Genomic DNA, 52,478 nt, shown 5'->3' on the forward strand with positions numbered 1-52,478 from the left:
ACAACCCCTGATCACCCGCCGCCCCGAAGACCGCGCCGCCACCTTGCTGCTCCAAGCCAGCCACTGGTGGAGCGACCTCAGCGACGCCGATCACACCCTGCTTTGCGAACTGCCCGACTGGCACGGCAAGCTGTTCCGCTGGCTCGACCAATGGCTGATGCACGACGACCCCGCCCCCTGGTCCATCCTGCAAACCCACCTCCAAGACCAACTCTGGGCATCAGCAGCCCTCCCCCTGGTCGAAGCCGCCCTGCGCGACGGCATCCCCCCCATGCAAGAAGACCTCCCGCCCACGCTTCAGCAAATAAGACGCGGGGATTTGTTCAAGTTGCCGGGGCGTGGGTGATGGCAATCACCCGCAGTGGCAAGCCATCGGCAGCCTGCCAGCCTTTGGCTCCCGGCTCCACGCCGGCACCAGTTGGCTAGAGCTAGGCATGGCTCAACAAGTTCCTGTTGGCGTACAACGCGATGTACTGGCCTTCGACTGGTGGGTACAAAACACCGACCGTCTGAAAGGAAACCCCAATTTGTTGTGGGATACGAACAAGGAGTCCTTGGTCGTGATCGACCACAACTTGGCACTTGCCACTGATTTCAGCGCATCGGAATTCTTTGAACATCACGTCTTCTCGTCACAATGGGCAGGCATCACCGACGATCTGATGACTCGTGCCCAATATGGCCGCAAGATGGTTGATGCGCTACCAGCAGCCGCTTTGGCGATTGATCTGGCACCAGAAGAGTGGCTGTGGGAAAATTCCGAGCTGGACCTTCCGACCCGATTCGACCGTGATCGAGCTCTGAAGGTTCTTTCACGATGCGTAACTGACGAACTATGGAGGACGGTATGAAACAAGTCGCGTGCCGCTATGCCATCGTTCAGTTCACGCCGTATACAGAGACCGGCGAGTTCGCCAACGTCGGTGTCGTCCTGATATGTCCGCAGACGGGGTACTTCGACTTCAAGTTGCAGACCCGTAAGTACAAGCGCATTACAGACTTTTTCGCCGAACTGCCTCGCAACGTCTACCTGCGAGCAATGCAAGGTATCGGCAGCGAGCTTAGGCGCATCGCAAAAGTACTGGCGGATAACCACAAAAACGGGTGCCCGGACTTGATGCGTGAAGTCTTTGAAGGGCTAGTACACCCACGTGAGGCCATCGTGCGCTTCAGCAAACCGCGCGTCGTTTTAACGACCAATCCTGCCGAAGAGCTGGTCGCCAAATTCGACCACTACGTCGATCGGTCGTTCGCCACGCCGGAGTACGTTGAAATCGAAATGGAGCGTCGCATCAAAACGCTCTTAAGCACGCTTGAGCTAGTGCAGGCATTCCGAGCTGACCGGGTTGGTGACGATGAGGTGTATGCCAGGTTCCCGCTCGTGCAACGACATGGTGACACCATCACAAAGGTCATCAAGCCGTTCAACCTAGACCAGACTGAACCCATGGGCATTTATGACCATGGTGGCGCGTGGCTGCTGCGAGTACAGCGGCTCCGCAAACGGAACCTGCTGCCGCACAACGTCCTGTTTGCGATTCGTGGGCCAACCCAGTTCGATCCCAAACGCTACGCTGCTTTTGAAGAAATACGCAATGAACTTGGTAGTGAGGGTGTTCTGACGGTCGATGAGGCCGCTCAGGAGCGCATTGCCGAGTTCGCTGCGGGCTGATCACATGACGAAAGCGCAGGCCTGCGCTCTCATCAGGCACGGATTCATCTCCCGTTTAGCTCGGCAAAGTCCAGAAACAGCAGCATGTCGCCCCTTGCTAATCTGTGCCGGTGCAGCTGATTCATTCAAATCCAACCCTTCGACAAAGCTCAGGGCGAACGGGGAAAGACTGACCCGAAGCCAACAGGAAAAGACAGGCTCAGCCCGAACAGATAAAACGGATCAAAGGGCTGGGGGAGTTTTTGGAACACGCCTCGACCGCACCCGCTGGCGTTGCAGGGCAGCTTGGACGTCGCGCTCAAGGGCACCTCGGTCGTGCTCGGGCGCGGCCAAATCGGCCAAGGCATCGGTGCGGCTGATCATCCACAGCGCGGTGGCGACGATACCCACACCGACCCCCGGATCACCTTGTTCCAGCCGGATCAAGGTCGGCACTGACACCCCCAAGCGCTTGGCCCAACTGCGCTGCGACTCGTTGCGCCGCACCCGCGCTAAAGCCAGATCTTCACCCAACTTGCGCAGGGCGTTTTGCGCGATGGCAGGCAACATCGAAAGGGCTTCCGGGGATTTGGGCATGGGTTTAGAAGCACATAGAGTTCATCAAATAAGCTTTGATGTTAATTTCTATGCTACCTCAAAGACATGGTTATCCTCGCCCCATGCTTTTACGAATCATCGCCATCCTTTTTCCGCTGTTTGCCATCACGGCCTTGGGCTTTGGGGTGGGTCGGCGCAGCAAGCCGGATATGTCGGTGGCGGGGCGGTTGAACATGGATGTGTTCACCCCGGCGCTGATCTTTGGGGCCTTGGCGAGCAAGGACTTTCATATCCAGGCCTACGGCCCTTTGCTGCTGGCCTCGTTCGGGCTGATTGTGGGCAGCGGCTTGCTGGCGTGGTGGGTGGCGCGGCTGCTGGGGGTTGAGCCCAAGACGCTGGTGCCGCCGATGATGTTCAACAACTGCGGCAACCTTGGCCTGCCCTTGGCGGTGCTGGCCTTTGGCCCGGCCGCGCTGCCCCCGGCGGTGGTGATGTTCACGGTGTCAAACATCCTGCACTTTTCCTTCGGCGCTTGGCTTTTGGACCACCACACGCGCATCACCACCGTTTGGCGCTCACCCTCGGTGCTGGCGTCATTGGGCGGGCTGGCCGTGGGCGTGTTCAACCTCGAAGTCTGGCCGCCGCTGCTCCAGGCTGTGCGCATGGTGGGCGACATCGCCGTGCCGCTGATGCTGTTCATGCTGGGCGTGCGGCTCGCCACCTCCCGCATCACGGCCTTGGGTTTTGGCCTGATGGGCGCGGTGCTGCGCCCCGTCAGTGGCATGGCCTTGGCGTGGGGGCTGATGCAAGCCATCGACTTGCCCCGCGACCAACAAGCCCTGCTGCTGGTGTTCGGTGCCCTGCCCCCGGCGGTGCTCAACTTCATGTTCGCTGAACGCTACCGCCAAGAACCCGACAAAGTCGCCTCCGTCGTCCTCATCGGCAACCTCGCCGCCGTGGTGTTCATGCCGATCGCGCTGGGGTGGGCGCTGTTCGTGTAGCATCGTGCTGCACACCTGCGATCACCAAATCTCTCAACGCGACCCTCAACGCGCCCACCCCCGGAGACCGTCATGTCCGCTGCCGCCGTTCCCATCCGCCTCGACCATGAGCTTGATGCCTCGGTCGCCAAAGTTCAGGCGGTTTTGGCGGGCCAAAGCAGCTACGACACGCTCGGTGCCACCGAACAAGCCAGCGTGCGCACCGCTTGGGACGAACAGCTCAGTGCGCAACTTGAAACGCTCAATCTGCATACCCTGTTTGTGGCGGAGGGCCACCGTCACGCCGAACTCGACGCCCAAGGCCGCGTGCGCATCTTGCATCCTTGAACCTCCCCTCCCCCCGAACGCTCTGATCCATGCCGGTCCTGCACCTGCTTGTCGGCCCAAACGGTGCCGGCAAGACGACGTTCTTCGAACGCGTTCTCGCGCCCATCACCCGCTTGCCTTTCATCAACGCCGACATCCTGGCGCGCCAGCATTGGCCGGGTGACGAGGAAGCGCACGGCCACGCGGCCTCAGCGCTGGCCCAACAAGCCCGCGACGTGGCCATGGCGCAGCCAGCAAGGCGGCCATTCGGTGCCCGAAGACAAGGTGCGCGAACGCTATCAACGCCTGTGGGGGCTGGTGGCCCAAGCGCTGCGCATGGCCGATACCGCCAGCGTCTACGACAACAGCAACAGCCGCACGCCGTATCGGCGCGTGGCCCGCTTCGAGAAGGGCCGCTTGCTCGGCCCGGCCCATTACCCCGCTTGGTCAGCCCCCCAAGCCGCCCTTTTGGCCCAAGAAAGTTAGCCCGTTGAATATCGAACCTCAAGACGTGCTGGAAACGGCGCAAAAAGCTGCCCAAGCTGCCAAGAACTCGGCCCGCATCAATGCAGCGGTGGCGGTGACCGTGGCGATCCTTGCGACCTTCATGGGGATTTGCAAAGTCAAGGACGACAACATCGTTCAAGCCATGCAGCAGGCCCAAGCCGACAAGCTTGATCACTGGAACTTCTACCAAGCACGCCACATTCGCCAAGACATGGCCGAAGCCACCGTCGTGCAACTGCGATTGACCAGCGCGGATCGGCCCGCCGCCCAAGCGTCGGCCTATGCGCAGGCCATCGAGCACTATGACAACTTGGTGCAGGAACAACGCCAGAAAAAGGATGAGCTCAAAGCCCAAGCCGAGCAGGATCAAAAGAACTACGACGCTTTGAACTTCCGCGACGATCAGTTCGACCTTTCCGACGCCCTGCTGGCCATCGCCATCGCTTTGCTGGCGGTCACGGCCCTGACGCAGTTGTGGTGGCTGTATTTGCTTGCCTTGCTGCCCATCGGCACAGGGGTTCTGATGGGCTTGGCGGGGCTCGGCGGCTGGCACCTGCACCCGGATGGCTTGGTGCGGCTGCTGTCCTAGTACAATCCGCGCTCGACTTTGATACGGCAAGAGTGACAGCAGCATCTGCCGGCCCCGGCCACCCGCGAAACGGGCATAAAACAGGCCAAATCCCCCGCCAGAGCTGCACTATCTTTGTTCACGCCAGCTTGCCTGCCCATCGCGAAAATCACCGGCCCAACATAAATAGGGCGTGCGGTGTTTTTTGCCTTGGGCTTTTGTTGTTCACACTAGGCCCCACGCCTCACCCTTGCCGAGCATCCAGCCGAGGAACCGCATGACTGCCAAGAAAAGCGCCGCAAAGAATTCTGCCCAAGCCACTGCTGACGACAGCGTGAACGCCACCGTGTCCGTCGTACCGGCGACACCGGCTGAAGATCCGCCGAAGAAGGTCAGAAAAGTCAAGGCAGCTGCCGCAGCTCCGGCCGGTGATCCGGCTGCTGAAGACGGTGCCAGCACCCCCGCCACAGGGGCCAAACGCGGTCGCAAGCCCAAGGCCGAAACCGCCGCCGCTAAGCCAGAAAAAGTCGAGAAAGCAGAACGTAAAAAAGGCATCGAAGGCGCGGAAGATTTCTCCGACCTCGAAGCCGACGGCGATCTCGAAGGCGCGGATGCTGAAATTGATGCCGACGTGGAAGTGGTGGCCGAGGTGGAAGCCGAAGTGGAAACCGCTGGCGTTGAGGGCAAGACCAAGGTCAAGCCGCTGCGCATGAAGGTCAGCCGCGCCAAAGAGCGCGCCCTGATGCGCGAATTCGGCCTGGAAGAAACCACCCTCACCGAAGAAGAAGCCGCCAAGCGTCGCCAAGAGCTCAAAACCCTCATCAAGATGGGTAAGACGCGCGGCTACCTGACGCACCAAGAAATCAACGACCACTTGCCCGAAAAGCTGGTTGAGGCCGAAATCTTTGATGCCATCGTCTCGATGCTCAATGACATGGGCATCGCCGTCTACGAGCAAGCCCCGGACGCCGCCACCCTGCTGATCGCCGGGGGCAACACCTCGACCGCCACCGAAGAAGAAGCCGAAGAAGAAGCCGAAGCGGCACTTTCGACGGTGGACAGCGAATTCGGCCGCACCACCGACCCGGTGCGCATGTACATGCGCGAAATGGGCACCGTGGAGCTGCTGACGCGCGAAGGCGAAATCGAAATCGCCAAGCGCATCGAAGGCGGTTTGCAAGCCATGATGATGGCGATCTCGACCTCGCCCGCCACCATCAACGAGATCTTGTCGATTGCCGACCGGATGCGTGCTGGCGAGATGACCATCTCGGAAGCGGTGGATGGCTTTGTCTCTGCCAGTGAAGCCGATGACTACGTGGCCGAAGAAGACTTCGACGAATTCGATGAAGACGACGAAGAAGGCAGCTCCAAGGCGCTGACCAAGAAGCTCGAAGAGCTGAAGAACACGGCGCTGACCAAGTTCGACAACCTGCGCACGCATTACGACAAGATGCGCAAGGCCTACGAAAAAGACGGCTACCGCACGGCGGTCTACAACAAGGCCCAAGAAGCCATCAGCGCCGAGCTGATGACCATTCGCTTCACCGTCAAGACGATTGAGAAGCTGTGCAACTTGCTGCGCTCGCAAGTCGATGATGTGCGCCGCTATGAGCGCGAACTGCGCAAGATCGTGGTGGATCGCTGCGGTATGCCGCAGGAATACTTCATCAAGACCTTCCCCAACAACATGCTCAACCGGGCATGGGCCGAAGTCGAAATCGCTGCGGGCAAGCCCTACAGCGGCGTCTTGAGCCGCAATCTGCCTGCCGTGCAAGAGTTGCAGCAAAAGCTGATTGATCTGCAAACCAAGGCCGTGGTGCCCATTGATGATCTCAAGAAGATCAACAAGCGCATGAACGAGGGCGAGGCCAGCTCGCGCGAAGCCAAGCGCGAAATGATCGAGGCCAACTTGCGCTTGGTGATCTCGATTGCCAAGAAGTACACCAACCGGGGCCTGCAATTCTTGGATCTGATCCAAGAAGGCAACATCGGCCTGATGAAGGCCGTGGACAAGTTCGAATACCGCCGGGGCTACAAGTTCTCGACCTACGCGACTTGGTGGATCCGTCAGGCCATCACCCGCTCGATTGCCGATCAAGCGCGCACGATCCGCATCCCGGTTCACATGATCGAAACGATCAACAAGATGAACCGGCTCTCACGGCAGCATTTGCAGGAGTTCGGCTTTGAGCCGGATGCGCCGACGCTGGCCGAGAAGATGGAGATCCCCGAAGACAAGATCCGCAAGATCATGAAGATCGCCAAAGAGCCGATCTCGATGGAAACGCCGATTGGGGACGACGATGACAGCCACTTGGGTGACTTCATCGAAGACAGCGGCAACACCGCGCCCATCGAAGCGGCCATGCAGTCGGGCCTGCGCGACGTGGTGCGCGACATCCTCGACAGCCTGACCCCGCGCGAAGCCAAGGTGCTGCGCATGCGTTTCGGCATCGAAATGAGCACCGATCACACCCTCGAAGAAGTGGGCAAGCAGTTTGACGTGACCCGCGAGCGTATCCGCCAGATCGAAGCCAAGGCGATCCGCAAGCTGAAACATCCGAGCCGTTCGGACAAACTGCGCACCTACCTCGATAACGTCTAAGCCACATCGGCACTGGATGCTGTTACCCCTGCTGAGTACACTTGAAGGATGAAGCAAACCGTCACGTGTACTGTCTTGTTCGCTGACTTGCGGGGCAGCACCTCGATGTACGAGTCGCTGGGCAATGTCGCTGCGGCAACCATCGTGACGCAAAGCGTGGCGATGATGTCGCGGGTGGTCGAGAAAAACGGGGGGGCGGTCATCAAAACCCTGGGTGATGGCCTGATGGCGGTGTTCATCCACCCCACCCGGGCCATCTTTGCCGCCCAAGAGGTTCAAGAGGAGCTGGAGCGGCTCAAGGCGCGCAATGCGCAGAACAACACCCCCAATCTGCGCATGCAGCAGGCTTTGGCCCATGGCGAAGTGATTCAAGTCGCGGGGGACTGTTTCGGCGATGCCGTCAACGTAGCCGCCCGCTTGCTGGATCACGCCGGCGACAACGAGACCCTGGCCACGGCGCAAACCCTGCGCATGCTGCCCACCGAGCTGGCCTCCCAGTTTCGGCGCTTGGATGTCTTCCATCTGCGGGGCCGACTGGAGCCGGTCGAGGTGTGGCGCTTGGACAATCAAGCCAGCGGCGACAGCGTCATGGCCACCATGTTTGGCGATACCGCCCCGGTCACCCCGGTCCCGGAAGGCCTGCGCTTGTCGGTCGAAGGCATCTCACGCATCCATACCGCACGCAATCTGCCGGTGGTGTTGGGCCGCAGCCACGAAGCGACCTACTGCATCGACGACAGCCGCGTCTCGCGCATCCATGCGCGCATCGAGTGGCACAGCGGCAACTTCCAGCTGACCGATTTCAGCTCGAACGGCACCTTTGTGCGCTTTGGTCGCCAAGCTGAAGTGGTCACCCTGCGGCGCGCCAGTTGCACCTTGCACGGCCGAGGCGTCATCAGCTTGGGGCTCAATACCTCTCAAGCCCAAACCCCCATGGTCAGCTTCGAAGTCTTGCGCTTTGCCGAGACCGATCCACAACCGTTGGACTGAACCGCTGGACCCATCAGCGCTGCCCTGTCTTTTTCTTCTTCGTTTTCCCCCACCATGACTGCACCGACCTCCCCAGCCTTGCCTGTGCCCGCCATCGGCACCCCCCTGACCCCCGCCGCCTTGCGCGTCATGATGCTGGGCAGCGGTGAACTCGGCAAAGAAGTGCTGATCGCCCTGCAACGCTTGGGCATCGAAACCATCGCCGTTGATCGCTACGACAACGCCCCCGGCCAGCAAGTGGCACACCATGCCCGCACCTTGGCCATGAGCGATCCCGTGGCGCTGCGCGCCCTGATCGAAGCTGAAAAGCCCGATCTGGTGGTGCCTGAAATCGAAGCCATCGCCACTGGCGTGCTTGAAGAGATGGAAGCGGCTGGCCAAGTGCGCGTCATCCCAACGGCCCGCGCCGCCCGGCTGACCATGGACCGCGAAGGCATCCGCCGCCTCACCGCTGAAACCCTGGGCCTGCCCACCAGTCCTTACCGCTTTTGCGACTCGCTGGCCGAGCTGCAAGCCGCCATCGACGGCACGGATGCGGCCTCCTCCGGTCACGGTCAATCCGCCATCGGCTACCCGTGCATCGTCAAGCCGGTGATGAGCAGCTCGGGCAAGGGCCAGAGCAAGATCGACACCCCCGCCGATGTCGCCCGGGCTTGGGACTACGCCATGGCCGGTGGTCGTGTCGCCAAAGGCCGGGTGATCGTCGAAGGCTTCATCGACTTCGACTACGAAATCACCTTACTCACCGTGCGTGCCTTGGGCGCGGATGGCCGGACCGAGACCCATTTCTGCGACCCCATCGGTCACATCCAAGTGAGCGGCGACTACGTTGAAAGCTGGCAGCCACACCCGATGTCGGCCAGCGCGCTGGACAAGGCCCGCACCATTGCCAAGACCGTCACCGACAACCTCGGCGGCTTGGGCCTGTTTGGGGTCGAGCTGTTCGTCAAGGGCAACGAGGTCTGGTTCAGTGAAGTCAGCCCGCGCCCGCACGACACCGGCATGGTCACCATGATCACTCAGTGGCAAAGCGAGTTCGAACTGCACGCCCGCGCCATCCTCGGCCTGCCGGTCAACACCCAGCTCAAGAGCCCGGGTGCCAGCGCCGTGATCTACGGCGGCGTGACGGCACACGCGATGGTGTTCGACGGTGTGGCCGATGCGCTGCGCGTGCCCAACACCGATCTGCGCCTCTTTGGCAAGCCGGAAAGCTTCGTCAAGCGCCGCATGGGTGTGGCTTTGGCGTTCGACGCCGAGGTCGAAGTCGCTCGCCAGCGCGCCAAGGAAGCCGCCAGCAAGGTGCGCCCGCGCAAGCTCGACTAAAGCGAAAGATCGCCTCAAGCCCTCCCGTCACGCCCCGAGCAGCTCGGCCAGCGCCAGCAAGTCGTGTACGGTGTGATGGGGCTGTGAAAGCGGCGGTGAAAGCGACAAGTTGAGCGCCCCAGCCGCCAACGCGGCTTGGGCCTTGGCATCTTCGGGCCGCTGCACCCACACCGTGGGCATGCCCGCTGCCTGCGCGCCCAGCACATCCAAGTGCCAGTCGTCCCCCACATGCAGCACGTGGCGCGCAGGCAGACCCAGACGCTGGCAGGCGTGCTCAAAAATCTGCGCCGCCGGTTTGGCCACGCCGCAGTCCTGCGCGTGGACACAGCCGATCAACCAGCGATCCAACCCCGTGGCGCGCAAATCAGCGTTACCGTTGCTCAAACCCAACACCGGCCAGCGGGCAGCAAGCCGGTCCAAGGCGCTGGCCACATCGGCAAAAAAGCGCACCTTTTGGCGCTCGGCGATGAAGATGTCAAAGGCCGCCTCGGCCAAGCCCGGATCCTCGCCCGCCGCGTGCAGCGCTTCTTGCAAGGTGATGCGTCGCAGCGCACCCAAATCGTGCGCCAGCGCCGTCTCACGCTCACCCACTTGGCGGCGCAACTCGCGCATTCGTGGCAGCGGAAACATCGCCGCCGTGGCTGGAGCGTGCTCGGCCAGCCAGTGATTCAGCACCCGCTCGGCCTGATGGATCACCGGCGCAATCGGCCAAAGGGTGTCGTCCAGATCCAAGGTGATCGCCAAGGGTGAGAACGCCATGGGTTCAGGGAGCAACAACAGGGTGGACATGGATGGGCCCGAAGGACAAAGCAGCGCCCGAGCTTACCTACAATGGCCCGCACCCTGACCCGCACCGCCCCTGACCCGGACCGTTCCCATGAAGCCCTTGGCCCGTTTGGCTCTTTTCTCGGCAAGTTCGCTGCTGTCCTTGCTCCTCCTCAGCGGCTGCCCAAACATGGCACCCCTGCCAAGCACACCCAACCCGCCAAGCCCACCGGCCGACACCTCCGCCGCCGCCGCCGATTTCGAAGCCATGCTCGGCACACTTGCGCCGACCGGCGCAGGCAGCGGCTCAGGCATGGGCTATGGATCAAGCTCAGCGTCTGGCGGCGGGCAACGCGCCAAGCCGCAGGTCGAAGTGACCCTGGACATGCCAGCCCCCGCGCCGAAGCCTGAACCACGCCCACCAGCACCGCCGGTGCCACCTGCGGCCGCCCCCAAGGCAACAGCTGCAACCGCAACCGTGCCCCACCAAGAAACCGCACCCACAGCCGCCCCCGCCCCCGCCCCGGCTGAAGATCTCCAGCCGGCCAAGGTCGCTTGGAACACCCCCGGCAGCATGCTGATGGGCGAATCCGCCACCATCACGCTGCGGGTCACGCTCAACCCAGCGCACTTTGACGAGCTGGCAAAACACCTGCCCAGCAGCGGTGCCACCCAAGCCACCACGCTCGACCTCAGCAGCCAGCTCAGCGCTGAGCTCAGCTCAACCGATTTCGACATCACCCCGCCCGGCAAGCAAGCCCAACAAGTGCTCGAAGGCCGCGATGTCGAATGGAAATGGATCATCCAACCCAAGGTCGCGGGCGAGCGCACCTTGCTGCTGACGATCTACTCCGCCCTGAACGGCGGCGCGCAAATCATCCAGTCCCTCGACCGCAAAATCAGCGTCGCCGTCCTCACCCCACCGCCTCCGCCTGAGCCCTCCTTCAGCGCCCAAGTCCTGGGTTTCGCCCTCAAAAACTGGGACAAGCTCCTCACCCTGATCCTGATCCCGCTGGCCGGCTGGGCGTGGAAGCGCTTTGGCAAGAAGAACGAGGCGAGCTGAAGACGCAAAGACGCGCGCACGACCAAACCCTATGCCGATCTGCCCTGGCGAGTCGAACGCCACAAGGTGGTGGTGCAAACACTGGCCCAAGACATGCCGAAGCCCCGTTTGCCCTGAAGTTGACCTAACCTCCACCGGCACGGACAATCCGACCTTTCTTGATGCGCCACACACCCATGACCGTCCTGACCCGCTCTGAGCGCAAACGTCTGTTGCAGGCGGTCGTGTACTTCGCAGCCCATACGCAGCACTGCGGCAAGATCAAGCTGTTCAAGCTGCTCTATCTGTTTGACTTCGAGCACTTTCGCCAGACTGGCAAGAGCGCAACGGGCTTGGACTATCAGGCGTGGAAGTTTGGTCCGGTGCCCATTGAGCTGATGGAAGAGTGGGAGGAGCTGGGGGACGATCTGGCGGGTCTGGTCCGCATCGTCGAGGAGCGTGTGATCGACTTTGATCGCCAGACGGTCAGGCTTCAGGACGGCGTTCGGTTCGATCCTGATGAGTTCACACCTCGGCAATTGCGCATCTTGGACGAGATTGCGCAGCGTTATCGCGAAACCTTCTCTCCGAAGATGATCGATGTGACTCACGAGCAAAACGGGGCCTGGGACAAGGTTTGGCGCGATGGTCAGGGGGCTCATGCACCCATTCCTTATGAGCTGGCTCTCGGCGATACCGAACCCCTGCGGGAGCAGTTGCTGCAAATCGCTCAAGAGCAGGCCATGTATCGCAGCGCCTTGCAATCTGCCCGTTCGGCCGATATCTACTGATCTTGCGGATGGCATCCCCCACGGCTGCACCCGGCCAGATCTGGCAGGACGACTGCTATTACCTCAACCGCCAAACGGGCGGATGCGAGCGCAAATACGTCTTGGTGTTGGCGGTCGATGAAAACTGTGGCGATGCGGTGACGGCCGTATTCACGTCGAAATCGCATGGTTTGACAGAAGAGCCAGCCTGTAGCTCGGGGCCACCCCGATCAGGCTATTTTGTGGGTGTGCCGGGTGGCGTGATGGCCCAACCGACCTGGGTCGATTTCAGCAGTCTCGACATGCTGGATGCCTTCGATCTACGCAAGCAGGCTCAAGCGGGGCGAAAAACCTTGCTATCTCAGACCTTGCCACGCCTGACGTTTTGCAGCATCCTGCGCTGCGTTTTGCACTCCGACGACATCACCGGCCGCCAAGCTCGGCTGATCGGCAACGTCGCCGCCCATCGCCAATGCCCGTAGGCACTCTCTAGGCTCCGTTCGCCCTGAGCTTGTCGAAGGGCTGTGCGCATGGGCACGCTGTCGAGTGGCATCAAACCACCAAATCCATCGTCTGTACAAAGCGGCTGGCATCTTGGTAATCCCAGACGGTGATGGTCGGATCGGCTTTGGGCAGGATCTGCCGCCCGAACTCGACCGCCATGGACAAGGGCATGGCGGGAAAGACATGCACGCGGCGGACGCCCTGATTCCTGATCTGTGCCATCAGGGCCGTGACTTGGGTGCGGAAATGACGGAGATCGTTTTGGTCTTCGACGAGCATCGGCGTGGGGTTGGCAACCCCGCAGCGAATAACGGGCATATATCCGACGACATCTTTGACTGCCGACGTCGAAACTTCGGCACTCAGCGAGAAGGTCAACGCCACTTCTTCAGTCAAATCGGTCGGAATCTCGGTCTGGATGGTTTGGGGCTCGAAGGTGCGGGGCGACGGCTGTTGCCATGTTTCGTGAACCCGATCCCACTGATAGATCGCGGCTTCCGATTTGTTGCCGATCAAAATGCCAAGCTGCATGTTGAGCGGCATCGGTGCGAAGGCAAAGACCGAGAAGTGCTCGGGCCGTTCATCGTGGCTGACGTGATTCAACTTGCTGCTAAATTCATCTTTCATCTGTTGGGCAGCCTCTGCCCAATAGCGAGGGTCATCTTCCCGTGTGGATCGGTTTCTGAAATCCAGCGAAATGCGGTGCTCGCGCGGGGCGTGGAGAAAATCCGAGTTCTTGAGGATGGCAGCCTGCACCGATTGATCCGAAAACTCAGGCACATGGGTGCGTTTGATCGGATGGCGAAAAACGACGGGCACGCTGCGTTGGGTGGGCACGATGTCGTACAGGAGCTGAATCCGGTCTTCATGGCGCTTTTTCATACGCCGCAGGGCCTCGACGCCGTAGTCCTTTTCCAGTCGGTCGATCGTCGTGTGGCAGGGCTGGCAAAGAAGCATCAAGTTGGCGGGGTCATGGGCCAGCTTTTTGGAAAGTTCCGGATCTCCCCGAGGGCCATCAGCGCTGTCGCCGATGATGTGCGCGTGCTGCCCTAGGAAAACTTTCTGCTGCGTGAGGATGTTTTTATCAAGGGGCTTGTTGCAACCGCAAAACTCGCATCGCCCACCGGCTGCGACCCAAAGAGAAGCACGCACTCTCTCCGAAATCGGAACTCGGACATTTTTGCTTTTGCTGGGTTCCATCGAAGGACTTCCAGTCAAGCAGAAAACTCAGGTCCAAACAACTTTTCCAGATCTTTGATGGCTTGATCGGTTGATTCGGATTGATTGGCAGCCGCCAGAGCTTGATGCAGCTTTTCGAGCTTTTGTTTGAAGGTATTCATCTGGATATTACTCACATCAGCCATCAGATCATTGGTTGGATTCACGGGCAACTGAATCTTGATTCGGCTGGCCCTTTCGTTGTCGTGCATGACACTGCTGAATTCTTCCAACATGGCCTTGACCCAATTGCGTATGGCCAAAAGGTCCGAATAATTTCCGACAAAAAATGACTGATAGGGTCGAAACCAATGAAACGCCGCCGCTGTCAACGCAATGCTGAGCGGTGCCCCGGAGCTGAACTGCACATCGCGCCAACGTTTCAGATAGCGGATACAGCGCCGGTATTGGGCCAAATCTTCACCACTGAATTGTCCGTTGATACGATCCTTCAGGCCTTTGGGGTCGGATAACTCCCAAACCCTGAATGGGTCTTTGGAGTTTTCTTTGCCTTTGGCAATATCCAGTTTTCCGTCGGTGCGTTGGGCGTAGATCGCCAGATCGACGTGGTAGGCGGGTTCGCCATTGTTTTGATATTGCACGGTCACGCAGGAGCGCCGAATCTTGACGGTCCGGGCTCCTTGCAAGAGGGCGTCACGGACCTTCTTTTTCAAGATCACCGGATCAGGGTATTTGCTGCGCGGGCAATCAAAAATCAATCCCACGTCGATGTCGTAATCCACGTCCATGGGCTTGGTGCCCGTGTTCATGGCGTAGCTGCCTTGAAGAAAACACTCGAACTTGGGCACGTCGCTGGGCAATCGCTGCTTTAGCGCCTCAAGCAGCATGTCGCGCTTCCCGCGCAGCTTGGCTTTCTCGTCCGCATCATCCAATTGGATGCGCCCATGGAAAGCCTCGAACTGTTTCTGTAACTCCGCCATTCTTTTTTCCTCCCCGTCATCCAACAACCAAGCCACGGTGGCGACCAAACCGGCCCCAATCAAAGGATGCATGTCGGTTACCCCTCAAACGCCCACCCAAGCAATGCCTCAAAGGTTTCATGCGCTTTTTCTAGCGCCTTCTTTTGTTGTTGCTCTATAGCCCAAACAGCTTCTGCATGCTGGCCAAAAATTCTTTGAGAAGCCAAGTCGGCTATGGGCAAACATAAATTAAACAATTTCGCTTGAGATATATTTCTCATGGAATCACTTGTGCCAGATGCGAGTGAACTTAATTTACGGCGAACTGGTCTTGTTTGAAAAAGTGCATGCATGTATCTAATATCAACATCTTCGGCCCAAACAAAACGCCATACCTTATCTGGCAACAACGTTCTTCCGTTGGTGGACCAAGCGACGGCTGTGGCACCAACCAAATCAACCGTATTCGCACGAGAAAAGAGAAAATCTCCTTGGCGAACCAAGTGGCCTTCTGGTGGTTTATAACAATCTGGTGCTGGTTTGCTCTCATTTTCAAGATACAAGCCTGAAGTCACCGCACTAACCTTTAGTATGCGTAGTTTTTGATTTTTATCGCCGCCAGATTGAATATTTTTTCCACCATCAAATCTTGCAACGAAATCTGAAATTGGTCTTATTGGTAAATATTTTTTATAACTCACCGGCTCCCCAAACATCTCCATAAAAATCGCCGGAATTAGCTCGGCGGCTTTCTTTTGGGCTTCTCGTCGCAAGCGAACGATGCCTTCGGCGCGGGAGAGTAGGTCAACGATACGGTGTTGATCAGCCAACGGAGGCAAAAGCATTTGAAGGCCGAGAACATAGTTCATATCGGCACGAGGCATTCGCGCACCCGCTGTTTTTTCAGAAATGCTGGCAACAACATGCGGTGATCGAAGGAAATAGGCGAGATAACGCCGATCAAGGCGCTCATTCGGTCGTAAGGGAATGATCTCAGTTGAGCACTTGCCTGTGAAATCAGGCACCACCACCTTATTCAAGTAGGGCCGGAGCTTGCCGTAGAGGACATGTTCTTGACCAAAAAGAAAGCTGTTGGCCAGTGGCGCATCCGGCGTTTTTGATAGCTCACCCTCAGAAAACTGCCCGGTCTGAGCCTCGATGGACTCAAGGCCGATGTAGCGCAACGCTGATTGATCACCGGGTTTGACAGTTTTCCTGTCTTGCCGACATACATCCGCCAAAACAACACGCGTTACTGTCATACAGCCGACTCCACCAGCGCCGCCTTCAACGCTTCAACTTCCTCCGCAATCTCCACTTCAATCGCGGCCAGTTCGTCCAGCAGTTCAAGCGGGTTGCGGTGAGTGACCTGCTTTTGGGTCATGGGGCGATAGCGGCTGGCCGAGAGGTTGAAATCGTTGGCGCGCAGGGTTGGGGTATCGGCGACCCACCACTTTTCACACCATTCGGCGTCAGGGTCGCGGCTTTGCCACTGATCGGCCAGCGCAGCCCGGTTGGCGTAGGCGGCTTTCAGGGTGGGGAAGTCATCGGCCTCGATGGCCGTGTCGTGATTGGCGTCGAGCTTGTAGCCGTCGTTATCAGCATGCAAAAACAGCACGCGCTCGGTCGAGCCACCCTTGCGGAAGAACAGCACCGAGGTCTTGACGCCCGAATAGGGCTGAAATACCCCGCCGGGCAGACTCAGCACCGCCTCGACACGGTGGTTCTCGATCAGCTGGCGGCGCAGCTCCTTGTGCGCACCCGTCGAGCCAAACAACACCCCCTCGGGCACGATCACACCGCAGCGGCCACCGGGGCGCAGGCTGTCGATCATCGATTTCAGGAACAGCAACTCGGTGGCCGTGGTGCTGCCCACCTTCACATCTTCGACGATGCGGTCCTTGTCCACCCGGCCCGAAAAAGGTGGGTTGGCCAGCACCACGTGATAGCCCTCAGTGGGCAACCCCAACGCGGCCTTGCGCTCGACGTCCAGCGTGGTGGTGAGCGCATTGCGCAGCAAGATGCGCACATCCGGCAAACCGCGCAGCGTCAGATTCATCGTGGCCAGACGCACCATCTTCGGGTCCACGTCGTTGCCAAAAAAGGTCGCGCTCTGCAAGGCTGAGACATGGGCTGACGAGAGCTTGTCACCCAGACCCCGGCGCTGCACCTTGCCGTCCATGTCCACCTCGGTGATGGCCGCTGGCGAAGAATGGGCCAGACGGATGTGGTTGTAGGCGGCCACCAAAAAACCGGCTGTCCCTGCGGCAGGGTCGCAAATGGTTTCGCCCACCTTCGGGTCGATCATTTCGACGATGGCGCGGATCACATGGCGTGGGGTGCGGAACTGCCCCAGCTCACCCGCTTGGCGAATCTGGCGCAACACATGCTCGAACAAATCGCCCTTGGTGTCCGAATCGGAGGCATCCAGCCGCAACCCGTCCACCAACGTGATCACTTGGGTTAGCACCGTCGGGTCGTCGATGGTCAAGCGCGCACCGCGCATGAAATCGTGCGCCGAGCCTTGGCCCAGTTCGGCAAAGAAGGCAAACACCTCGTCGCGCACAAAGCGCACCAGCGCCTCGCCCGACAAGGCCTTGGCCCACACCGACCAACGAAACTCGTCGCGGTCCAAGGTGGTTTCGCCGGGGTTGAGAGCATTGAGCGGATTGCGCAACTTCCAAAAACCGTCAAACAAGCTGGTGTAAGGCTTTTTAAGCACCTTAGCCCGCAGCGTGTTCTCGGCATCGATCCCTTCAACCAGATAGAAGAAAAACAGGAAAGACAACTGTTCAGCGTTGTTGACCGGGTCGGGATAGCCCCCGCCATAGAGGTAATCGCGGATCTGGTCAATCGACCGACGCATATCGGGAGTCAAAGGCATCAATCAGCTCGCAAGGAAGTCAGATAAAGGAAAGTCGTTCACACCGATCAGCCAGTCCTCGGGTGTGAAGTCGCAGCGTGAATAGGCATCCCAGCAGTCGATCATGAAGCGCAGACGGGTCAGACCCACCGGCGTCCAGCGATAGCGCCAATCGGGCTGCTGGCAGACCCAAGGTGTGGCCCCAAAGGCAAACCCTCTGCAAGAGATAAAGCAGATCTGGAGATCCGGGTCACCGTAGTCGTCACGGGTGGCATGAACACGGAGCCGCTTGGTTCGCCTGCGGAAATTTCTATGGAATGCATCCGTGGTGTCCGACCAAGAGGGTTCATGACCACTGGCACAGATCCTGGCGAGGGTCTCGCGGATGAACAGCAACTCAGCCGCCAGTCCAGCATGCCCTGCCATCTCGTATTTGCGATGAACCGCTGTGCAAGCCATGTAACGGAACAGAGCAGCACCGTAGTTGGCATGTTGGCCTTTGAAAAGGCGGAACGTCAGTTCACCCGGCTTGGCACGACCCAACGGCGGTATTCGCTGATACAGGTCGTGCAGGGTCCTGCGCACCCGGGCGGCTTGGACACGCTGCTGAAGAATTTGCTCTTCACTGGGCATAGAAATGCCCGGTGGTCGATGACCGCGCCGGTTCACTGGCAGGCCGATCTGGAAGGGCAAACATATGAGCGTTCAGGCTGTCGATCAGGGACTGCATGCGCTCGTGACCACCAAAGACCCGCACGGCTTGGGCCAAGCCGCCGAGTTGCTGGAAGGGATGAAAGGCGAACTGCTCGACCATGAAGGCTGGACATGGCCCGTCGTGCGGCTCGGCGTACTGCTCCGGATTGGCGCGGAACTGGTTGCCGATCATGCGCAGCCAAGTTTCCTCACCGGGGTTCGGGGCGGCAGCCGGGTTGGCTTGAAGCGCCAGAAACCACGCCTCGAAGCGGGCACCCAGCTCGGCACTGCGCTGTTGCGAGACCTCTGGGAACACCATGTTGCCGTCTTCGTCCACCGTCACCCAGGCACGGGTGGTCGGGTCGATGTGGTCATCCACATCCAGCGAGAGCAGCCGACGCGGTTCGTACTTGCGCCGCGCCTGCCGGGCCAGCACCGGCCCGCCTTCAGCGTAGGCGTCGTCGTCACCGTGGTAATCGCAGACCCCCACGACATCGAAAAGGGTAAAAACCGGCTTGTTGCGCGCCTTGCGCGTACCCCGGCCGCGCATCTGTTGATAAAGGATGCTGGAGCGGGTGAAGCGGGCAAACACCAGATTCACCACCTCGGGGCAGTCAAAGCCGGTGTCGAGCATGTTCACCGAGACGAGGATCTGCGGCAGGGGTTCTTTCTTGAAGCGCCGGATCTTGGCCATCGCATCCACCGAATCGTCTTGCCCCTGACCGCTGACCACATAGTCGGCCACCCGGATCTCGGGCGAAGGCTTGAGGTGCGCAAAGGCCTCGTCGAACATCTTGGCCAGCGTCTCGGCATGGCGCTTGTTGACGGCAAACACGATGGTTTTGCCCAGCAAGGGTTTGCGCAGCACGCCCCGAGCATCCACAAAACCATGGTCCAGCACCTGCTTGAACTCACGCACGATGGCGCGGTTGCGCTCCGGGATGGTGAAGCGCCGCTCCAAGGACGACGGATCAACGATGACTTTGTCCTTGTCGCCAAACACTTGCTCGAATTCGCCCCGGGTTGCGTCATCCATCGCGCTCCAATCCAGCTCGGATCGACGCACCTCGAACCCACCTTCAGCAGCGGTCTTGACTGTCTTGGCCTTGTAGATCTGATAAGGCACCAAGTGCGCGTCGCGGATGGCGTCTTTGAGCTTGTAGGAGAACGTCGGTTTTTCCACCTCGAAAAACCGCAAGGTGTCGCGCACAAAGGCGCGGTCTTCCTCGTCGTCACCATCCTCCGAAGCTGCGGCGACGCAGGGCGTGGCCGTCAAGCCGATCTGCACCCCATCAAAGTGCCGCAGCACCCCGCTCCACTGACCGTAGATGCTGCGGTGGCATTCGTCGCTGATGATCAGATCGAAGTAGCCGCTCGAATACTCGGCGTAGAGGTTGACCATGCTTTGCAGCGTCGTGATGGTGATGCGCTTCTCATCCTGAAAACGCCGCCCAGCGCGCAGCACATAGGCCGGGTAATCCGGCAGATGCTCGGCAAAGGCGTCTTCGGTCTGCTTGGCCAAGGGGATGCGATCCACCAGAAACAACACGCGGGTGAACTGGTTGGCATCAAACATCCGCTTGATGAAAGCCGCTGCGGTGCGGGTCTTGCCGGTGCCCGTGGCCATTTCCACCAGCAACTTGCGCCGACCCAATGCAATCTCACGGCACAGGGTATCCAGACATTCGATTTGGTAGTCCCGTTCAACGATGCGCCGATCAATCGGGATGCTCAGCGGGTCACGCCGCACCTGAAGAGAGGCCGCACGGCGCTCCAGATCGTCCTGCCGGAAGAAGGTTTTGACGGAATGAGGGAAGGCCTCTCGCGCCCATTCCCAGAACTGGACTTCGGCACCGTTGGAAAGAAAGACGAACGGCACGCCAAGTTGTTGGGCGTAATGCCGCGCCTGCTGCGCCGCCTCGCCTGGCTGGACCGAAAAGCGCTTGGCCTCGATCACCGCCATGGCCCGGCCGTGTCGATCACACAGCACGTAATCCGCCCGTTTGCCATCCGGCGTGGCAACCTCGAAACGCACCGCACGGGTGTCTTGCGTGTTCCAGCCCTGAGCCGTCAACAAGGCATCGATCTTGACGCGGGCAAAAGCTTCGTTGGTCGATGGTGCATGGGAGGATTGGGCGGCTTGAGACATCTTGGTGGGCCGAGACCGATAGAAGCCGGAATGATACGTGCGCTTCCCAGATCGGAATCACCTTCGCACAGCGCACCACACCGGGGCGCTGATCGCGCCAAGAGCGCTTGATCGCCCGCTAGGTCACCCGCGACACCCCCAAAAGTGTGCATATCACCGTCCTCGGGTTCTCCCTAGGCTGGCATGGATCTCGCTAGAGATGAGGGCATGAGCCCTTCGTGGGCGCAAGCGCAAGGCGAGCCACCCAACGGCGGGTGAGCAAGCTTTTCGCCTACCGGACCCTGGCGTCCGTGTGGATCAACGTCTCACCCGATGCGGGTGAGTGCTTGGGACGCACGGGCGCTTTTTGTTTTCTGCCTCACCCTTTGCTGGAGCCCACCATGGATCTGAAGCCCACCTCGACCCTGAGCCGCCGCAGCGTGCTGCAAGCCGCAGCCGCCACATTGGCTCCATTGGCGCCGTTGGCGGCCCCGCTGTCGGTGTTCGCAGCCGGCTCAGACGCGCCGGAGAAGAAGGAAGTGCGCATCGGCTTCATTCCGCTCACCGACTGCGCCAGCGTGGTGATGGCCTCGGTGCTGAAGTTCGACGAGAAGTACGGCGTCAAGATCATCCCCACCAAAGAAGCCTCGTGGGCCTCGGTGCGCGACAAGCTGGTCAACGGCGAGCTGGACTTCGCCCATGTGCTTTACGGCTTGGTCTACGGCGTGCATCTGGGCGTGGGCGGCACCAAAAAAGACATGGCGGTGCTGATGACGCTGAACCAAAACGGCCAAGCCATCACGCTCTCCAAAGCGCTGGCCGACAAGGGCGCGGTCGATGGGGCCGGGCTGGCCAAACTGATGCAGCGCGAAAAACGTGAATACACCTTCGCGCAGACCTTCCCGACTGGCACGCACGCCATGTGGCTCTACCACTGGCTGGCCACGCACGGCATCGACCCGCTCAAGGACGCCAAGGTCATCACCGTGCCGCCGCCGCAAATGGTGGCCAACATGCGCGTGGGCAACATGGACGGCTACTGCGTGGGCGAGCCCTGGAACCACCGCGCCATCGCTGACGGCATCGGCATCACCGCCACCACCAGCCAAGACATCTGGACCGATCACCCTGAAAAAGTCTTGGGCAGCACGGCTGAGTTCGTCAAGAAAAACCCCAACACCTGCCGCGCGGTGATCGCCGCCATTTTGGAAGCCAGCCGCTGGATCGACGCCAACGCCGCCAACCGCGACAAAATGGCGGCTACCATCGCCGACAAGTCCTACGTCAACACCAGCGTGGACGTGATCAACCAGCGCATCCAAGGCAAGTACCAAAACGGCTTGGGCAAGACTTGGAGCGATGCGCACCCGATGGCGTTCTTCCGCGACGGCGCGGTCAACCTGCCTTACCTCTCGGACGGCATGTGGTTCCTGACCCAGCACAAGCGCTGGGGCTTGCTCAAAGAGCACCCCGATTACCTCGGCGTGGCCAAGCAAATCAATCAGATCGAGCTTTACCGCCAAGGCGCGGCTGCGGCCGGCGTCTCCGTGCCCAAAGAAGTGATGCGCAGCAGCAAGCTGATCGACGGCACGGTCTGGGACGGCAAAGAGCCCAAGAAGTACGCCGACAGTTTCAAGATCCACGCCTGAGCCAGATCACGGACCACCCACCTTGATGGACCGCGCCATGAGCAGCCCCGACTCTTCCACGCTTCGACTTCGCCGCCGCCGTCTGCGCAAGCTGGCGATGCGCTTTCTGCCCCCCATCGCCGGCTTTGCCCTGCTGATCGGCCTGTGGTTTTTGCTGACGCAAAAGAGCGAGAGCTTTCCCACGCCGGCCAGCACGTGGGCCTCAGCGGTCGAGCTGTTCTCAGACCCGTTCTATCGCAAGGGGCCGAACGATCAGGGCATCGGCTGGAACTTGCTCGGCTCACTGCAACGGGTCGGGCTGGGCTTCGGCTTGGCGGCCTTGGTCGGCATCCCGCTCGGCTTTGTCATCGGCCGCTTCGAGCTGCTCAATCGCATGACCTCGCCCATCATCAGCTTGCTGCGCCCGGTCTCACCGCTGGCGTGGCTGCCCATTGGTCTGCTGGTCTTCAAATCGGCCAACCCGGCGGCCATCTGGACGCTGTTCATCTGCTCCATCTGGCCGATGGTGATCAACACCGCTGCGGGCGTGCAGCGCATCCCGCAGGACTACATGAACGTGGCGCGGGTGTTGCAGCTCTCGGAGTGGAAGATCTTCACCACCATCTTGCTGCCCGCCACCCTGCCCCACGTGCTGACTGGCGTGCGCTTGGCCGTCAGCACCGCTTGGCTGGTGATCGTCGCCGCCGAGATGCTGACGGGCGGTGTGGGCATCGGCTTTTGGGTTTGGGATGAGTGGAACAACTTGAACGTCAACCACATCCTGATCGCCATCGTCGTCATCGGCGCGGTTGGCATGGCCTTGGAATACGCCCTGATGAGTTTGGCCCGCGCGCTCAGCTACAGCGACACCCCATCCTGACCCCTTCAAGGTAAAGCTTTATGCAACGCTATCTCGACATTCAGCAGGTCGAACAAAGCTTCGACACCGACCGGGGGCCGTTCTGTGCGCTCAAGGACATCACCCTCAGCGTCGCCCAAGGCGAGTTCATCACCCTGATCGGCCATTCGGGCTGCGGCAAATCGACCCTGCTGAACCTGATCGCCGGCCTGACCCTGCCCACCGAAGGCGTGCTGCTGTGCGCCAACCGCGAAATCGCCGGCCCCGGCCCAGAGCGCGCGGTGGTGTTCCAAAACCACTCGCTGCTGCCTTGGCTCACTTGCTTTGAAAACGTCTACCTCGCCGTAGAGCGCGTTTTTGGTGCGCGTGAGAACCGCGTGCAACTGCGCCACCGCACCGAAGCCGCCATCGAGATGGTCGGCCTGAGCCACGCCGGCGACAAACGCCCCGGCGAAATCTCGGGCGGCATGAAGCAGCGCGTCGGCATCGCCCGGGCACTTTCGATGCAACCCAAGGTCTTGCTGCTCGACGAGCCCTTCGGCGCGCTCGACGCCCTGACCCGCGCCAAGCTCCAAGACGAGCTCCTCACCTTGGTGGCCAAGAACCAATGCACCACCGTGATGGTCACCCACGACGTCGATGAAGCCGTGCTGCTCTCAGACCGCATCGTCATGATGAGCAACGGCCCCGCCGCCACCATCGGCGACATCCTCCACGTCAATCTCCCCCGCCCCCGCGAACGCGTCGCCCTGGCCGAAAGCACCGCCTACCTCAACTACCGCAAAGCGGTGATCGACTTCCTCTACACCCGGCAAAGGCATGTGGAGCGGGCGTAAACATGCCGACCATCCTCACGCCATGATCACCTGCAAGCTGTGCTCGTAAGAGGCGGTCATGCGGTCGAGGAGATCGAGCAGGGTGTCGGCGGCGTGGGACAGGGCGGTGCGGCCGTCGGGGGTGTCGAGGCTGCGCAGGCCGCGTAGCAGGTGCAGCCAAACTTCGCGCACATCGCTCAGGGCGGCGCGGATCTCGGCGGTCGAAAGGGGGGCGCGTTCAAGCTCCAGCAAGGCGGCCTCAAAGTCGTTGAGCAAAGCCGGCACGCTATCCGTGGCACGGTCATCAAGGATGCTGGCCAGCAGGGCTTCCTTGGCCAAACGTTGGACCCGCATGCGCTGGCGGCCACACACGTTGATGATGTGCAAGGCGCGGCGCGCACCGCCGTCTTCGAGCGCGCTGGTCAGGGTTTCGGCGGCGTGCAGCAAGGTTTCGGCGTGGGCATCGGCCCGGCGCAGCATGGCCGGGCTGGGGCGCTGGGCCAGCAGCGGCTGCAAGGCGGCCCAAGCCGCCAAGGTTTGCTGCCAAACGGGTGCCCAGGCAGCCTCCTGTGGGTTGGCATCCAGCGCGCCCAGCAGCGCCAAATTCTCTTGCACCCGCTGCGCGGCTTGCTCTTGCGCTTGACGGGCCGCCGTGACCTCGATACCCGCCAAGCGTTGCGCTGCCAGTTTGATCAACCGCTGCGAGAGCATGCGCAACTGCCCGGCGCGGTTGATGGCCTCGGCCCAGCGCGCCGCCTCGACCACCGAACGCGACACCTCGCCCATGCGCGCATGGGTATGCATCGCCGCGCCGCGCAGCAGCCGAAAGGCCTCGTCTTCATGGATACCGCGCGCCTGCATCAGCAAACCCTTGGCCCGGTCCACCCACTTGCGCTCGTCAAGCTGTTCACGCACCCGTCCCAGCTCAGCGTGCTGTGTACGCTGGCAACGCCAGCGCGCCGCATCCAGCGCCAGCGCGGCGTGCAACGCGGTGGGGTCCGCCAACACCGCCAGCGGCCACCAGCCACTCACGCCCTGCGCCAGCAACGCGGTCATCAAGGCCACGTCAAAGGGCGCGCAGATCAGACTGACCGGCCGATGCGCCCCGATCTCTGCGGCCAAGGCGCACCACTCAGGTTGCAAAACGATGAGCGCGCTCGGTGCCTCAAGCACAGCAGGCGCACCAGCTGAGTGCATGGGCAAGGCCGCCAGATCGCTGATCAGCGTGACAGCGGGATCCGCAAATCGGCTCGCTCCGGCCGCACTGCCCTGCCAAAGCGCCTTGGCGGCGTCGTCAGGGGTCCAAACATACAAAGCATCACTCAAAGCATCACGCAAGGCATCAGTCATGCGGGCATTCTGAATCAGGATGGCATGGGGCTTGCATAAGACGGGCCAAGGTGCAACGACGCACCGCCTTGGTGAACACCGCCCCCTGCACCACCCCTGATGCCGCTCGGCCTCAGCTTCACCACCCCACCCCCCCGGCTTATCCCTGCTCGCCCCCGCCCATTGCCGGCGTGCGGACGGCTGCCGCCCTCAGAAAGGACTGATCTGTCATGGCGATCACGAAGCCCCAAAAACTTGTGCTCATCGGCAACGGCATGGCCGGCGTGCGCACGCTCGAAGAGCTGCTCAAACTGGCCCCTGAGCGCTACGACATCACCGTGTTCGGTGCTGAACCGCACCCGAACTACAACCGCATCCTGCTGAGCCCCGTGCTGGCCGGCGAGCAGACCCTCGACCAGATCATCCTGAACCCCTTGAGCTGGTACGCCGAGCACGGCATCCGGCTGCACTTGGGCACCCAAGTGGTCAAGGTGGATCGCAAGCAGCGCGTCGTTCATGCCGTCGATGGCCAAGGCCAACCCTTAAGCGCCGACTACGACCGGCTGCTGATCGCCACCGGCTCGACGCCCTTCATCCTGCCCGTCCCCGGCAAGGACTTGGAAGGCGTGATCGCCTACCGCGATATCCAAGACACCCAAACGATGATCGACACCGCCAAGACGCATCGCCATGCGGTGGTGATCGGCGGCGGCCTGCTCGGGCTGGAAGCGGCCAACGGCTTGATGCTGCGCGGCATGCACGTCACGGTGGTGCATCTCTCGCCGTGGTTGATGGAGCGCCAGCTTGACGACGTGGCGGGCCGGCTGCTGCAAAAGTCGCTTGAAGAGCGCGGCCTCAAGTTCGAGCTCAGCGTGCAGACCGCCGCCCTGATCGGTGACAAAGAGGGCGGCAAGTCAGGCCGGGTGATGGCTGTGCAGTTCAAGGACGGCCGCGAGATCCCGGCCGATCTGGTGGTGATGGCGGCCGGCATCCGGCCCAACACCGCGCTGGCCAAGTCGATGGGCCTGCTCTGCGACCACGATGGCCGGGGCGGCATCAAGGTCAGCGACACGCTGCAAACCACCACCGATGCCCGCATCTACGCCGTGGGCGAATGCGCCAGCCATCGCGGCGTGGCCTACGGGCTGGTGGCACCGCTGTTCGAGCAAGGCAAGGTCTGCGCCAACCATCTGGCCGAGCTGGGCATCGGGCGCTATCAAGGCAGCCAGACCTCGACCAAACTCAAAGTCACCGGCATCGACTTGTTCAGCGCGGGTGACTTCACCGGCGGGGACGGCACCGAAGACATCGTGCTCAGCGACCCCGTGGGCGGTGTGTACAAAAAGCTGGTCATCAAAGACGACAAACTGGTCGGCGCGTGCCTGTACGGCGACACGGTCGATGGCAGTTGGTACTTCAAGCTGCTGCGCGAGGGCCGCAAGATCCACGACATCCGCGACAAGCTGATGTTTGGTGAAAGCCACATCGGCGACGTGGGCCACCAAGGTCACAGCAAAGCGGCGGCGATGGCCGATGCGGATGAGGTTTGTGGCTGCAACGGTGTGACCAAGGGAGCGATCTGCAAGGCCATCAAAGACAAGGGCCTGTTCACCTTGGATGAAGTGCGCAAGCACACCAAGGCCAGCGCCTCGTGCGGCTCTTGCACCGGGCTGGTCGAGCAGTTGCTGATGTTCACTGCGGGTGGCGACTACTCCAGCACGCCGAAGAAAAAGGCGGTCTGCGGCTGCACAGATCTGAGCCACCAAGACGTGCGCGACGCCATACGCAGCCAAAAACTGCTGCGTCTGGACGGCGTCCACGGCGTCTACCAGGCCCTGGGCTGGAAAACCCCCAGCGGCTGCCCCAGCTGTCGCCCGGCGCTGAACTACTACCTGATCTCGACGTGGCCCAAGGAGGCCGAAGACGACCCGCAAAGCCGACTCATCAACGAGCGCAGCCACGCCAACATCCAAAAAGACGGCACCTATTCGGTGGTGCCGCGCATGTGGGGCGGCGAGACCAACGCGGCCGATCTGCGCCGCATCGCCGATGTGGCCGACAAATACGCCATCCCGACCGTCAAGGTCACCGGCGGTCAACGCATCGACTTGCTCGGCGTCAAGAAAGAGGATTTGCCCGGCGTCTGGGCCGACCTTGGCATGCCTTCGGGCTTTGCCTACGGCAAGTCCACCCGCACCGTCAAAACCTGCGTCGGCAGCGATTGGTGCCGTTTCGGCACGCAGGATTCGACCGCGATGGGTCAGCGGCTGGAGCGTGCGCTCTGGGCGATGTACGCCCCGCACAAGGTCAAGCTGGCGGTCTCGGGCTGCCCGCGCAACTGCGCCGAAGCCGGCATCAAGGATGTCGGCGTGATCGGCGTCGATTCGGGCTGGGAAATCTATGTCGGCGGCAACGGCGGCATCAAAACCGAAGTCGCGCAGTTCCTCGTCAAGGTCAAGACCGCTGAAGAGGTGATGAGCCACGCCGGTGCTTTTCTCCAGCTCTACCGCGAAGACGGCTGGTACCTGGAGCGCACGGTGCATTACATCGCCCGCGTTGGCTTGGATCACATCAAGGCGCAGATCGTTGAGCGGCCCGAGCGACGGCTTGAGCTGTGGGAGCGGCTGCAATTTGCCCTCGACGGCGCGCCCGATCCTTGGCTGGAGTCGGCCAAGGCGGGCGTCGATGTGCGCCAGTTCCAAGCCCTACCCACCCTCCAAGGAGCCCAAGCATGAGCCGCCGCTGGATCCCCATCTGCCGAGTCGAAGACATCCCGCGCCTTGGGGCGCGCCGCGTCCAACGCCCGGGCGACATCGATGTCGCGGTGTTTCGCAACGCCGAAGACAAGATCTTCGCCTTGGTGGACCGCTGCCCGCACAAGGGCGGCCCGCTCAGCCAAGGCTTGGTCCACGGTGAAACGGTCGCCTGCCCGCTGCACAACTGGCAGATCGACTTGGCCGACGGTTGTGCCCGCGCCCCCGATGTGGGCTGCATCCCACGCTTTGCGGTGCAGGTGCAAGACGGCCAGATCCACCTCGATGCTGACGAGCTGATGTCATGACCCCCCGCACCACTCGTTCCACTTGCCCGTACTGCGGGGTCGGTTGCGGGGTGCTGATCGAGTCGGACGGCGTGCAGATCACCGGGGTGCGCGGTGACCCGGAGCATCCGGCCAACTTCGGCCGGCTCTGCACCAAGGGCTCGACCCTGCACCTGACCGCAAGCGCGCCGGTCACGCTGGCCACCCGACTGCTGCAACCCATGCAGCGCTTGGTGCGCGGTGCGCCACCTCAGCCGCTGGGCTGGGACGACGCGCTTGATCTGGCCGCCACGCGCTTGGCCGACACGATCACGCAGCACGGGCCCGATGCGGTCGGTTTTTACCTCTCCGGCCAGTTGCTCACCGAGGACTATTACGTCTACAACAAGCTCGCCAAAGGCCTGATCGGCACCAACAACGTCGATACCAATTCGCGCCTGTGCATGAGCAGCGCGGTGGCGGGCTACAAAGCCACGCTGGGGGCCGACGCGCCGCCGTGCAGCTACACCGATCTGGACCACGCGGACACCGTCTTCATGGCGGGCAGCAACATGGCCTGGGCGCACCCGGTGCTGTTTCGCCGTCTGGAAGACGCCCGGCGTGCCAAGCCAGCGGACCGGCCGCAGCGCTGGATCGTGGTCGATGTGCGCCGCACCGAAACCGCCAGCCAAGCCGACTTGTTTCTGCACATCCAACCCGGCACCGACGTGGCGCTGTTCCACGCCATGCTGCACCTGATGCTCTGGGAGGGTCTGACCGACCCGGCCTACATCGCCGCCCACACCAGCGGCTTTGAAGCGCTGCGCGACGCCGTGCGCGTTTGGACACCGCGCGAGGCGGCGCGGGTGTGCGGCATCCGCGAAGACGATCTGGTGCAAGCGGCCCGCTGGTTTGCGCAGAGTGATCGCCAAGGGGCCACGACACTGTCGCTCTACTGCCAAGGCCTGAACCAAAGCAGCGCCGGCACCGACAAAAACGCCGCGCTGATCAACCTGCATCTGGCCACCGGCCAGATCGGCAAGGCCGGTGCCGGGCCGTTCTCGCTCACGGGGCAGCCCAACGCCATGGGTGGGCGCGAGGTCGGCGGGCTGGCCAATTTGCTCTCGGCGCACCGCGATCTGGCCAACCCGGCTCACCGCGCCGAAGTCGCCGCCCTGTGGGGCGTGGCCGATGTGCCGTCCAAGCCCGGCAAAAGTGCCGTTGAGATGTTCCAAGCCGCCGCCGACGGCGAGATCAAGGCGCTGTGGATCGCCTGCACCAACCCCGCGCAGTCGCTGCCCGATCAAAGCACCGTGCGCCGGGCGCTGGAACGGGCCGAGTTCGTTGTGGTGCAAGAAGCCTTTGCCACCACGGCGACCGCGTCCTATGCCGACTTGCTGCTGCCAGCCACCACCTGGGGCGAAAAGATCGGCAGTGTCACCAACTCCGAGCGCTGCATCAGCTTGGTGCGCCCCGCCATCGCCCCCCCCGGCCAAACGCGCCACGACTGGCGCATTGGCGTGGATCTGGCCCGGCGGCTGCAAGCCCGCCTGCCCCACCGCCCCAACCATCTTTTTCCCTACGACAGCGCGGAAGAAATCTGGAACGAACACCGCGCCAGCACCCAAGGCCGCGATCTCGACATCAGTGGCCTGAGCTGGGCGCAGCTCGACGCCCAAGGCCCGCAGCAGTGGCCCATGCCGACGGGTGCCACCAGCGGCCAAGAACGGCTTTATGCGGACGGACGGTTTGCAACCCTAGACGGCCGCGCGCGCTTTGTCGCCATGGCGTACCGGCCGGTCGCCGAGCCGCGTGATGCGCGCTTTGCCTTCGCCCTCACCACCGGCCGGCTGCGCGATCAATGGCACGGCGGCAGCCGCACCGGCGTGCTGGGGCGGCTGTTCGGCCACGTGCCCGAGCCGGTGGTCGAGCTCAACCCCCTTGACCTCGAACGCCGTCAGCTGAAGGAGGGTGATCTGGTCGAGGTGCGCTCACGCCGAGGCAGCGTGGTGCTGGCCGTCCAAGCCAGCGCCAGCGTCGCCCCCACCCAAGCGTTCATCCCGATGCACTGGGGCGAGGAAGTGCTGGGCGGCCGCGACGCCCAAGGCCAGCCGCGCCTCGGCGTCAACGGCCTGACCTTGTCCACCTTTTGCCCAAGCTCAAAGCAGCCCGAACTCAAACACACGGCGGTGCGCATCGACCCCGTAGCGCTGCCGTGGCGCATGCTGGGCTTGGCGTGGCTGCCGCAAGCGCAGATGCTGCAAGCGCGTGAACAGCTCAAAAGCCTGATGGGCGAGTTTGGCTACGCCTTGGTGCTGCCCTTTGGCCGCGAACCGCACGACCAAGGCTTCAGCGGCTTGCTGTGGCGCGCGGCCGCTGCGGCCCCGGCACCTGAGGCCTTGGTGCAGCGCATCGCCACCCTTTTGGGGCTGGAGCATCCGCACACCCTGCACTACCGAGATCGCCAGCGCGGCCAACAGCGCAGCATCCGGCTCGAACACGAAGGCGAGCAGCGCATCCTGCGCGGCGTGCTCTTGGCCGGCGACACCCGCGCCGAAGCTTGGATCAAGACCTTGCTGCAAGACGAACTGCCGGCCCAGAGCTTTGGCCGTGCCCTGCTGGCCGGCAGCGCCACGCCGCCGGTGGCGGTGGCTGGCCGGGGCAAGCAGATTTGCACTTGCTTCAACATCAGCGAGCCGCAGATCATGGCCGTGCTGGCCCAAGGCGGCAGCCACGCCGAGGAGCGTTTGGCGCATCTGCAAAACACCCTGAAGTGCGGCACGAACTGCGGCTCGTGCTTGCCGGTGCTGCGCAGCCTGTGCGCGGGCACTGCGGCCTAGACCGGCCTTGGATGGTAGAGTCCGCGCCGATATGAGTTATGCCACCGAACCCGCCCATCACCATGGCCGCCCCGCACGCGTTGGGGTGCTGCTGGTCAATCTCGGCACGCCCGAGGCCCCGACTCCTGCGGCGCTGCGGCGCTATCTGGGGGAATTTCTCAGCGACACCCGGGTGGTCGAGATCCCCCGGCTGATTTGGTGGCCGATCCTGCACGGCATCATCTTGCGCGTGCGCCCCAAAAAATCGGCCGCCAAATACGCCAGCGTCTGGACGCCCCAAGGCTCGCCCTTGGCGAGCTGGACGGCCAAGCAAAGCGAGTTGCTCAAGGAGCACTTGGGTTTGCCCGCAGGCAGCGTGGTGCGCCACGCCATGCGCTACGGCCAGCCTTCGGTGGGCAGCCAGCTTGATGCGCTCAAGGCCGAAGGCTGCGACCGCATTCTGATCCTGCCGCTCTATCCGCAGTACTCCGCCACCACCAGCGCCAGCGTGTTTGACGCGGTCTACGCTTGGGCCGGCAAGGTGCGCCGCGTGCCTGAGCTGCGCTTCATCAACCGTTACGGCATGGACGCCGATTACATCAACGCCTTGGCGCTGAAGATCGAAGCCCATTGGCAGCAGCATGGCCGGGCCGACAAGCTGGTGATGAGCTTTCACGGCGTGCCCGAGCGCACCTTGCATCTGGGTGACCCCTATCACTGCGAATGCCATCAAACCGCACGGCGCTTGGCTGAGCGGCTGGGCTTAGCGGCCAAGGACTGGCAGTTGACCTTCCAGAGCCGCTTTGGCAAGGCCAAGTGGCTGGAGCCCTACACCGAACCCACCTTGCAGGCCCTGGCCAAGCAAGGGGTGCAGTCGGTGCAGGTGGTTTGCCCGGGTTTTGTCGCCGATTGCCTCGAAACCTTGGAAGAAGTGGCGATGGAATGCCGCACGGCTTTCCTGACCGCTGGGGGCCAACGCTATGAATACATCGCGTGCCTGAACGACCACCCGGCTTGGATCGGCACCTTGGCCAAATTGGTGAGTCAGCACACCCAAGGCTGGTGGGGCGATGCGTTGTCGGTGGAAGAACGCCAAGCCGGGCGTGAACGCGCCTTGGCAGCGGGCGCTAAAGACTAAAAACGGCCACCGGAACAGCGATGCGTCTGGATAAATGGCTTTGGGCGGCGCGCTTCTTCAAAACCCGCAGCCTTGCCACCGAAGAAGTGGGCCGCAACCGGGTGCTGGTCAACGACCAAACCGCCAAAGCCTCACGCGAGGTGCGCCTTGGGGACCGGCTCAGCCTGCGTCAGGGTGACTGCCCGATCGCGCGCGTCGTGACAGTGCTGGGTTTGTCGGAGGTGCGCGGCCCGGCACCCGTCGCGCAGGCGCTCTACAGCGAAACGCCGGAAAGCCTCAAAGCCCAAGCTGACTGGCGCGCCAACCGGGTGTTTCTGCGCGACCCGGCTCAAGGCATTGAGCAAGGCCGACCCACCAAACAAGATCGCCGGCGGCTGGAGGCTTGGCAAAGCAGCCCGATGAGCCACAACGACAACGACGATTAAAGCCCGAGCTTGATCTTGCTGGCCACCAGCACCGCGCTGGTGCCGGTGCCGCTCCACACACCTTGGACGCTGATGGGCTGCATCGGGGTGCCGCTCAGCAGCTCCTCAGGGCTGGTCTCACGGAAGAAGCTGTGTTCGTTCCAGAGCACCCCCAACACGGAGCCATCGCTGAGGGTGATCTCCAGCCGTTGGGCCAGCGTATCGATACGACTGAGCACACCACTACGCTCAATCACGGCCCCCGGCACCGCCAATTCGTTCTCGCAGCGGATGTTTTGCGCCTGCATGCCCGAGGGCATCGCCACCCCATCGACCACCACATACTGCCCTTGGCTGAGGTCGGTGGCCCCACACAGGGCGAGATTGAAGTTGGCCAACACCGTCGAAGCCGATGAGGCATCGACGACCACATCGCGCACCGTGAACTGACGCGTGCCCGGCAGCCAGTTGGTTACCGTACCGCGCACTTCAGCCGCTTTTTCGGTGACCACATTGCGCAACTGAATCACGTGCGACTGGAAGCTACCGTCGGCGACGAAACGCCCTTGGACACGCACATACGTGCCGTCCAGCAAGTCCGTCGCCGTACCACCGCTAATCACCGTCTTGCTGTCTCGGTGAACCGCAATGCCGTCGAGGATAAACACCCCATTGGCACCATCGCTACCGCTCACCACCCCACCGATGTAGTCATCCACCGCCGCGTGACTCTTGCTGGCCAAGCGATCACGCACGCGCACCGCCTTGGCCATCAACACCGAGGTGACTGGGTCAAAAGCGGCTGGGTCCGCAAAGATCGTCACCACCTGACCGTTGGCCAAGGGGGTGGTCGGGGTCAGCAACTGCGCGGGGGCCGCGAGCTGCACCGTGACCGCGCCCAGATGAAAACTCTGATTCGGTGCCACACCCGCGACCGCCGTCACCGCCCCATGCAAGCGGGCGCTGGCCATGGGCACCCGTTGTTCGATGCGCGTCGCCACCCAGCTCGGCTGCCCCCCGGCCACCGCAGGCACCGCAATGGCGTGAACTTCGATCCAGTCGGCCGGTCGGATGGTCGCCAAAGAAAGGTAGGGCGGCTCGAACACCGTGACGGGCCCAAATTTGGGATCGGTGTTGATCTGCACCGTTTGACCCAACAAGGTCAAGGTGGCCAAGCCAACGGCACCCACCGGGCCGATCAAGGCCGGTTCGATTTGAATTTGACGCGCCACACCTTGATGCAGGCCAGCGGTATCGGCATCAAAACCGATCTCGACACCCTGCCCCAGCTTGACTTCGGTGCGATCCGTTTTGCCGGGCTGACGCTCGATAAAGACATTGGCCACGGTGTCATCAAACCGTGCGCCATCGACGATCACGCTGCCAAAACCCGTCACGGTGCCCACGCTCAGACCTTGAGGGGCTGAGCCGGTGCCATTGGTGCCCACGCCACCGCCGCCACAAGCCATCAAGACCGCCAAGGTCAAGGTGGTCGCAGCCCAAGCTGGACGTCGCTTGGTCCAGCGGGGAAGGCGCAATTCAAGCAGGCCCAACATGGTCAGCTCCCGGACTTCTTCTCAAGGTGATCCGAGACCGGCTTTGGCTGGGCCGGCTCCGGTGTCACCGCTTCGTGGTAGTAGTAAACGCCAAAACGCACCCGCATCGGTGTCTCCGTTTGGGCTTCATCCAGATGGACGCGCGCCGTGGCTGCGGCCACCATGCCCTCAAACGCCGGGCCCCAGAGCTCACGGGCCCTGGCGGCCAGATAAGCCGCCGAAGCCGGGCTCAAGCCATCGGCAAAGACACTTTGCTCAAGAAACCGGGCGTCCGCAGGCGCTGCGAGATTGTGTACCGCCGCCGCAAGATGATCAGCAGCATTGACGGCCAAAGTGCGCGCGGCATTGGTGTCACCCGGTTGATTGATGAAACGGTCGGTTTCAAGCAACACTTCGTCGCCCTCAAGACGCACAAAGCCCAAGCGCTGCAATTCTTCAAGCAGCGTGCGCGGATGCACATCGCTGGAGACTTCGCGCGCCAACGCCTCAAAGCTCGGTGGTGGGCCGTGGCGGGCGAGTCGGGGCAAGGGCACTGTGCGCCCGGTCGATCCAGGGGCAACGCCGCGATAGCCGGGATCGGTGATCCAGCGGGTGAACAACATGGCTGCGGGTGTGGGCGCGTGGACCACCGAAGCGGGGGCGTCCTGCGCAAAAAGCCGGACATCCTTGCGATGCACCCCGGAGAGCACGCTTAAAGCGGAATCGGTGACTTTGCTGCCGCGCTGCTCTAACTCGGCCCGCGCTTGCGCCAAGAACACCCCTTTCAGGGCTTGAGCCAAGGCACCGTGATGCACGCCGTTGCGCAAAAGCCAAGATACCAGCGGCTGCATTACCACCAACGACTGCTCCAAAGCCAACTGCGCCCGGGGGTCAGAGCCTGCGGGCGGTTCAGAAGGGGCTGGCGCCGCGTGGGTCATAAGCGTCATTGTCTGGAGTCTCCATGTGGGATTATTTCCCATTCCATAAACTTCAGACACCCCCGAATCGGGGCAAAGATGTAACAATTCATCCAAGGTCACGGATTTGATCACGCTTGCCAGCGATCAAGCTTCGTCAAAGCTGAAAAAATCGACCTCCTGCTTGAAAAACACCGACCCAGCCCCAGCTTGTTGGACAAGCCTGACATTCCTGACATTCAGGATGCCTTTTTCAAAATTCAATGCCTTTTCAGGATCCGCACGTGACGACTGAAACCCATCCCACGGAAACCGCCAACCCTGCCACCGAAGTCATGGATGACATGCCGGCCCGGGTGGCTGAGTTGGAAGCCAAGAACACTCAGTTGGCGGATGCTTACTTGCGCGCCAAAGCTGAAGTCGAAAACATCCGTCGCCGCGCCGAAGACGAAATCGCCAAGTCACGCAAGTTTGCGGTCGAGTCGTTCGCTGAGAGCCTGCTGCCGGTCAAGGACAGTCTGGAAGCCGCCATCACCGTCCAGCAAGCCCTGCCCGGCATGACGCCGCAGATGAGCGAAGGCCTGCAAGCCACACTGCGCCAGCTCGGTTCGGCCTTGGAGCGCAACAAGGTGCTGGAAATCAATCCGCCCGTCGCGACCAAGTTCGACCCTAAACAACACCAAGCCATCAGCATGGTCCCCGCAGCGCAAGACCCGAACACGGTGGTGAGCGTTCTGCAAAAGGGTTATCTGATCGCTGATCGCGTGCTGCGCCCCGCCCTCGTCACGGTCAGCGCCCCCAAGTAAAAACTGCCCCTTCCTCGGGCTGGCCCCTTGAAAGTGGGCCGGCCTAGCCGCACATCTATCTCAACTTCATTCCATCCGGAGCATCAGACATGGCCAAGATCATCGGCATCGACCTCGGTACCACCAACTCCTGCGTTGCCATCATGGAAGGCAACACCACCAAAGTGATCGAAAACTCGGAAGGTGCGCGCACCACGCCGTCGATCATTGCTTACCAAGAAGACGGTGAAGTGCTGGTCGGGGCCTCGGCCAAGCGCCAAGCGGTGACCAACCCGCGCAACACGCTCTACGCCGTCAAGCGCCTGATCGGTCGCAAGTTCACCGAAAAAGAAGTGCAAAAGGACATCGACCTGATGCCCTACACCATCGCTGCGGCCGACAACGGCGACGCATGGGTGGAAGTGCGTGGCAAGCGCTTGGCACCGCCGCAGATCTCGGCTGAAGTGCTGCGCAAGATGAAGAAGACCGCTGAGGACTACCTCGGCGAAGAAGTCACCGAAGCCGTGATCACGGTGCCGGCGTACTTCAACGACAGCCAACGCCAAGCGACCAAAGACGCTGGCCGCATCGCCGGCTTGGATGTCAAGCGCATCATCAATGAGCCCACCGCCGCAGCGCTGGCTTTCGGTCTGGACAAGCACGGCAAGGGTGATCGCAAGATTGCGGTCTATGACTTGGGCGGCGGCACCTTCGACATCTCGATCATCGAGATCGCCGATGTGGACGGCGAAATGCAGTTCGAAGTGCTCTCCACCAACGGTGACACCTTCTTGGGCGGTGAAGACTTCGACCAACGCATCATCGACTTCATCATTGCCGAGTTCAAGAAAGAATCCGGCGTTGACCTGACCAAGGACGTGCTGGCCCTGCAACGCCTGAAGGAAGCCGCTGAAAAGGCCAAGATTGAGTTGTCGAACTCGTCGCAGACCGACGTCAATCTGCCCTACATCACAGCGGATGCGACTGGCCCGAAGCACCTCAACATCAAGCTCACCCGCACCAAGCTCGAAAGCCTGGTTGAAGAGCTGATTGAGCGCACCATCGCTCCTTGCCGCACCGCCATCAAGGATGCTGGCGTGGCCGTGAGCGCCATCGACGACGTGATCTTGGTGGGCGGCATGACCCGCATGCCCAAGGTGCAGGAGAAGGTCAAAGATTTCTTCGGCAAAGAGCCGCGCAAGGACGTCAACCCCGATGAAGCTGTGGCCGTCGGTGCCGCGATTCAAGGTCAAGTGCTGGGCGGTGACCGCAAGGACGTGTTGCTGCTGGACGTGACGCCTTTGTCCCTGGGTATCGAAACCCTGGGCGGCGTGATGACCAAGATGATCCAAAAGAACACCACCATCCCGACCAAGTTTGCTCAGACCTTCTCCACCGCTGACGACAACCAGCCGGCTGTGACGATCAAGGTTTACCAAGGCGAGCGCGAGCTGGCTTCGGGCAACAAGAGCTTGGGTGAGTTCAACCTCGAAGGCATCCCGCCGGCCCAGCGCGGTACACCGCAAATCGAAGTGAGCTTCGACATCGATGCCAACGGCATCTTGCACGTCGGTGCCAAGGACAAGGGCACGGGCAAGGAAAACAAGATCACCATCAAGGCCAATTCAGGCCTGTCGGAAGAAGAAATTCAGAAGATGGTGAAGGACGCCGAGCTCAACGCCGCTGAAGACCACAAGAAGGTCGAACTGGTGCAAGCCAAGAACCAAGCCGATGGTTTGGTCCACAGCGTGCGCAAGTCACTCACCGACTACGGCGACAAGCTCGACGCGACTGAAAAAGACAAGATCGAAGCCGCGATCAAGGACATGGAGACCGCCCTCAAGAGCGACGACAAGGCCGAGATCGACGCCAAGTCCGAAGCGCTGATGAGCGCCAGCCAAAAGCTCGGCGAAAAGATGTACGCCGAGTCTCAAGCAGCTGCTGGCGCGGCTGGGGCAGCCCCCGGTGCCGGGGCAGCAGGCGGTATGGGGGGTGGCGCTCAAGGGAGTGCCAAGCCAGCCGACGACAACGTGGTCGATGCCGAGTTCAAGGAAGTTCGCAAGTGATCCGGGCGATCCAAGTGATCTTTGTGAACAAGGCAAGCACGGCACCGCAGGGAATGAGGCATGGCTAAGCGCGACTACTACGAAGTCCTCGGGGTGGCTAAAAACGCCTCCGATGACGACATCAAGAAGGCCTACCGCAAGCTGGCCATGAAGCATCACCCTGACCGCAATCAGGGCGACAACGCCAAGGAGTCGGAAGAGAAATTCAAGGAGGTCAAAGAGGCCTACGAGATGCTCTCCGACGCTCAAAAGCGGGCCGCTTTTGACCAGTTTGGTCATGCGGGCGTGGATCCCAACGCCGGTGGCGGTGGCTTCCGCCCGGGCGGCGAAGGCTTTGCCGATGCCTTCGGCGACATCTTCGGCGACATCTTTGGCGGGGGCCGCCGAGGGGCGGGTGGACAGCAGGTCTATCGCGGCGCTGATCTCAGCTATGCGATGGAAATCACCCTAGAGGAAGCGGCCCACGGCAAAGAAAGCCAGATCCGCATCCCCGCTTGGGAAAGCTGCGGCACCTGCCACGGCAGCGGTGCCAAACCCGGCACCAGTGCCAAGGCCTGCGGCTCTTGCCAAGGCTCAGGCACGATCCACTTGCGCCAAGGCTTCTTCAGCATCCAGCAGACGTGCCCGCACTGTCATGGCTCAGGCAAGGTGATCACCGACCCCTGCACCAGCTGCAATGGGGCCGGCAAGGTCAAGAAGCAAAAGACGCTGGAAGTGAAGATCCCCGCCGGGATCAACGAAGGTCAGCGCATCGCCTTGCGCGGTCACGGCGAGCCCGGCACCCAAGGTGGGCCAGCGGGCGACTTGTACGTCGAGATCCGCATCAAGCAGCACGAGATCTTCGAGCGCGACAACGACGACTTGCACTGCACGATTCCGGTCAGCATGGTCAAGGCGGCGTTGGGTGGCGCGATCCAGATCCCAACCTTGGGCGGCGGGCAAGCCGAGATCGACTTGCCTGAAAGCACGCAGCACGGCAAGACCTTCCGCTTGCGCGGCAAGGGCATCAAGGGCATTCGTTCAGGTTACCCCGGTGACTTGTACGTCCATGTCTCGCTCGAAGTGCCCGTCAAGCTCACCGAGCATCAGCGCAAGCTGCTCAAAGAGCTGGACGACTCGCTCACCAAGGGCGGGGACCGGCATTCACCCGATGCCAAGAGCTGGACGGACCGGGTCAAAGACCTGTTCAAGTAAGTTCTGACCCCGTGCCGAACGCTAACGGCCTAGCGGCCGTTGCGCAGACGGCCGCTGCGGTAGGACTCCGCCGCCATCTGGTAGTAGCTGATGGCGTCGGTCAACAGCTCGTCGGTGTGGACGTCGGGCTTGAGGACTTGGCCCGTGCTGGCCTGCACGAGCCGGTAACGGGCGTTGGGACGCAGCTCCACCACCACGCCGTCTTCGTAGTAGCCCACCGTGCGGTCCTTCGAGAGCAAGGCACGCTGGTGGCTCACGCCTTCTTTCAGGATGTTTTGGCCAAAAAAGTGGCTGCGGTAGCTCATGTTGAGCAGCGCCAGCACGGTCGGTGCCACGTCAATCTGCGAAGCCACGGTATCCACCCGGCCAGCCAACCCCTGACCGGGCGCATACACCATCAAGGGGATACGGTAGTTCTCCAGCGCCAGCCCCTTGCGGGTGAGGCCTTGGGTGGCCCGATCCGCCACCAAGACGAACAGCGTCTGGGCAAACCAAGGCTGTTGCCGGGCAGCGGCCATGAATGCGCCCAAAGCGGCATCGGTGGACTGCACACGCTGTTGCGGATCAAGCCCTTGAGGCGCGCTCGTCATGATTTGCGCCAAGAACGGCTGGCCGCTGGCATGGCGGCGATTCAGCTCGGGCAGCACCTGCTGTGCGTACAAGGCGGCGTCATCGACCGCACCCTGCCCGGGCACCACGGTGTAGCCATGATCGGCAAAAAAGGGCGTCATATTGCCCAAGTGATCGTTGCCGGCATAGAAGTACAACGCCTCGTAGCCTTTGCTGCGCAACACCTCGGCCAAGCTGACGCGTCCAGCACCCAAAGGAGCACTGGCGCGCACCGGCACGTGACCGCCCGGTGAGGGTGGCACCGACAGCGCCAAGGCCTCTTGCCCCACCGTGCTGCGGTGACTGGTGGCATAGACCCGGCTGAAAAACAGGCTCTCTGCGGCCAAAGCATCCAGCGTCGGCGTCAGATGGCGGCCATCACCGAGCGCGCCGACAAACTCAGCCCCCAACCCATCCAAGGTCAACAGCACCACATGCAGACGCTTCTCGCCGCCCAGCGCATCGGCCACCACGTCGCGCTCCAAAGCGTGGGGCGTCGTGGTGATGGCTGCGCCCGATGCGCCCGATGATCCCGTCGCCAACTCGGCCGCCAACTTGCTCATGGCGGTGTCACGCGGCAGGGTTTTGTAGGCTTGGGCGTAATCAAGCTCGCTGTGCCAAAAAGCATGCGCCACATCGAAATAACCATTGCCCGCCAGCTCGTTGAGCGCGGGATTGCTGGAAAAATCTTTCGCGCTGGCCTCCAAGGCTTGGTACGACACCCATGGCGTCAGGCTCCAGAGCACTGCGGCGATATAGCGTTCACGCTTGCGTCCCCGGCGTGCGCCCAAACGGGGCAACAAGCGCCGCATCAAGGCCATCCACGTCAAGGCGGCCACCCCAAGACTGCCAGCCAGCACGGTCATCAACTCTGCGGTGCTATGACCGCGCTGGAGCTGCGCCAAGGCCTCTTGCGGATAGAACAACCCCTCCACCACGGTGGCATTGAAGCGCGTGCCGTGATCGCCCCAGAACAGCCACTCCGCCCCGGCCACCAAGCCCAAGAGCAAACACAGCGGCAGCATCAACACGCCAAACAAGCGCACCAACACACCGCTGTTGCGGCTGCTTGAGAACGCGAGCACCCACGCCATCGGGGCAAGCAAGTAGGTCGCCACGCCGACATCGAACAAGATGCCGACGCCCAAGGCGGGGATCATCCGCCAAGGCGCAAACAGCCGCGCATCGCCGTTTTGCACCGCCAGCGCGAGGCGCACACAAAAATTGAAGAAGACAAAAACAGCCAGCAGTGTCACCAAAGCCCGCATTCGCCCAGGGCCGATTCGGTTGGCCAAGGTATGCAGACTGCGCTGCAACGCAAAGGAAAACACCGAAACGCGCATCTCAACCCACCGGCGGCTGGCTACTGGATGGGCGGCTGTGGAGCCGCATCTCGGCCGACTGCGCATGGGCCTGCAAACCTTCACCGTAAGCCAGCTCAGCGGCAATCACGCCCAGCACTTGGGCACCGGCTTGGCTGACTTCGATCAGGCTGGAGCGCTTTTGGAAGTCGTAGACCCCAAGCGGCGAGGAAAACCGCGCCGTGCCGGACGTGGGCAAGACGTGATTCGGTCCGGCGCAGTAGTCGCCCAAGCTCTCGCTGGTGTAGGCCCCCAAGAAGATCGCGCCGGCGTGCCGGAGCAGCGGCTCCCAGCGATGCGGCTCGGAGGAGCTGACTTCGAGGTGTTCCGGCGCGATGCGGTTGCTGATGGCGCAGGCCTCTGCCATGTCTTGGGTCAGGATCAAGGCACCCCGCCCTTCAAGGCTGGCGCGGATCACGTCGCGGCGCGGCATGGCGTCGATCAAGCGCTCGATGGCCGCTTGCACTTGATGGATGTAATCGGCGTCTGGGCAAAGGAGGATCGACTGCGCCAACTCGTCATGCTCGGCTTGGCTGAACAGATCCATCGCCACCCAATCCGGCGGTGTCGAACCATCGGCCAGCACCAAGATCTCACTCGGGCCGGCGATCATGTCGATGCCCACTTGGCCAAACACGCGCCGCTTGGCGCTGGCCACATAGGCGTTGCCCGGGCCGGTGATCTTGTCCACGCGCGGCACCGTGGCGGTGCCATAGGCCAGAGCCGCCACCGCTTGCGCACCACCCACGGTAAAGGCGCGCGTCACGCCCGCCACATAGGCCGCAGCCAGCACCAAGGCGTTCTTCTCGCCCTTGGGCGTGGGCACGACCATGATGATTTCGCCCACCCCGGCCACATGAGCCGGGAGCGCGTTCATCAGCACACTGCTTGGGTAAGCCGCTTTGCCGCCGGGCACATAGATGCCCACGCGGTCCAGCGGCGTGACTTTCTGGCCGAGCAAGGTGCCGTCTTCGTCGTGGTAGCTCCACGAGAGGCCACACGCTTGCAACTGGCGCTCGTGATAGCTGCGCACCCGTGCCGCCGCCGCCTCCAGCGCCCCACGCTGCGCCGGGGTGATGGCGTCAAAAGCTGCTTTGAGTTCTTCGCGGGTCAACTCCAGCGTGGTCATCGAGGCCACGCTCAAGCCGTCAAAGCGCGCGGTGTATTCAAGCACTGCCGCATCACCACGCTGGCGCACGTCGTCCAAAATCGCCGCCACGCGCTCTTCGATGGCGTGATCGGTCTCGGCCGACCAGTGCAACACGCGCTGGAATTCAGCCTCAAAGTCAGCAGTGGCGGTGTTCAGATGACGGATGGCGACGTGAGACATAGGGCAGCAGCAAAAAATCAATCACGGGGAATAGCAGAAGCAAAGGCGTCGATCAAAGCACGCAGCCGATCACGCTTGAGCTTCAAAGCCGCGTGGTTCACCACCAAGCGCGAAGAGATCTCCATGAAGGGCTCGACCTCAATGAGATGGTTGGCACGCAGGGTTGAGCCGGTCGAGACCAGATCGACGATGGCGTCGGCCAAGCCGGTGAGCGGTGCCAGCTCCATCGAGCCGTACAGCTTGACCAGATCGACGTGCACGCCCTTGTCGGCAAAGTGTTGCCGGGCGATGCGGGTGTACTTGGTGGCCACGCGGATGCGCGAGCCTTGCTTGACGGCCGCTTGGTAATCGAAATCGGCGCGCACCGCCACGCTCATGCGGCACTTGGCGATGTTCAAGTCCAGCGGCTGCACCAAGCCGTCGCCGCCGTGCTCGATCAGCACGTCTTTGCCGGCCACGCCCAAATCAGCACCGCCGTGCTGCACATACGTCGGCACGTCGGTGGCACGCACCAGCACCACACGCACATCGTCGCGATTGGTCGGCAAAATCAGCTTGCGCGACTTTTCTGGGTCTTCCAGCACCGTGATGCCAGCTGCCGCAAGCAGCGGCAAGGTTTCTTCAAAAATGCGTCCCTTGGACAAGGCCAGCGTGATCATCCCTTGATCCTTTCAATGTCGGCACCCACGCCGCGCAACTTGGCTTCCATGCGGTCATAGCCCCGGTCGAGGTGATAGATGCGGTCCACCACGGTTTGGCCTTCGGCCACCAAGCCCGCAATCACCAAACTGGCCGAGGCGCGCAAATCGGTGGCCATCACCGCCGCCCCCGACAGCCGGGGAATGCCTTCGACGATGGCGGTGTGACCATCGACCGCAATGTGCGCCCCAAGCCGCACCAGCTCATTGACGTGCATAAAGCGGTTTTCAAAAATCGTCTCGCTCACCCGCGCGACACCTTCGGCGATGCAGTTCACGGCCATGAACTGGGCCTGCATGTCGGTCGGGAAGGCGGGGTATTCGCTGGTGCGAAAGCTCACCGCCCGCAAGCGACCTTCAGATTGCACCCGGATCCAGTCCTCGCCCGCCGCGCTCTGGCCTGACTCGATATGCGCCCCGGCTTCACGCAGCTTGTCGATCACGGCGTCGAGGTGATCGGCGCGCGCGCCGCGCAGCGTCACGTCCCCGCCGGTGGCGGCCACGGCACACAGGAACGTGCCCGCTTCGATGCGGTCCGCCACGATGCGGTGCGCCACGCTGGGGCTGTGCAGGCGCTCGACACCCTGAATGCGGATGCGATGCGTGCCGTGCCCTTCAATGCGCGCACCCATCTTGATCAACAGCTCGGCCAGATCAGGAATCTCCGGCTCTTGAGCGGCGTTTTCAAGGATGGTTTCACCGTCAGCCAAGGTCGCGGCCATGAGCAGGTTTTCGGTGCCCGTCACCGTCACCATGTCGGTGGTGATGCGCGCGCCCTTGAGCCGTGTCGCCCGCGCCACGATGTTGCCGTGCTCGACGCGGATATCCGCACCCATGGCGTGCAAGCCCTTGATGTGCTGATCGACCGGCCGCGAGCCGATGGCGCAGCCGCCCGGCAGCGAGACCGTGGCTTGACCGAAGCGCGCCAGCAGCGGCCCGAGCACCAAAATCGACGCCCGCATGGTCTTGACCAGCTCGTAGGGTGCTTCCGGGGTGTTGATGGTGGAGGCATCAATCAGCACCTGATCCGGCTGGCTGCTGCTGCGCTCGGCCGTGGCACCCATGGTGCGCAACACCTTCAAGGTGGTGGCCACGTCTTGCAAACGCGGCACGTTGTCCAACGTCACCGGCCCTGCGACCAACAAGGCGGCGCACAACTCGGGCAAAGCGGCGTTTTTAGCCCCTGAGACGATGATGTCGCCCGAAAGACGGTGGCCGCCCCGGATATTGAGTTTGTCCATGATGTGACGATGTTCGGCAAGGAGAAGTCGGCGGCAAGGCCCACGCGACCGGATGGGGCTGAGTCAGCGCGGGGAGCCCGCCGCCTCGGTCGCCCACTCGGCAGGGGTAAGGGTCTTCATCGACAGGGCGTGGATTTCCTCGCGCATGCGCTCACCCAAAGCGGCATACACCGCCTGATGGCGGCGCACGCGGTTCAAGGTCTCGAAACGCGAGGACACGATGGTGGCGAAGAAGTGACGCCCGTCACCTTCGACGACCAGATGCTCGCAGGGCAAGCCTGCGGCGATGAATGCACGTACTTGATCGGGAGTCGGATCGGCCATAGGGGGCGGATTGTATCGGCCCCGCAAGGGCCAGCGTATGGGCAAGCGTATGGGCCAGCGTCTGGCCCTTCCTACAATCGGCCCCATGCCTGATGCCATCCACCCAAACACCGCCCTCCAACCGTCACACGGCTTGCTCGTCGGTTTGAACCCCGAACAACTCGCGGCCGTCACCCTGCCCGCTCGCCCGGCCCTGATCTTGGCCGGGGCGGGTTCGGGCAAGACCCGCGTACTCACCACCCGCATCGCTTGGTTGCTCCAAACCGGCCAAGCCTCGCCCGGCGGGATGATGGCCGTCACCTTCACCAACAAGGCCGCCAAGGAGATGGGTGCGCGCCTCTCGACCATGCTGCCGGTGAATGTGCGCAGCATGTGGATCGGCACCTTTCACGGTCTGTGCAACCGTTTCCTGCGCCTGCACTGGAAACTCGCAGGCCTGCCACAAACCTTCCAGATTCTGGACACCAGCGACCAGCAAAGCGCCGTCAAACGCATCATCAAGGGCATGAACCTCGATGAAGAGCGCTTCGTGCCCAAACAAATCAGCCACTTCATCGCCGCCAGCAAAGAAGACGGCAAGCGGCCCAAAGACGTCGAAGTGCGCGACCCCCAAAGCCGCACGTGGCAGCAGATTTACCAAAGCTACGAAGACCAGTGCCAACGCGAAGGCGTGGTCGATTTTGCCGAGCTGATGCTGCGCTCTTTCGAGCTGCTGCGCGACAACGAGCCGCTGCGCACCCACTATCAAGAACGCTTCCGCCACATCTTGGTCGATGAGTTCCAAGACACCAATCGGCTGCAATACGCTTGGCTGAAGATGCTGGCCGGCACGCCCGCAGAAGCGGCCCAAGGCCGGGGCAATGCGATTTTTGCGGTCGGCGATGACGATCAGAGCATCTACGCCTTCCGAGGCGCGCGCGTGGGCAACATGGCCGACTTTGAGCGCGAATACCGCATCGACCACATCGTCAAGCTGGAGCGCAACTACCGCAGCTTCGGCAACATCCTCGATTCGGCCAACGCCCTCATCAGCCACAACAGCCGCCGCTTGGGCAAGAACTTGCACACCGAAGCCGGCCCCGGTGAGCCGGTGCGGGTGATGGAGTCGCCGAGCGACTTTGCCGAAGCGCAGTGGCTCTTGGAAGAGATCCGCGCCCTGCACCGCAGCGGCACCCATCTGCACGAGATCGCGCTGCTCTACCGCAGCAATGCGCAGTCACGGGTGATCGAATCGGCGCTGTTCAACGCCGGGGTGCCGTACCGGGTTTGGGGCGGCTTGCGCTTTTTTGAGCGCGCTGAAGTCAAACACGCCCTCGCCTACCTGCGCCTGATTGAGAACCCCAACGACGACACCAGCTTCTTGCGCGTGGTCAACTTCCCGGCGCGCGGCATCGGCGCGCGCTCGGTCGAGCAGTTGCAAGACCTGGCGCGTCAAAGCGGTCAAAGCCTGCACCAGAGCGTGAACGCGCTGAGCGGCGCAGCCGGCACCAAGATGGCCGCCTTCAACCAGCTCATCGCCACGCTGCAACAAGCCACCCAAGGCCAAACGCTGCGCCAGATCATCGAAAAGATGCTCGATCTGAGCGGTTTGCTGAGCTTTTATCGCCTTGATAAAGACGGCACCGACCGGCTGGAAAACTTGGACGAGCTGCTCAACGCCGCCGAAGCCTTTGTCACCATCGAAGGCTTTGGCAAAGAGGCCGTCGGCCGCACCTTGGCCCCGGAGATGCAGGCCAATATGCAACCCGATACCGGCGAAATCCTCTCGCCGCTGGGCTCTTTCCTGACCCACGCCGCTTTGGAAGCCGGGGACAACCAAGCCCAAGCCGGCCAAGACGCGGTGCAACTCATGACGGTGCATGCCGCCAAAGGCTTGGAATTCGACGCCGTCTTCATCACCGGCTTGGAAGAAGGCCTCTTCCCCCACGACAACGCCATCAACAGCTTCACCAGCGCGGGGCCTGAAGGCTTGGAAGAAGAGCGCCGGCTGATGTATGTGGCCATCACCCGGGCGCGCAAGCGGCTTTACCTGAGCGCCAGCCAGACCCGCATGTTGCACGGCCAGACGCGCTACAACGCCCTGAGCCGCTTTCTCGACGAGCTACCGCCCGAAGCGCTGAAATGGCTCTCGGGCAAGCACCGCCATGAAGCACCCGCCGCGCCAAGCTGGGCCCAGTCGGGCTTCACGCCCCCGGCCTTTGTCAAAACCAAGCCCACAGCCTTCGTGCCAAGCACCACCACCACCACCGCCAACACCGGCCTGCGCCGGGGCCAGCACGTTTTTCACACCAAGTTTGGTGAAGGCACCGTGTTGACCCTGGAAGGCCAAGGCGACGACGCCCGCGCCCAAGTCAACTTCAACCGCCACGGCACCAAATGGCTGGCGCTGAGCATCGCCAAATTGACGCCGATTGATTGATTGGTTGATTGGTTGATTGGTTGATTGATGGCGATGGTTTGAACTTACCAAAGCACCCAATGCGGCACCCCTTCGGTGCGCAGAAAGGCTTCAGCTTGGGGGCCTTGCAGCAGGGCCAAGGTACTGAGTAGGCCGGCTTCGGTACACGTTGGGGCGGCCACGGTGACCGAGCGCGGTGCGCCGGCCACGGGCCAGCCGGTGCGGGGATCAAGGATGTGACCGTAGCGCACACCGTCTTTGAGCAAAAAGCGCCGGGCATCGCCACTGGTGGTGATGGCCCCCGCGTAAACGCAGAGGATGCCAGCGGGTGCCTCGGCGTCATCGGGGCGCTCCACGCCGATCCGCCAAGGCTGGCCCTGCGCACGCGGGCCGGTCACCGCCAAATCACCGCCAAAATTGATCAGCACCGGCAGCGCGGTGCGGCCACGCATCAAGCCGATCACACGGTCTACAGCGTATTCCTTGCCAAGCCCCCCAAAGTCGAGTTCCATGCCATCGGGCAAGGTCAAGATCGGCCGCTGCCAAGCGAGCTTGGTCCAGCCGACCCGCTCGCGCAGGGCAGCCACGGCCGCAGCGCTGGGCACCTGATCCGAGCCATCAAAACGCCAAGCACCGCGCAGCACCCCTGAGCTGATGTCAAACAGCCCGCCGCTGATCTGGTGGCACTGGGCGGCAAAGTCGAGCAAAGCCGCTGTCTCGGTATCCACCTCGATGGCCCGACCCCGCGCCGCATGGATGCGGGCCACCACGCTGTCGCTGCGATAGCGGCTGAAGGCCCGCTCAATACGCAGCGCCTCAGCCTGCGCCAGCTGCGTCAAGGCCGCCGCCAAGACCTCATCACCGCCGTCAAGCAAGACCTCACACGGGCTGGCCATGGCCTCAAAGCGCCCCCGCCAGCCCTCCGCCACCGCTTCAATCACCGCTTGTTGTTCCATGGGTTGTGTGCCATGGGGCGTGATCGTACCGAGGGATTCGATGATCGGGCGGCCGGATCACGGCTCAGGCATTTTCCGAGACAAGGCGTCGAGGAAATCCTGGGGGGGATCTGCTTCGCCCAAGCGACGCAGGGTCTTCACCATCTGCCAAGCTTGGGCATAGTCGTCTTCCATGTACAGGGCAATCGCCCAAGTGCGATAGGTATTGCCGTAGGTCGGTACCCGTTGGGCGGCCTCGGCCAGCATGGCATGGGCTTGATCGAAATGGTCCTTCGCGCGCTGTGGGTCTAGCTCCTTGAGCGCCAAGCCTTGCAGGGCATACGTGCGAGCGGTGTCGGTCAGAAGTCGATGTTTCTGGCCCACATCCCCGAGCTGCATGAGCAGCGCCAGCGCCTTCTGGTAATGCCACATGGACGCATCAAGCTCATGCCGAGCCGACAGGACTGCGCCAAACCCCCAATACGGCATGTAATGGTTCGCGTCCAGCAACCACGCCTGATTGAAGCGCCGCATGGCCATATCAACATCATCGGCCTGCAAGTACCGCCACCCTTTGACCACCAAGCTCTTGATGGCCTGTTCCCGAGAACCTTCTTCGGCGAGCACCGTGGTGATAAAGCGCGCATCAATTTGCTTTAAGCGCTCGGATTTCTGCAAGTCCGGGTGGCCGTACATCGGGATCAAATTCAAAGGCACGCCACTGGGCGACAAAGCATCCGACAGTGTTTGTGGCGAAGCACACGAGGCCATCACCACCAGCACCACCCACACCATGAGGCCTAAAAATCGGTTGATCACATTCATGATGCGCACTCCTGATGCGTTTGATCCTCAACCTCGTCGCCCCACCCGCCCTTGACTTGAGACAAACAGCAGCGGGTTCGAGACATATGTCACGCGCCCTGTCACGCTTGAAATCCGAGTGATTTTGTTTACGGTGTGTTACCAACATAAGCTCGGCCAATGAGCTTGACGCAAAAAATTCTGCTGGTTTTCCTGACGGCTCCCGTGCTTGCTGGGTGCTTGCCGGCCGCCGCCCAAGGCCTTCAAGCCATGGAAGGTATCTCGCCCCTTGAGCAGATCGAAGCAGCGATGGTGCTGATTCCGGGCGGGCGCTTTGTGATGGGCTCGAACCCAGCCGAGCTGGGTCACAAGAAAAGGGAAGCGCCTCAACACGAGGTGCAGTTGCGCCCCTTTGCCCTCAGTCGCACCGAAGTCACCTTTGAGCAATGGGATGCTTGCGTGCAAGACAGTGGCTGCACGCCACAAACCGAAGACAACGGCTGGGGGCGGGGCAAGCAGCCGGTGATTGACGTGTCATGGCCGGAGGCCCAGGCCTTTATCGTTTGGCTCAATCACAAGACCAGCCGAACCTACCGCCTGCCCAGCGAAGCCGAATGGGAATACGCCGCACGGGCCAGCACCACCACACCGTTTCACACCGGGGCGACGATCACGCCGCAGCAAGCCAACTTTGATGGCACCGAAACCGAATGCGCCCCACCGCGCTGCACCGCCCGGCGCAAAACCATCGCCGTGGGTAGTTTGGGCTTCAATGCCTTCGGGCTACATGACATGCACGGCAATGTCTCGGAGTGGGTGCAGGACTGCTGGCACGTGGATTACAACGGCGCGCCCAGCGACGGCAGCGCTTGGCAAACCCATTGCAGCGTCGATACACGCCACGTCGTGCGTGGCGGCAAATGGAACACCGATGCCCAACACCTCCGCTCAGCCAGCCGCAACTGGGGGCCGACCTTGAACGAAAACGGCAACGGTTTCAGGCTGGCACGCTCACTGCGCTGATCCCAAGCCCTCCAAGCGGTGCAGCGTCACCACGTGGATATAGGCTTGGGTGGTGCTTTTCAGGCGGCGTTCGTAGTAACGCGCAAAACACGGCAGCGCCAGCACCAAGGCCACACCAGCGGGCAGAAAACGCCCCTCAGCGATAAACAACACCGCTGCCAGCGCACACACCACCAACAGACTGCGAAAGAACTTCGAATCGGCCTCCAGCCGATGCACGTCCTCAGCCGCCGCTGGGCATTTGGCCAGCAGCACCGAGCGAGCCCACTGGTAGGTGTTGAGCGCTTTTTGCTCCGAAGGATCGACCAAGCTGTTGCGAATGCGCGTGGCGCACTGATAGGCGCTCTCGTTGCCGTAAGGGTTGAAGCGCTCGCGCAAGGCGTTGTAGAAGCGGTCAATCCACGAGCCGACCAGAAAGATCAGATGGCCCAAGAAATAAGCCGCCGTCAAAAACATCGCCCAACCCACCGCTTCTGAGCTCGGCTTGTCAATCAGCGGCCCCAACACCCACGGCCCCACCCGAGGCCCCAACATCGCCGTCGCAATTGCCCCCGGCAACAAGATGGCAAAGAAGTCGAGCACACCGACAAAGAAATCACTGGGTTTGGGCATGGGCTTGCTGGCGTGAAGGGGGGATGTGAACGTAGCGCATCTCGTCTTGGTCACGTCGCCAACGGCGGCCCCAGTCGAACAAGTCGCAAGGACACGAGCCGCAGACGTTGGCCACATCAAAGAACGTGCCGCATTCCAAACCCGCACAGGGGATGTCGCAGGCGCAATCGATGAAACCACGTTGCTGGGTCAGCAACCCACCGGGCCGGTGGGCTAAGGACGAGGAGGAGGCCGGGGTGCCGTAACGGCGATGCGCTTGGGCACATTTTTCAAAGCGGCCGAAGAGCAGCTTTGTGCCCTTGATGACGCCATAGCGCCGGATGGCGCGCTGGCCCAAGCGGGAGCAACTGCCACAGCCCGTATGCGCCCGGTAGGCGCAGACAAAGCCCTTGTGGGGCGAGATGTGGCGCTGATAAAAAGCAATCACGCCGAGAGCAAGGAAACGCATGACCATCGCCCTGCCCTCCCTCGGTGCTCAGACCCGCTGCGTCACCCAGGCCTGCACGCTCGCCAAGGCGGCGGGTACGTGCGCCGGCTCGGTGCCACCGGCCATGGCCATGTCGGGCTTGCCGCCGCCCTTGCCGCCGACTTGACCGGCGACAAAGTTGACCAGCTCACCGGCCTTGACCTTGGACGTCACGTCAGCGGTGACGCCGGCCGCGATCTGCACCTTGGCCCCGTCCACGGCGGCCAGCACGATCACGGCGGTTTTCAGCTTGTTCTTGAGCTGATCCATGGTGGTGCGCAACCCCGTGGCGTCAGCACCGTCAAGCTGCGCAGCCAGCACCTTGATGCCGTTCACGTCCACCGCCTTGGCCAGCAGCTCGTCGCCTTGGGCCGAAGCCAGCTTGCCCTTGAGCGCCGCCACTTCTTTTTCAAGCGCGCGCAAGCTGTCTTGCAAGCTGTGGATACGCGCTGGCACGTCAGCCGGGGCGGCCTTGAGCGTCGAGGCCAAGCCGTTGACCGTGTCTTCAAGCGCTTGGCAGTAGCCGAGCGCGTTGTCGCCGGTCAGGGCTTCGATGCGGCGAATGCCAGCGGCGACACCGCTTTCCGCCACGATCTTGAACAGGCCGATGTCGCCCGTGGCCTTGACGTGGGTGCCACCGCAAAGTTCCTTGCTGGAGCCGATCGAGAGCACGCGCACGCTTTCGCCGTACTTCTCACCAAACAGCATCATCGCGCCCGACTTTTGCGCGTCGTCCAGCGCCATGACCTGCGCGCTGGCGGCCGCGTTGGCCAAAATTTCAGCGTTGACCAAGGCTTCAACCTTGCGGATTTGCTCGTCAGTGACGGGTGCGTTGTGGGCAAAGTCGAAACGGGTGCGCTCAAACGTTACCAGCGAACCCTTTTGCTGCACATGCGCGCCCAACACTTCGCGCAGCGCCTTGTGCATCAAGTGGGTGGCGCTGTGGTTGCGCACCGTCTTGGCACGCTGCTCGGCGTTGACACGGGCGACCAAGCTGTCGCCGACCTTTACGCCGCCTTCGACCACGCGGCCGTGATGCCCAAACACATCGGCTTGGATCTTGAACGTGTCGGCCACCACCACGCGGCTGGTGGCGTTGCGCAACTCGCCCGCATCCCCCGCTTGGCCGCCACTTTCGGCGTAGAAGGGGCTGTGATCCAGCACGATCACGGCGTCATCACCCGCTTGCGCGGCGTCAACCGGCGTCCCGTCCACATAGACCGCCACCACCTTGGCGGTTTCACACACCAGATGCTCGTAGCCGTGGAAGGCCGTCGCCACACCGCTGTAGGCCAAGCCGGCGGCCATCTTGAACTTGCCCGCCGCCCGCGCTTGTTCGCGCTGGCGGTTCATGGCCGCTTCAAACCCCGCCTGATCGACCGTCACACCACGCTCACGGCAAACATCCGCCGTCAGATCGACCGGAAAGCCGTAGGTGTCGTGCAGCTTGAAGGCGGTTTCGCCGTCGATGACCGCTGTGTTGTTGCCTAGGGCGCTGTCCAAGATCTCCATCCCGTTGGCGATGGTCTGGAAGAAGCGTTCTTCTTCTTGCTTGAGCACCTCGGTAACGCGGGTTTGAGCGGCGCGCAACTCGGGATAGGCCTCGCCCATTTGCACCACCAGTTCCGCCACGATTTTGTGGAAGAACGGCGTGCGGGCACCGAGCTTGTAGCCGTGGCGGATGGCGCGGCGGGCGATGCGGCGTAGCACGTAGCCGCGACCTTCGTTGCCCGGGATCACGCCATCGACGATGG

At 62.1% G+C, this 52,478-nt stretch carries 46 protein-coding genes and 1 pseudogene; 26 read left to right on the plus strand and 21 right to left on the minus strand.

Annotation, left to right across the window (positions count from 1 at the left end; all coding sequences use genetic code 11):
• From AC3VI7_RS02860 to AC3VI7_RS02870, 3 genes and pseudogenes are all read left to right on the plus strand, one after another.
• Positions 1-346, plus strand: a pseudogene (locus AC3VI7_RS02860) (hypothetical protein); the annotation flags it as partial.
• The gene (locus tag AC3VI7_RS02865; protein ID WP_489668452.1) at positions 339-851 is read left to right on the plus strand and encodes a HipA family kinase; all 513 of its coding nucleotides are present in this window, start codon (positions 339-341) and stop codon (positions 849-851) included. The pseudogene AC3VI7_RS02860 and the gene AC3VI7_RS02865, both read left to right, overlap by 8 nt.
• Positions 848-1,672 (plus strand): DUF3037 domain-containing protein, encoded by an 825-nt coding sequence (locus tag AC3VI7_RS02870; RefSeq protein ID WP_489668453.1) that lies wholly within the window; start codon positions 848-850, stop codon positions 1,670-1,672. The genes AC3VI7_RS02865 and AC3VI7_RS02870 overlap by 4 nt, the downstream gene beginning before the upstream one ends.
• Positions 1,673-1,894: 222 nt before the next feature.
• On the opposite strand, the gene AC3VI7_RS02875 is transcribed toward AC3VI7_RS02870, so the two are convergent.
• Entirely contained in the window at positions 1,895-2,248 is a 354-nt protein-coding gene (locus AC3VI7_RS02875) for a helix-turn-helix domain-containing protein (RefSeq protein ID WP_369415691.1), read from the minus strand.
• Positions 2,249-2,331: 83 nt separating this feature from the next.
• Between AC3VI7_RS02875 and AC3VI7_RS02880 the strand changes: the two genes are divergently transcribed.
• The 7 genes from AC3VI7_RS02880 to purT all read left to right on the plus strand — a co-directional run bounded on the left by AC3VI7_RS02880 (position 2,332) and on the right by purT (position 9,512).
• Positions 2,332-3,210, plus strand: coding sequence for an AEC family transporter (locus tag AC3VI7_RS02880; protein WP_489668454.1), 879 nt, complete (start codon positions 2,332-2,334; stop codon positions 3,208-3,210).
• A gap of 72 nt (positions 3,211-3,282) precedes the next feature.
• On the plus strand, positions 3,283-3,537 hold the full coding sequence (locus tag AC3VI7_RS02885; protein ID WP_489668455.1) for a hypothetical protein: 255 nt from the start codon (positions 3,283-3,285) through the stop codon (positions 3,535-3,537).
• A 159-nt stretch (positions 3,538-3,696) separates the two neighbouring features.
• Complete coding sequence (locus AC3VI7_RS02890) at positions 3,697-4,002, plus strand: hypothetical protein (protein ID WP_489668456.1); 306 nt, start codon at positions 3,697-3,699, stop codon at positions 4,000-4,002.
• 4 nt (positions 4,003-4,006) lie between these two features.
• On the plus strand, positions 4,007-4,612 hold the full coding sequence (locus tag AC3VI7_RS02895; protein WP_489668457.1) for a DUF4337 domain-containing protein: 606 nt from the start codon (positions 4,007-4,009) through the stop codon (positions 4,610-4,612).
• 256 nt (positions 4,613-4,868) lie between these two features.
• A complete protein-coding gene (rpoD, locus tag AC3VI7_RS02900; protein ID WP_489668458.1) occupies positions 4,869-7,199 on the plus strand; it encodes an RNA polymerase sigma factor RpoD in 2,331 nt (776 codons plus the stop codon).
• 48 nt (positions 7,200-7,247) lie between these two features.
• Entirely contained in the window at positions 7,248-8,189 is a 942-nt protein-coding gene (locus AC3VI7_RS02905; RefSeq protein ID WP_489668459.1) for an adenylate/guanylate cyclase domain-containing protein, read from the plus strand.
• A gap of 84 nt (positions 8,190-8,273) precedes the next feature.
• Positions 8,274-9,512, plus strand: coding sequence for a formate-dependent phosphoribosylglycinamide formyltransferase (gene purT / locus AC3VI7_RS02910; protein WP_489668486.1), 1,239 nt, complete (start codon positions 8,274-8,276; stop codon positions 9,510-9,512).
• A gap of 27 nt (positions 9,513-9,539) precedes the next feature.
• Here purT and AC3VI7_RS02915 read toward each other — a convergent pair whose 3' ends face one another.
• Positions 9,540-10,301: an HAD family hydrolase gene (locus tag AC3VI7_RS02915; RefSeq protein WP_489668460.1), complete on the minus strand. Its 762-nt coding sequence runs from the start codon at positions 10,299-10,301 to the stop codon at positions 9,540-9,542.
• A gap of 88 nt (positions 10,302-10,389) precedes the next feature.
• Between AC3VI7_RS02915 and AC3VI7_RS02920 the strand changes: the two genes are divergently transcribed.
• The 3 genes from AC3VI7_RS02920 (at position 10,390) to AC3VI7_RS02930 (ending at position 12,571) form a co-directional block, all read left to right on the plus strand.
• Positions 10,390-11,340 (plus strand): hypothetical protein, encoded by a 951-nt coding sequence (locus AC3VI7_RS02920; RefSeq protein WP_489668461.1) that lies wholly within the window; start codon positions 10,390-10,392, stop codon positions 11,338-11,340.
• 176 nt (positions 11,341-11,516) lie between these two features.
• Positions 11,517-12,110: a Panacea domain-containing protein gene (locus AC3VI7_RS02925; protein ID WP_489668462.1), complete on the plus strand. Its 594-nt coding sequence runs from the start codon at positions 11,517-11,519 to the stop codon at positions 12,108-12,110.
• 8 nt (positions 12,111-12,118) lie between these two features.
• On the plus strand, positions 12,119-12,571 hold the full coding sequence (locus AC3VI7_RS02930) for a hypothetical protein (protein WP_489668463.1): 453 nt from the start codon (positions 12,119-12,121) through the stop codon (positions 12,569-12,571).
• A 70-nt stretch (positions 12,572-12,641) separates the two neighbouring features.
• Here the strand turns inward: AC3VI7_RS02930 and AC3VI7_RS02935 are convergent, their stop codons facing one another.
• From AC3VI7_RS02935 to AC3VI7_RS02960, 6 genes are read right to left on the minus strand one after another with little or no spacing between them, the layout of a single operon-like run.
• A complete protein-coding gene (locus tag AC3VI7_RS02935; protein ID WP_489668464.1) occupies positions 12,642-13,793 on the minus strand; it encodes an SAVED domain-containing protein in 1,152 nt (383 codons plus the stop codon).
• Positions 13,794-13,807: 14 nt separating this feature from the next.
• Positions 13,808-14,824 carry a cyclic GMP-AMP synthase DncV-like nucleotidyltransferase gene (locus tag AC3VI7_RS02940; RefSeq protein WP_489671386.1) on the minus strand — a complete coding sequence of 339 codons (1,017 nt, stop codon included), beginning with the start codon at positions 14,822-14,824 and terminating at the stop codon, positions 13,808-13,810.
• A gap of 5 nt (positions 14,825-14,829) precedes the next feature.
• Positions 14,830-15,993: a restriction endonuclease subunit S domain-containing protein gene (locus AC3VI7_RS02945; RefSeq protein WP_489668466.1), complete on the minus strand. Its 1,164-nt coding sequence runs from the start codon at positions 15,991-15,993 to the stop codon at positions 14,830-14,832.
• Positions 15,990-17,615, minus strand: a complete 1,626-nt coding sequence (locus AC3VI7_RS02950) for a class I SAM-dependent DNA methyltransferase (protein ID WP_489668467.1) — start codon at positions 17,613-17,615, stop codon at positions 15,990-15,992. Before AC3VI7_RS02950 ends, AC3VI7_RS02945 begins: the two co-directional genes overlap by 4 nt.
• Positions 17,616-17,618: 3 nt before the next feature.
• Positions 17,619-18,227, minus strand: coding sequence for a hypothetical protein (locus AC3VI7_RS02955; protein WP_489668468.1), 609 nt, complete (start codon positions 18,225-18,227; stop codon positions 17,619-17,621).
• Positions 18,217-20,436, minus strand: a complete 2,220-nt coding sequence (locus AC3VI7_RS02960; RefSeq protein WP_489668469.1) for a DEAD/DEAH box helicase family protein — start codon at positions 20,434-20,436, stop codon at positions 18,217-18,219. Before AC3VI7_RS02960 ends, AC3VI7_RS02955 begins: the two co-directional genes overlap by 11 nt.
• Before the next feature lie 380 nt (positions 20,437-20,816).
• Here AC3VI7_RS02960 and AC3VI7_RS02965 point away from each other — a divergent pair, with 380 nt between their 5' ends.
• The 3 genes from AC3VI7_RS02965 to AC3VI7_RS02975 all read left to right on the plus strand — a co-directional run bounded on the left by AC3VI7_RS02965 (position 20,817) and on the right by AC3VI7_RS02975 (position 23,738).
• Positions 20,817-22,064, plus strand: coding sequence for a CmpA/NrtA family ABC transporter substrate-binding protein (locus AC3VI7_RS02965; protein WP_489668470.1), 1,248 nt, complete (start codon positions 20,817-20,819; stop codon positions 22,062-22,064).
• A gap of 97 nt (positions 22,065-22,161) precedes the next feature.
• Entirely contained in the window at positions 22,162-22,923 is a 762-nt protein-coding gene (gene ntrB / locus AC3VI7_RS02970; RefSeq protein ID WP_489668487.1) for a nitrate ABC transporter permease, read from the plus strand.
• 20 nt (positions 22,924-22,943) lie between these two features.
• Positions 22,944-23,738 carry an ABC transporter ATP-binding protein gene (locus AC3VI7_RS02975; RefSeq protein ID WP_489671032.1) on the plus strand — a complete coding sequence of 265 codons (795 nt, stop codon included), beginning with the start codon at positions 22,944-22,946 and terminating at the stop codon, positions 23,736-23,738.
• A 15-nt stretch (positions 23,739-23,753) separates the two neighbouring features.
• On the opposite strand, the gene AC3VI7_RS02980 is transcribed toward AC3VI7_RS02975, so the two are convergent.
• Positions 23,754-25,067, minus strand: a complete 1,314-nt coding sequence (locus AC3VI7_RS02980) for an ANTAR domain-containing response regulator (RefSeq protein WP_489668472.1) — start codon at positions 25,065-25,067, stop codon at positions 23,754-23,756.
• 209 nt (positions 25,068-25,276) lie between these two features.
• Between AC3VI7_RS02980 and nirB the strand changes: the two genes are divergently transcribed.
• Genes nirB through AC3VI7_RS03005 form a run of 5 tightly spaced genes read left to right on the plus strand, consistent with a single transcriptional unit; the run spans position 25,277 to position 32,447 of the window.
• Positions 25,277-27,781: a nitrite reductase large subunit NirB gene (gene nirB / locus AC3VI7_RS02985; RefSeq protein ID WP_489668473.1), complete on the plus strand. Its 2,505-nt coding sequence runs from the start codon at positions 25,277-25,279 to the stop codon at positions 27,779-27,781.
• Positions 27,778-28,107 carry a nitrite reductase small subunit NirD gene (gene nirD / locus AC3VI7_RS02990; protein ID WP_369419038.1) on the plus strand — a complete coding sequence of 110 codons (330 nt, stop codon included), beginning with the start codon at positions 27,778-27,780 and terminating at the stop codon, positions 28,105-28,107. Before nirB ends, nirD begins: the two co-directional genes overlap by 4 nt.
• Positions 28,104-30,905, plus strand: a complete 2,802-nt coding sequence (locus AC3VI7_RS02995) for a nitrate reductase (protein ID WP_489668474.1) — start codon at positions 28,104-28,106, stop codon at positions 30,903-30,905. The genes nirD and AC3VI7_RS02995 overlap by 4 nt, the downstream gene beginning before the upstream one ends.
• A gap of 31 nt (positions 30,906-30,936) precedes the next feature.
• Positions 30,937-32,022, plus strand: coding sequence for a ferrochelatase (gene hemH, locus AC3VI7_RS03000; protein WP_489668475.1), 1,086 nt, complete (start codon positions 30,937-30,939; stop codon positions 32,020-32,022).
• Positions 32,023-32,042: 20 nt separating this feature from the next.
• Positions 32,043-32,447: an RNA-binding S4 domain-containing protein gene (locus AC3VI7_RS03005; protein ID WP_489668476.1), complete on the plus strand. Its 405-nt coding sequence runs from the start codon at positions 32,043-32,045 to the stop codon at positions 32,445-32,447.
• Here the strand turns inward: AC3VI7_RS03005 and AC3VI7_RS03010 are convergent.
• Together AC3VI7_RS03010 and AC3VI7_RS03015 are read right to left on the minus strand one after the other, a co-directional pair.
• Positions 32,444-33,982, minus strand: coding sequence for a DUF5666 domain-containing protein (locus AC3VI7_RS03010; RefSeq protein ID WP_489668477.1), 1,539 nt, complete (start codon positions 33,980-33,982; stop codon positions 32,444-32,446). The genes AC3VI7_RS03005 and AC3VI7_RS03010 overlap by 4 nt on opposite strands.
• 2 nt (positions 33,983-33,984) lie before the next feature.
• Entirely contained in the window at positions 33,985-34,899 is a 915-nt protein-coding gene (locus tag AC3VI7_RS03015; RefSeq protein WP_489668478.1) for a DUF6502 family protein, read from the minus strand.
• Positions 34,900-35,141: 242 nt separating this feature from the next.
• Here AC3VI7_RS03015 and grpE point away from each other — a divergent pair, with 242 nt between their 5' ends.
• The 3 genes from grpE (at position 35,142) to dnaJ (ending at position 38,923) form a co-directional block, all read left to right on the plus strand.
• The gene (grpE, locus tag AC3VI7_RS03020; RefSeq protein ID WP_489668479.1) at positions 35,142-35,684 is read left to right on the plus strand and encodes a nucleotide exchange factor GrpE; all 543 of its coding nucleotides are present in this window, start codon (positions 35,142-35,144) and stop codon (positions 35,682-35,684) included.
• A gap of 89 nt (positions 35,685-35,773) precedes the next feature.
• Positions 35,774-37,729 (plus strand): molecular chaperone DnaK, encoded by a 1,956-nt coding sequence (gene dnaK, locus AC3VI7_RS03025; protein ID WP_489668480.1) that lies wholly within the window; start codon positions 35,774-35,776, stop codon positions 37,727-37,729.
• A 60-nt stretch (positions 37,730-37,789) separates the two neighbouring features.
• Positions 37,790-38,923: a molecular chaperone DnaJ gene (gene dnaJ, locus AC3VI7_RS03030; protein ID WP_489668481.1), complete on the plus strand. Its 1,134-nt coding sequence runs from the start codon at positions 37,790-37,792 to the stop codon at positions 38,921-38,923.
• Positions 38,924-38,952: 29 nt separating this feature from the next.
• Here dnaJ and AC3VI7_RS03035 read toward each other — a convergent pair whose 3' ends face one another.
• The 5 genes from AC3VI7_RS03035 to AC3VI7_RS03055 all read right to left on the minus strand — a co-directional run bounded on the left by AC3VI7_RS03035 (position 38,953) and on the right by AC3VI7_RS03055 (position 44,486).
• Positions 38,953-40,863 carry an LTA synthase family protein gene (locus tag AC3VI7_RS03035; RefSeq protein WP_489671031.1) on the minus strand — a complete coding sequence of 637 codons (1,911 nt, stop codon included), beginning with the start codon at positions 40,861-40,863 and terminating at the stop codon, positions 38,953-38,955.
• A gap of 13 nt (positions 40,864-40,876) precedes the next feature.
• Entirely contained in the window at positions 40,877-42,223 is a 1,347-nt protein-coding gene (gene hisD / locus AC3VI7_RS03040; protein ID WP_489671030.1) for a histidinol dehydrogenase, read from the minus strand.
• A 17-nt stretch (positions 42,224-42,240) separates the two neighbouring features.
• A complete protein-coding gene (hisG, locus tag AC3VI7_RS03045) occupies positions 42,241-42,882 on the minus strand; it encodes an ATP phosphoribosyltransferase (protein WP_489669815.1) in 642 nt (213 codons plus the stop codon).
• Entirely contained in the window at positions 42,879-44,162 is a 1,284-nt protein-coding gene (gene murA, locus AC3VI7_RS03050; protein ID WP_489669816.1) for a UDP-N-acetylglucosamine 1-carboxyvinyltransferase, read from the minus strand. Before murA ends, hisG begins: the two co-directional genes overlap by 4 nt.
• 63 nt (positions 44,163-44,225) lie before the next feature.
• Positions 44,226-44,486, minus strand: coding sequence for a BolA family protein (locus AC3VI7_RS03055; protein ID WP_489669817.1), 261 nt, complete (start codon positions 44,484-44,486; stop codon positions 44,226-44,228).
• 85 nt (positions 44,487-44,571) lie between these two features.
• On the opposite strand from AC3VI7_RS03055, the gene AC3VI7_RS03060 reads away from it, so the two are divergent.
• The gene (locus AC3VI7_RS03060) at positions 44,572-46,905 is read left to right on the plus strand and encodes a UvrD-helicase domain-containing protein (protein ID WP_489669818.1); all 2,334 of its coding nucleotides are present in this window, start codon (positions 44,572-44,574) and stop codon (positions 46,903-46,905) included.
• A 44-nt stretch (positions 46,906-46,949) separates the two neighbouring features.
• On the opposite strand, the gene AC3VI7_RS03065 is transcribed toward AC3VI7_RS03060, so the two are convergent.
• Positions 46,950-47,840 carry an FAD:protein FMN transferase gene (locus tag AC3VI7_RS03065; protein WP_489669819.1) on the minus strand — a complete coding sequence of 297 codons (891 nt, stop codon included), beginning with the start codon at positions 47,838-47,840 and terminating at the stop codon, positions 46,950-46,952.
• A 57-nt stretch (positions 47,841-47,897) separates the two neighbouring features.
• Entirely contained in the window at positions 47,898-48,644 is a 747-nt protein-coding gene (locus AC3VI7_RS03070) for a hypothetical protein (protein WP_489669820.1), read from the minus strand.
• 159 nt (positions 48,645-48,803) lie between these two features.
• On the opposite strand from AC3VI7_RS03070, the gene AC3VI7_RS03075 reads away from it, so the two are divergent.
• A complete protein-coding gene (locus AC3VI7_RS03075) occupies positions 48,804-49,646 on the plus strand; it encodes a formylglycine-generating enzyme family protein (protein ID WP_489669821.1) in 843 nt (280 codons plus the stop codon).
• On the opposite strand, the gene AC3VI7_RS03080 is transcribed toward AC3VI7_RS03075, so the two are convergent.
• The 3 genes from AC3VI7_RS03080 to alaS form a co-directional block, all read right to left on the minus strand.
• On the minus strand, positions 49,635-50,258 hold the full coding sequence (locus tag AC3VI7_RS03080; protein WP_489669822.1) for a hypothetical protein: 624 nt from the start codon (positions 50,256-50,258) through the stop codon (positions 49,635-49,637). The genes AC3VI7_RS03075 and AC3VI7_RS03080 overlap by 12 nt on opposite strands.
• The gene (yidD, locus tag AC3VI7_RS03085; RefSeq protein WP_489669823.1) at positions 50,242-50,706 is read right to left on the minus strand and encodes a membrane protein insertion efficiency factor YidD; all 465 of its coding nucleotides are present in this window, start codon (positions 50,704-50,706) and stop codon (positions 50,242-50,244) included. The genes AC3VI7_RS03080 and yidD overlap by 17 nt, the downstream gene beginning before the upstream one ends.
• A gap of 27 nt (positions 50,707-50,733) precedes the next feature.
• Positions 50,734-52,478 (minus strand): alanine--tRNA ligase (gene alaS / locus AC3VI7_RS03090; protein ID WP_489671387.1); only part of this gene is annotated, 1,745 nt, incomplete at its 5' end.

The sequence above is a fragment of the Leptothrix toolikensis (SeqCode) genome (assembly GCF_057922285.1).

Excerpts from the sequence above, each read along its gene's own strand:
- AC3VI7_RS02945 (WP_489668466.1), bottom strand. The coding sequence starts at position 15,993 with ATGACAGTAACGCGTGTTGTTTTGGCGGATGTATGTCGGCAAGACAGG.
- grpE (WP_489668479.1), top strand. The coding sequence starts at position 35,142 with ATGCCTTTTCAGGATCCGCACGTGACGACTGAAACCCATCCCACGGAA.
- AC3VI7_RS02880 (WP_489668454.1), top strand. The coding sequence starts at position 2,332 with ATGCTTTTACGAATCATCGCCATCCTTTTTCCGCTGTTTGCCATCACG.
- AC3VI7_RS02955 (WP_489668468.1), bottom strand. The coding sequence starts at position 18,227 with ATGCCCAGTGAAGAGCAAATTCTTCAGCAGCGTGTCCAAGCCGCCCGG.
- AC3VI7_RS02885 (WP_489668455.1), top strand. The coding sequence starts at position 3,283 with ATGTCCGCTGCCGCCGTTCCCATCCGCCTCGACCATGAGCTTGATGCC.
- AC3VI7_RS02930 (WP_489668463.1), top strand. The coding sequence starts at position 12,119 with ATGGCATCCCCCACGGCTGCACCCGGCCAGATCTGGCAGGACGACTGC.
- AC3VI7_RS02975 (WP_489671032.1), top strand. The coding sequence starts at position 22,944 with ATGCAACGCTATCTCGACATTCAGCAGGTCGAACAAAGCTTCGACACC.
- hisD (WP_489671030.1), bottom strand. The coding sequence starts at position 42,223 with ATGTCTCACGTCGCCATCCGTCATCTGAACACCGCCACTGCTGACTTT.
- dnaK (WP_489668480.1), top strand. The coding sequence starts at position 35,774 with ATGGCCAAGATCATCGGCATCGACCTCGGTACCACCAACTCCTGCGTT.
- AC3VI7_RS03005 (WP_489668476.1), top strand. The coding sequence starts at position 32,043 with ATGCGTCTGGATAAATGGCTTTGGGCGGCGCGCTTCTTCAAAACCCGC.
- dnaJ (WP_489668481.1), top strand. The coding sequence starts at position 37,790 with ATGGCTAAGCGCGACTACTACGAAGTCCTCGGGGTGGCTAAAAACGCC.
- AC3VI7_RS03055 (WP_489669817.1), bottom strand. The coding sequence starts at position 44,486 with ATGGCCGATCCGACTCCCGATCAAGTACGTGCATTCATCGCCGCAGGC.
- AC3VI7_RS03075 (WP_489669821.1), top strand. The coding sequence starts at position 48,804 with ATGAGCTTGACGCAAAAAATTCTGCTGGTTTTCCTGACGGCTCCCGTG.
- ntrB (WP_489668487.1), top strand. The coding sequence starts at position 22,162 with ATGCGCTTTCTGCCCCCCATCGCCGGCTTTGCCCTGCTGATCGGCCTG.
- AC3VI7_RS03070 (WP_489669820.1), bottom strand. The coding sequence starts at position 48,644 with ATGAATGTGATCAACCGATTTTTAGGCCTCATGGTGTGGGTGGTGCTG.
- AC3VI7_RS02925 (WP_489668462.1), top strand. The coding sequence starts at position 11,517 with ATGACCGTCCTGACCCGCTCTGAGCGCAAACGTCTGTTGCAGGCGGTC.
- AC3VI7_RS03065 (WP_489669819.1), bottom strand. The coding sequence starts at position 47,840 with ATGGAACAACAAGCGGTGATTGAAGCGGTGGCGGAGGGCTGGCGGGGG.
- AC3VI7_RS03060 (WP_489669818.1), top strand. The coding sequence starts at position 44,572 with ATGCCTGATGCCATCCACCCAAACACCGCCCTCCAACCGTCACACGGC.
- AC3VI7_RS02870 (WP_489668453.1), top strand. The coding sequence starts at position 848 with ATGAAACAAGTCGCGTGCCGCTATGCCATCGTTCAGTTCACGCCGTAT.
- AC3VI7_RS02940 (WP_489671386.1), bottom strand. The coding sequence starts at position 14,824 with ATGCATCCTTTGATTGGGGCCGGTTTGGTCGCCACCGTGGCTTGGTTG.
- hemH (WP_489668475.1), top strand. The coding sequence starts at position 30,937 with ATGAGTTATGCCACCGAACCCGCCCATCACCATGGCCGCCCCGCACGC.
- AC3VI7_RS02995 (WP_489668474.1), top strand. The coding sequence starts at position 28,104 with ATGACCCCCCGCACCACTCGTTCCACTTGCCCGTACTGCGGGGTCGGT.
- nirD (WP_369419038.1), top strand. The coding sequence starts at position 27,778 with ATGAGCCGCCGCTGGATCCCCATCTGCCGAGTCGAAGACATCCCGCGC.
- yidD (WP_489669823.1), bottom strand. The coding sequence starts at position 50,706 with ATGCGTTTCCTTGCTCTCGGCGTGATTGCTTTTTATCAGCGCCACATC.
- AC3VI7_RS03015 (WP_489668478.1), bottom strand. The coding sequence starts at position 34,899 with ATGACCCACGCGGCGCCAGCCCCTTCTGAACCGCCCGCAGGCTCTGAC.
- nirB (WP_489668473.1), top strand. The coding sequence starts at position 25,277 with ATGGCGATCACGAAGCCCCAAAAACTTGTGCTCATCGGCAACGGCATG.
- AC3VI7_RS02960 (WP_489668469.1), bottom strand. The coding sequence starts at position 20,436 with ATGTCTCAAGCCGCCCAATCCTCCCATGCACCATCGACCAACGAAGCT.
- AC3VI7_RS02915 (WP_489668460.1), bottom strand. The coding sequence starts at position 10,301 with ATGTCCACCCTGTTGTTGCTCCCTGAACCCATGGCGTTCTCACCCTTG.
- AC3VI7_RS02980 (WP_489668472.1), bottom strand. The coding sequence starts at position 25,067 with ATGACTGATGCCTTGCGTGATGCTTTGAGTGATGCTTTGTATGTTTGG.
- AC3VI7_RS02950 (WP_489668467.1), bottom strand. The coding sequence starts at position 17,615 with ATGCCTTTGACTCCCGATATGCGTCGGTCGATTGACCAGATCCGCGAT.
- murA (WP_489669816.1), bottom strand. The coding sequence starts at position 44,162 with ATGGACAAACTCAATATCCGGGGCGGCCACCGTCTTTCGGGCGACATC.
- rpoD (WP_489668458.1), top strand. The coding sequence starts at position 4,869 with ATGACTGCCAAGAAAAGCGCCGCAAAGAATTCTGCCCAAGCCACTGCT.
- AC3VI7_RS02965 (WP_489668470.1), top strand. The coding sequence starts at position 20,817 with ATGGATCTGAAGCCCACCTCGACCCTGAGCCGCCGCAGCGTGCTGCAA.
- AC3VI7_RS02935 (WP_489668464.1), bottom strand. The coding sequence starts at position 13,793 with ATGGAACCCAGCAAAAGCAAAAATGTCCGAGTTCCGATTTCGGAGAGA.
- AC3VI7_RS03080 (WP_489669822.1), bottom strand. The coding sequence starts at position 50,258 with ATGCCCAAACCCAGTGATTTCTTTGTCGGTGTGCTCGACTTCTTTGCC.
- AC3VI7_RS02920 (WP_489668461.1), top strand. The coding sequence starts at position 10,390 with ATGAAGCCCTTGGCCCGTTTGGCTCTTTTCTCGGCAAGTTCGCTGCTG.
- hisG (WP_489669815.1), bottom strand. The coding sequence starts at position 42,882 with ATGATCACGCTGGCCTTGTCCAAGGGACGCATTTTTGAAGAAACCTTG.
- AC3VI7_RS02875 (WP_369415691.1), bottom strand. The coding sequence starts at position 2,248 with ATGCCCAAATCCCCGGAAGCCCTTTCGATGTTGCCTGCCATCGCGCAA.
- AC3VI7_RS03010 (WP_489668477.1), bottom strand. The coding sequence starts at position 33,982 with ATGTTGGGCCTGCTTGAATTGCGCCTTCCCCGCTGGACCAAGCGACGT.
- AC3VI7_RS02905 (WP_489668459.1), top strand. The coding sequence starts at position 7,248 with ATGAAGCAAACCGTCACGTGTACTGTCTTGTTCGCTGACTTGCGGGGC.